This is a genomic window from Rhodococcus sp. IEGM 1370, assembly GCF_033142325.1.
Lineage (GTDB): Bacteria > Actinomycetota > Actinomycetes > Mycobacteriales > Mycobacteriaceae > Rhodococcoides.
On record NZ_JAWLRY010000018.1, the window covers coordinates 56302 to 109023 of the forward strand.

Sequence of the window (52722 nt, forward strand, 5' to 3'; positions counted from 1 at the left end):
CATCGACACCGACTACCCGATCGACGCGTTCCGACACGAGATGGCGATTCAACTCACTATTTCGTGAGTTAGGCGAGCGCCGACACCTGCTGGACAACGAGCACGAGCGCGCCGACGGCGGAGACGCTGATCGCGACGATGCGCAGGCGTCGACGGTCGAGCACGCGGTTGACGAGACGGGATAGCAAAAATCCGAGAACGGTCGCCGGGGCCAGGAACACGAACAGCGTGGCGGTATGGGCATCCACCGCGCCGGCGACCGCGAGTACCGCCAGCGAGATGATCGAGCCGACGAGAAAGAAGCAACTCATGGTGCTGCGCAGTTCGGCTCCGGTGTTGCGTTGCCACACCAGTGCCATCGGGGGTCCGCCGATCGAGGTGGCCGTTCCCAGAATTCCCGACGCGGCCCCGGCTACCACCAGATTTCGTCTGTGCGGCAACGGGACCCAACCGAAGGATGTCAGTGCGACGCCGCCCAGCACCACCAGCGCGAGCAGGATGGCCAGTCCGCGCTCGGGCAACAGCACGAGCAGTAGTGCGCCCACCACCGAACCGGGTAGCCGACCGGCCAGCGCCCACCCTGCACCCGAGAGGTTCAGGGCAGTGCGATCACGAATCAGAACGAGCACACTGACGACCACGGCCAGCATGATGAGCGTCGCCGGGATCAGGCCGGGGTCCACGATCGCCACGATGGGCGCGGCGAGCATGCCCATCCCGAATCCGATGGACGCCTGCATCGCCGATGCGAAGAAGATGGCCAGGGCGACGACGAAGAATCCGGTGACGCTCAGGTGTGTCGCCATCACGTCCCGGCGGCGACGAGGCCGAGATTGCCTGCGACGAGGGGATAGTGACATTCGGCGATGTGATCGGCCTCGTCCGCGTCGAGCGCCACCGGGGGTGCCTCACTGGCACACAGGTCGGTCGCCTTCCAGCAGCGCGTGCGGAAACGGCATCCCGACGGCGGATTCAGCGGCGACGGTACCTCGCCCTTCAGCAGGATCTTCGTCCCGCGGTTCGACGCGTCGAGAGTGGGTGCGGCCGACATCAACGCCGCGGTGTAGGGGTGGGCGGGCCGATCGAATACTGCCTCGGTGGCTCCGGATTCGACGATGCGTCCCAGGTACATCACCGCAACACGGTCGGCGACGTGTCGCACCACCGACAGATCGTGCGAGATGAACACGTAGGAGATGCCGAGTTGCTTCTGCAGATCGTTGAGCAGGTTGAGCACCTGCGCCTGTACCGAGAGATCGAGTGCAGAGACCGGCTCGTCGCAGATGATCACGTCGGGGTTCAGCGCGAGCGCCCGCGCGATGCCGAGGCGTTGGCGTTGACCACCGGAGAACTCCTGCGGGAAGCGGTTCTCGTCGCTCGGGCGCAGGCCCACCAGGTGCAGCAGTTCGCGGACCCGTGCCGAGCGATCGCGGCGAGTCTTGTACAGGCCCTTGTGGGTTCGCCACGGCTCGCCGATGATATCGCCTGCCGTCATGCGTGAGTTCAGGGAACCGTACGGGTCCTGGAACACCATCTGCACGCGTCGACGCCACGCGAGGAGTTCCTTGCCGCGCAGCGCGAACGGATCGATGCCGTCGAAGGCGACCGTGCCCGAGTCGGGTCGTTCGAGCATCATCAGGGTGCGCGCGAGAGTGGATTTGCCGCAACCGGATTCGCCCACCAGCCCCAGGGTCTCACCGCGTCGCAGATCCAGGTCGATGGCGTCGAGGGCACGGAGCTTGCCGCGGCCGACGTCGAAGGTCTTGTTCAGACCGCGCACGGTCAACAGTTGCTCAGACATGGCTGGTTACCTCGTTCGGGAAGTGGCAGGCCGACATTCGGCCGGTACCGACGGATTCGAGCGGCGGGCGAGCACTGATGCAGATGTCGCGGGCCAGGGGGCAGCGGGCCTGGTACACACACCCGTCGGGAATGGAATGCAGGTCCGGTGGCGTGCCGCCGATCGACTTGAGATCCTCACCGCGGACGGCGTGGACGGGCACCGAGTCGAGCAGTCCCTTTGTGTATGGATGGCGCGGTTCACTGAACACCTCGGACACCGGTCCGGTCTCCACCACGTTGCCCGCATACATGATGGCGACCCGATCGGCCTCCTCGGCGACCAGCGCGAGGTCGTGGGTGATCAGCACGACGGCCATGTCGTGTTCGGTACGTAATTCCTTGAGCAGAGCCATGATCTGGGCCTGGACCGTCACGTCGAGCGCGGTGGTGGGTTCGTCGGCCAGCAGTACCGACGGACTCAGTGCCACGGCCATGGCGATCAGCAGACGTTGGCGCATACCGCCGGAGAACTGGTGTGGGTACGAGTCGGCTCGCGACTCCGGTTCCGGGATACCGACCCGGGTCATCAGCGCGATGGCTTCCGCGCGTGCTTGTTTGGCGGACATACCCCGGTGAATCCGAAATGGTTCGGCCAGTTGGGTTCCGACGGTGTAGACGGGATTGAGGGCTGTCAGGGCGTCCTGGAAGACGATGGCCAGTTCTGTGGCGGCAATGGTGCGCCGCACTTTGGTCTTGGCGGTGACCAGGTCCACCTCACCCATTTCCACCGAGCCGCCGGTGATGTCGGCGATCGGCTCGAGCAATCCGACGATGGCCTGTGCCGTCATGGACTTGCCGCAGCCGGATTCACCGAGCAGAGCCAGGGTTTCACCGCGTCGGGCGGTGAAGGTGACGTTGTCGACGGCGCGAATGACGCCCGACGGAGTCCGCAGATCGACGGTCAGTCCGCGAACGTCGAGGGCGACGCTGCCGGTGTCGGGTCGCTGGGGTGCGGTTGCCGGTGCGCTCATGAGACGACCTTTCGTGCGGGGATCAGGCGAGACCGCTTGGAGCGGGGAACGTTGAGCCGCCACCGCTGCGCCGGATCGGTGGCGATGCGGGCCCAGGCAGCGAGCACGGTGGCCGAGACGGTCGTCAGCACGATGGCCAGACCGGGGAAGAACGAGAGCCACCAGGCGGTCTGCAGGTAGGTGCGGCCCTGCGAGACCATCAGTCCCCACGAGACGTCGGGCGGCTGAATGCCGATGCCCAGGAAGCTCAGTGACGATTCGGCGAGAATTACGAAGCAGAAGTCCAGGGTCGCGACGGTGAGCAGGGTCGGCAGCAGAATCGGGGCCACATGCCGTCTGATCACCGATCCGCTCTTCGCACCGAAGGTGCGGGCGGCGTCGACGAACAACCGACTCTGCAGTTCGGCGGACTCGGCGCGGGCGGTACGTAGGTAGATCGGAATGCGCGTAACAGTGAGGACCAGAACGATGTTCGCGGCACTGGGCGAGAAGACGTAGAGCACCACGACGGCCATCAGCAGCGACGGGAAGCTGAGGATCACGTCGGCGACGCGCATGGCCGCGGTCTCACGCCAACCGCGATGGAAGCCGGCCCACATGCCGATGAACGAGCCGATGATCGCCGAGAGGATCACGGCCGGAATGGCCACCGAGAGTGTGGTTCTGCTGGCCACGATCAGCCGGGCCAGCATGCTGCGTCCCAGCGGATCCGTGCCGAGGATGTTCATCCACCCGGTGTCGAGGGTGAACGGCGGCAGATTCGAGCGGTCCAGATCCTGATCGGTGGCAGCGTCGCCGACGAGCATCGGGCCGAAGATCGCGGTGAGGAAGACCAGTACCAAGATCGCGGCGGCGACGGTGGCGACCCTGTCTCGCAGCAGCAGCTTCCACAGCGGAGCCGACGCCTTGCGGGCTTCCACCGGAACCGACGGCGGAACATCCTCGGGCTCGGATGTTTTCGGTGCTTCGAAGTCGAGTGACATGTTCTTACCTAGACCTTCACCTTGTCGCGAACCCGGGCGTCGAGCAGTGCGTAGCAGGCATCGATGACGATGTTGAGCACGAATATGCTCACCGCGGTCAACAACACGGCCGCCTGCAGAACAGCGAAATCTCTCTGCAGGATGGCGTCGATCATCAACTTTCCGATGCCGGGCCAGCCGAAGATGGCCTCGACGACCACCGCGCCGTTGACGAGCCCGACCATCAGGTCGCCGGCAACCGTGAGCGCCGGTGCAGCGGCGTTGCGTAGAGCGTGGTGGGTGACGACTCGAAGATCGCCTGCCCCTTTGCTTCTCGCGAGCCGGACGTACGGTGCCGACAGAGCCGAGACCATCGCGCCGCGAACCACCTGTGTCAGTACGCCGAGAGGGCGAATGAGCAGGGTGGCGATCGGCAGCACCCAGGAGAGCATTCCGCTGTCCACGCCCGAGGTGGGCAGCCAGCCGAACAGGATGGCGAAGACGTAGACGCCCATGATGGCGAACCAGAAATCGGGGATGGACGCGGCCGTCATCGACAGCAGGCTCGAGATGCGATCGGCCAGCGAATTCGGTCGGTAGGCAGCCCAGCACCCGATGACCACAGCACCCAGGATGGCGAGGAACATCGTCGCGAACGCCAACTGCAATGTTGCAGGGAAGGCCCGCAAAGCCATTGCTGCTGCGTCCTCGCCGGTGCGCAGCGACTGCCCGAAGTCCAGTTGAACGACGCCCCTGAAGTAGTCCATCAGTTGCGTCAGGACCGGCTGGTCGAAGCCGTTGGTGGCGCGGAACGCCTCGCGTTGCGCCTGGGTTGCAGACTCGGGCAGGTACAGGCTGGTGGGGTCGCCGGTGAGCCGAGCGAGGAAGAACACGCCCAGCAGAACGACGAACAGCGGGATCAGGCTGGTGTAGATCCGTCGGCGCAGGAATCTGAACATGTCAGGGCCTCTCGGTGTCGGCGCGGGTCATGGCGGCGAGATGCATTTCGTCGACCGTGGCCGAGTTGGGGGTGTAATCGACCGAGGATGCCTTGGCGAGCACCCCGTTCATGTGCGCGATGTAGGCCATCTGCATGATGTCCTTCGGTTCGTCGGCGAATACCTGCGCGTAGGCGGCCTGCCTGTCCTCGCCGGTGAGAGCCCCCGCGGCAGCGATCTTCCGGTCGAATTCAGCTGTGCCGTAGGCACTCTGGAATCCGTCACTGGTGAAGTACTGATCGACGGTGAACGCGGAGTCGCCGGCTTGATTGCCGTGCTGAATCACCAGCAGATACGGGCCGACGTCGGGGAACGGCCGCTCCTGGTACTCGGCGGTGCCTGCGGCGTCCATCATTTCGATCGTGACGTTCATGCCGATCTTGGACAGTGAGTTCTGGATGACCTCCACCGTCTCGTTGATCTTCGGGAACTGCCCGGTGCGTCCGATCAGGCGGATCTCGGTATCGACGGGTACGCCATCGGCCCGGGCCTCGTCGATCAGTGTGCGGGCCTGGTCCATGTCGTAGGGCCACGGTGTCAAGTCCTCGTTGAAGCCGACGACGCCCTCGGAGATCAATTGTTCTGCAGGGGAGCCGAGTCCACGGAACAGTGCCTTGACGATGCCCTCGCGATTGATGGCGTAGTTGATCGCCTGGCGTACGCGCATGTCGTCCAGGGGCGGTTGCATGGCCTGGATGCGCAGCGCCGTGGTTTCGTTGTTGGGGTACGCGACTCCCAGATCGCCTGCACCGTCCTCCGGTCCGACCGAGGTGGCGATCTCGGCCTCACCGTTGGTGACCATCGAGGCGCGAACGCTGCCCTCGCTGCGCCACTGGTACTCGGCCCTGGCGTACTCGGGCTTCGGGCCCCAGTAGGTTTCGTTGCGCACCAGCGAGAGCTTCTGGCCGTAATCCCAGCGCTCGATCGCGAACGGTCCCGTTCCGATCGGCTCGCGTACTCGCTCGGTGTAGCTCGAGGTGCGGGGCACCATCTCCACGAACGAGAGCCGAAGCGGCAGAATGGGATCGGGCTCGGGCGACTGCACGGTCAGCGTCATCGGGTCGACTGCGGTGACCACCAGGTTCGCGTCGCCGAACACGTACCCCTCGACGTTGCAGCCCAGTTCGGAATTGACGGTGCGATCGATCGAGAACGCGGCGTCCTCGGCCTCGAAGGGACTGCCGTCGCTGAACGTCACGCCGGGGTGGATGGTGAACGTCCATTCGGTGTCGGAGGTCTGCTCCCACGAATCGGCGAGCTTGGGCTCGAGATCGCCGGTGCTGGGGTTGCGTTCCATGAGCGGCTCGGTGATGTTCGAGCGCGTCACCACACCCACCGACGTGAGCGAGACGTCGCAGGCTTCGAGGGTCGGCGGCTCCTGCGGCAGAACGATGCGAAGAGTATCTGCGCGGGCGGCTCCGCCGTTGTTGGAGTTGGCGACGGTGCAGCCGCTCGCGACAAGTGAAAGTGACAGCGCGCCAACGACTATTGCGGCGACGCGGTGGGTCCGTCCCTGCTGCACGAAGAGTGCAGGGCTCATGGTGGCCTCCAGTGGGAAAAAGGATCCGCGTCTGCAAGTCGCAGCCGAATCTGTGACGGTAGACACACGGTATGAGCGGGCCGTATCCACCGTCAACCGGACGAAATCGACTTTTCGACCAGTTCTGTGGGTCACAGTGGCGGCTCCGCTGCGGTCCGAGTCACAGCATTGCTGGACTGACCAGGCAAGATGCATGTCGACCCCGACAGGGCTGCATCGGCGACGCGTCGTTCATGCCGTTTGGGTATCGGTCCATGTTATTTCCGTGTTGGACAGGTATTCGAAGGGCGGCATACCGTACAGGAAACGTGCACGCTCCACCATCTCGCGAGGAGAACCATGGTCACCGTCAGCTCGCAGAAAACCTCTGTGTCTCAATCCGATTCGCAACGAGGCGGTCGAGTTCTCCGAGTGGGACCGCTGAAGCCGTCGTTGATGGACACCCTGGTTACCGAGTACGACGCGCTGGAACTGCCCGAGGGCGACGATCGCGACGAGTTCCTGTCCGAGCACGGTGCGTCGATCTCTGCGGTGGTCACCTCCGGCCGCACCGGCGTCGATGCTGCGTTGATGGAACGGTTGCCGCAGCTCGGAGCCGTTGTGAACTTCGGCGTCGGCTACGACACCACCGACGTCGACGCGGCAGCCGAACGCGGCGTCGTCGTCAGCAACACCCCCGACGTGTTGACGGACTGTGTGGCCGACCTCGCCGTCGGTCTGGTGATCGACACCGTGCGCGGCCTGTCCTCGGCCGAGCGATTCGTGCGCGCCGGCCGCTGGCCCACCGAGGGCAACACGCCACTGACGCGTCAGGTCACCGGAAAGCGCGTCGGAATAATCGGACTGGGTCGCATCGGCTCGGCAATTGCCGATCGGCTCAACGGTTTTCGCTGCGAGATCTCGTACCACAATCGCAACGAGATAGACGGTTCGCCCTACGTTTACGCTGCCAGCCCGACAGCGCTCGCCGAGAACGTCGACGTACTGATCATCGCCGCATCCGGCGGTTCGGGGACTGCGCATCTGGTGGACCGCGCAGTGCTCGAAGCTCTGGGACCGCAGGGGTACTTGATCAACGTGGCCCGCGGGAGCGTCGTCGACGAGGAGGCCCTCATCGAGTTGCTCGCTGCGGGGAAGCTCGCCGGAGCCGGCCTGGACGTGTTCGCCCACGAACCGAACGTGCCCGACGCCCTGGTGGCCATGGACAGCGCGGTGCTGCTGCCGCACGTGGGCAGCGCAACGGTGGAGACGCGGGCCGCGATGGAAGCGCTCACGCTCGAGAACCTCGATCGCTTTCTTGCCGACGGCACCCTCGTCACGCCGGTGACGCGATGACCGTCGTCGTCGGCTACTCGCCGACCACCGAGGGAAAAGGCGCGCTGCCCTTCGCTTTTCGCGAGGCAAGCATGCGCGGGACGGACTTGATCGTCGTCGCCGAGGACAGCAGTGCATCCGACGCCGACTTCGGTGCGGCCGTCGAATCCGCCCGTGAGGAGGCGTCGGCCATCGGGGTGGCGACGAAAATTCACGACAACGAAGCGGGCCGCTCGCATGCCGACAATCTGATCGACCTGTCGTTCGAGGAGCAGACGCAACTGGTCGTCATCGGCATCAGGCGTCGATCACCCGTCGGAAAGCTGTTCATGGGCAGCATCTCTCAGCGCGTTCTGCTCGAGGCGCACTGCCCGGTGACGGCCGTCAAGCCGCCGGTGGGGACACAGCGTTGAGTGCGCTTCATCGGCGGGTCCTGCCGTGTCGAATCAACACCGCGATACCCAGTCCGATCAGGGTCAGAATCAATGGTGCAACTATCGCCATGTTCGAGCCGATCGCAGTGAACAAGATGAACGCCGCGAGAGCCGCGAGGAAGTACACAGCAGCGAAACGCGGTGTCCAGAAAACAGTGTCCATCGGGCCCTCCTGAGTGAGAAGCGATGTGGCGGCGTCCGAAACCTTTACCGGAAGCCGCACTGGTAAATCCTAAGTCAAAGTAACGACCGTCCGCCACCCCTGTCATGCAGACGATCCATCTATCCAAGAATCTCGCGTAGCGGTCTCTCGAACCTCAGAGGTGCTCGAGCTGGTAGGTCGATTTCGTGTCGGTGGGTCGGGCGACAGTTTTCATACCCACGGGGGAGAGTGTGGGTATCCGGCGATCTAAGGCCAACCACTCGGCAAGGTCCACCCACGATGTCTCGGCCCCACCTGGAAGGAACCTGGCAGGTGCCAGCACAAGCCTGGATCACCCTCATCGTCGGTTTGATTGCCGTCGTCGGCGTGGTGGGAACCGTCAGCCAGCGCACTCGGGCGGACAACCGTTCTCAATCCTGGCTTCACTAGTCCGTTGGACACGTGTCCGGAGTATTTCTGCGAAGTGCTCTCGTCTCGCAAAGTGCTTCGTGGCGCGGATGAGGTTGAAGGCGCGCCAACACCAGGCAGGTCGCGCTGAGGCAGAACCCCCGACGAAGGTGCGAGAAGGGGTGTCTCAAGGTCTGGGTGGAATTGTTCGTTGATTGCGTGACCGCGATGGACGTGGTCGCCTGTGAAGGCATCGAGGTCGGCGGTCCGACTATCGGGCACCTGCCAATGGAATTGGCAGGTGCCTCAATGCTTTAAACAATCTCGTCCAGCCATCTGTCGATGACGCGCTTGAGGACATCGGGTCGAAGGCGCTTGACCTCTTCGATTTCGGTAACCCTTTTTCTGACCTTCGCAACCCACTCGGACGGGAAATTGAACGGCAATCGTTCGGAAGTGCGTGGCGTCCGTACCGGGGTTTTGCTTAGCTCCTCGGTCGGAAATAGGTCGAGCAAAGACATCATCTGGCGCGGGGTGGGTGCGAGCGGTTGCCCGGCGACTCCCCACTTCAGAATGGAGTTTCCGGCGCTTTCCACACACAAGCCGTCTTTGTGCGCGAAGTCGTGCCGGATTTGAGAGAGCTCGTAGAAGAACTCCGACTTCACATCGTTCCTGTCCCAACCGTGGCCTTCGGCGTCAGTTCCGTGTGCGGTCGCAAGTCTTTCCCGATACACGTCTTCCCACATCGCAGCGATGGTGCCGAACCATTGGCCATATGCCATCCGGTACAGGGGTGGAGGTGTGCCACCGCTGAACATCTCAGCAAAAGCGGCGGCTTCGTTTCCGGGTGTCATGATGGAAGGGGGAGCGGTCATCAGGCTCGATAACATCGACATGGGAACTGCACCATCAGTATTTGTGCTCTGCAGCTTCATTGTCGGCACATTCAGGTGGTCACCGACGGCCTTGCCGTTGTCCTTTGATTCACGCCACTCAACGATTTTCGTCGACAGCGCGTGGCACGCGGTCAGTGTGAGCAGCAGCGCGACCCGGTAGCTCTCGGCGAATTCGGCGATCACTTCGTCGACCGTTTGCACGCGTAGGGAGGGGTCCCCATCCAGGGTTGTCGCAACCGATCCAGCGGCAGCTCGTAGCTCATCCAATGCGTCGCGCAGCTCACCGTTCGTTTTAGGGAGGTTAGGTTTGCCCAGTGAATCGAACTTGTGCAGAGCCGCCGCCAGCGGAGCGATGGCTAGCGCGATGTGTCCCGCGGGCGCATCGCCGTCGAGAGCTTCGATCTGGTCCGCGAACACGCCTTGGAGCGTTCCTACGATAGTGGCCATGTTTATCCGTGCGTCGCGGTCGACGGGTAGGCCGCCCGTCAGCATTTGATCCGTGGTCGAGTGCACGGAGCGGGCGTTCGCGAGCCAGCGTTCGCGACGGTCGTGGAGTGCCATTCCCACAGGATAGACACTGCGCATGTGACGGGATCCGTGTTCGAGGACTGGTGAAGTTCTGTTCGGACAGTCGGTCCGCGTGTCTGGCGCAGGTCGCTTTACGGTCGGTAATACCCTGCAGGTATGAGGCAAGGTCTGGACCGAGCGCAACTCAATATCGGTTGAGGTGAATCGTGGCGGTCGGCTGGTTCGTGAGATTCTACGATTTCAGCCGCCCGTTAGTTCGAGTTGACGTCGCGGGGATCGCCTTCGACGATGTACTCGCACTAGCCAAAGCCAACGGGGCCAGACATGGAACGCCTTACTTTCTGAGTCCAGGGGGCAGGGCAGATGGCCGACTCAACGCTTTTTGGCGCTCGCCGGTGCTTTGGGGCGCAGCAGATAGCACAGTCCGTCGCTACGCCCTCAGCATCAAAGTCTGGTTGGACTTCCTACACGCCGTGGACGTCGAATGGACCGCGGCCACCTCGAACGACCTCGCAGTGTTCAAGAACTGGCGGATGTCAGTAGAAAGCAATCCGGATCCTGTATCTGCCAACACATTCCGGTTGGACCTGGCTGCCGTGCGGAAGCTGTATCTGTGGGCTGCAGACGAGTGCGGCGTGGCGAATCCCGTGCGGAGCCATGTGCTGTCGGGCGGCTACCGAGGCGAAACTCGGCTGGACGCCACGCCTTCGGATATCCGCACGTCAGACGTCAAATGGATGACTCCTTCGGCATTTCGGCAATGGCGCACCATCGGTTTGAGCGGATACACGCGCGACGGCCAGCAGCGTGAACGGTGGGTTGGACGCACAGAGGACCGCGACGTCGCGTACGCAGACGGGCTCTACGGTGCCGGGCTGCGGATGGGGGAGTGGGCCAGCGTGCTCACGTCCGAAATTCCCGGGGTCTCGACGGAGCGACTACTGCGTCTCAGGCTCGCATCGGCCTGCGCAAAGTCCGGCGTCTCTCGTCCCTACTGGTTGCGGCGAGCGGTCTTACAGGCTGTTCGGTTCTACATCGAGGACGGTAGCCGTCAGGCGGTAGTGGCAGCAGCTCAGCGCAATGGACGGTACGACGTCGTCCCTAATAAATGGGTGGTCGATGAGATCGGTTCGAACGGCATCTTGCTGGCAACCGATCAGGACGGGGTGCGACGTCGGGTGAATGTGGACAGCGTGGGTCCTTCGTTGCGGAGTCGACTGTTCATCCGTACTCCGGCGGGATTGGAACCGATGATGTTGTTCCTCAATATGGATGGTCTTCCGCGACATAAAGCAGCTTGGTACAACACCTTTCGTGATGCGAACAGGCGAGCGGCAAAGGAGCTGGGTGACCGGTCCGGGAGGCTGTGGTGTCGCCCGCACATGCTGCGGCACAGCTTCGCGCTGCGGTGGTACTGCATTGCGACCTTCGTCGCCTGGCAACGAACCGACATGCTCACCGTCGCCGAGCGCCGAGATTTCCGCAACCAGCTGGGCGACGTCTGGTTCTTGTTGGCGACGTTGCTCGGGCACCGAAGTGCGGAAACTACCAGGCAGGTCTATCTGGAGCCGTTTCAAGGGTTGCAGGTCGAACAGCTGGTGGCGCTGATGGACGCAGACGATCGGGACGCGCTGGAGCGGTTGGCCGGCGCTGTCGGTGCCGGGCATCCGCGTGTCATCGAGGGGATCGGGCCGTGACGGTGGGGAGGCCTGCTACGCCGCCTCCGGCGGGGTGGGTGGCACCATTTGTATGCGGTCCAGAGCTTCAGGTGCCGTTCATCAGTGAGGATGGGACGCAGCGCGCCGTCTTCGATTTCGATCGCCTGCCCTGTGACGTCAGGGTGCGAAAAGAACTGGCGACGTGCTTCACCGCCGTGAACGGGCCGTTGGGGACGAGCCGTCGCGTTAAAACTGCGCAATCTTATTGGGGCACAGTGCGGTTCGTCTCGAAGTGGCTGGCGAAGACGCGCCCGGGACTACGGTCGCTGAGCGAGTTGACCGCTGCGGACATCGAGATGATCTGCATGGCGCTGCGGTTGCCGAGTGGGGACAAACGTTGTTACGAGTTTCGGGTGCTTCTGCGTGCCGGCACGGTGCAGCTCCGACCGGGCGTCATCGACAGGTTCGCTCAGTTCGATAAAAAGGTTCGATCCGACCCCGCGCAGCCGTATTCCGACGTCGAGTTTCAGCGCATCACAACGGTATTGCGCGCGATGGTTCGGAACGCGAAAAGCCGGCTGCGTGAACATCGTCAGCTGGTCACGGACTACCGAGCCGGAAAATTCGATGATCTCGATCGAAACGAACCACGCGTGGTTCTTGCCGAGGTGCTCGACTACTGCATGCGGACCGGCTCACTTCCCCTGACCGGCATACGCACACCGAAGCGATCCGCCAGGGCGTGGCAGGCGTATCTCGTCGGCGGCAGCCGTCCCCTCCACACGCTGATTCACCTGACCGCTGGGGAAGCGTGGGCATTCGCGATGTTGCTGGCCGCGACCACCGGACACAACCGATCGGTCATCGAAGCCCTCCCTGCCCGTCACCATCTCGCGACCGCAGCGGACGAGCCTCAGATTGCCCTGGTCGAGATGAACAAACCCCGCAGAGGCCGGCGAGCTCGAATGACCGTTCCCCTGACCGGCGTGCCGCCTGAGCTACGTTCGCCCATGGCCGACCCCCGACCACCGCGCATTGCAGAGACGTCACTGACCAGTGCATACGGAGTGTTCACCCTCCTCCTCGACCTCACCGAGCCCGGCAGAGCAGTCTTGAACACCCAGTGCGCGTTCGTCTACTACAACCCAACCCCGCCCGCCCGGGGCGCGGTCGTATTGAGCGATGGACTGCCCGCCGACGGGGACCACCGCCGTTGCCATCCCCGCTGGCTTCGGCCCTGGCTGACCGGAAACGAACAGGACGACGCACTGCTCCTCGGGATTGGCTTCAACCGTATGCGCAAGACCTACCTGGAGCGGACCCGGACGCCGACCGCGCACACTCCAGCAACATTGGCCGGCTACCTCTCCCGGATGGACACTGTCCGCTTCGAGGGATTTCAGATCGTCCACGAAGCATTGGCCGAACAAGTCGAGTCGGCGCTTGCGCGCCGTGAGATGACACTCGAGCAGAATGCGATGGTCGCGGGCGACGATACGGCGTTGGGGGTATGCACCGACTTCACTCATTCACCTCTCGATGGTGGTCGGACATGCTCTCAAAACTTCCTCAGTTGTCTGGACTGTTCCAATGCCAGAGCGTTACCTCGGCATCTACCCATGCAGCTCGCCGTCCTCGACGCGCTGCGCGACCTCAGAGCCGCTCTGACAGCCCACCGATGGGCACTCGAATACGCCGGTCGTGTCGCGCAGATCGAGGACATGATCAGCGCATACGAGCCTGCACAAGTACGCGTGGCCCGCGAGAAGATCTCCGACGATGAGCGCCGCCTGGCTCTGCGATTACTGGACGGAGTGTTCGACACGCCATGAGTCGGCCAGCATCGGCATCTGCGCCCGAATTTCCCGTAATCGACGGCATTGCAGCAGTTCCCGATGCTCCCGTGTTCCACCGCAGGCCATTGCACGAAGTCGGGTCGATCGGTGCACCTCGGTTCGGTGACGATTTCTGGGACCTCACACCCGCGATGCATCTCAGACACCGGAAAGTGACCGTGAACTGGCTGGCATTTCCCGCCGAGTTCCGTGAACCGATGAAGCTTTACACCTTCGCGCTGATCAACGTCACAAACCGTTCCCCACGGCTCGTCGCCGCCAACAGCGGATTTCCATCCCTTCCGACGATCAAGCACGACCTGCAACACTTGCGACGTTTTGCCGGGTGGCTTGTCGGACGCGGCTATCACAGGTTCGATCAACTCCACGACGATGACCTCGACGACTACGCCAGGCTCGTACTTTCCAGAGAAGATACTTCGGCGAGGGTCAAACGCTCGTTGTTGTGCGCAGTCATGAGACTGCACGCATACCGGGAATACCTGCCAGAACACTGTCGACTGCAGGTCGTTCGTTCTTTGTGGGGAGCAGCCACCGCAGGTCAGATCGTAGGCGTTTCAAATGCAAGCAGATCGGAGAACGCAACATCTCGCATCACCCCGGATGTCATGGGAGCACTGCTGTCCGCCGCGCTCGTCACCATCGACGTCATCGGCCCTGACATAGTCGGTACCGCCATCACGGTATCGACCATGCGCCGAATTGCCCACGAAAGCATTGGCAGGCAACAGCCATCTCGATGGGGTAAGCCTGATCTGGCCGGCGCGACAGCGAGGTTCGAGACCCTACTTCCGGCGTTGCGGGAGGCGAAGATCCCTATACCTGGGATCGGAGGCAGCGCCCTCGGCATAGATGTCGAAGGCCTTGCGGTCGGCAGCTTCATGGACACGACAACCCTCAAGGGGATGGCCTCACTGATCTCCGACATTGCGCAACAACGGATCCCGACCACAGTGGACCTCCTGCGAGTAACAGACTTTTCAGAGATCACTGGCCACCGATGGCGGGATGAACCCGTCGGGGCCCGTGAGTTGCTCAAACTGATCGACCACGTCGTCGCAGCGTGTTTGGTACTCACCACCTACTTGTCGGGCATCAGGCCAGGGGAAGCGCTGAATCTCAGACGCGGTTGCATCAGCCGCTCGAAAACCCTCGAGCTCGTATTCCTCTCGGGCACCCAAGAGAAAACCCAACCCGGTCGCCGCGAACGCTCACCTGCGACCATTCCGTGGGTTGTCACCGAGCACGTCGGCAGGGCCATCGCTCTCCTGGAACAACTGGCTCCAGGAGAACTACTGTTCCCCTACGCCGGGAGATACACGCCAGATGCGTTTCAGCACTCCAGTTCTCGTGTTATGTCCGCCAGTCGTGCAAACCAGCGAGTGCGTGCTTTTGTCGAGTGGTTCAACACCGACATTGCCGGGACAGTCGGACACGAGCAGATAGCCGCCGACCCCCATGGGCCGATCACGCTGTCTCGATTTCGCCGTACATTGGCCTGGCACATCGTCCGCCGACCGGGTGGACTCATTGCCGGAGCAATTCAGTACGGGCATCTGCGAACTCAGATCACCCAAGGTTATGCCGGTCAGGCTGATGCAGGATTCAACGACGATGTCGGATTTGAGGAGTTCTTGCTGCGCTGCGAGACCATCCATGCGGACCACCAACGACTACAATCTGGCGAACAAGTTTCCGGCCCAGCGGCCAGCAGTTACATCGGCAGGGTCACCGCTGCCCGAGAATTCCTCGGGCACAGCGTGAGTTCCCCAGCGCAAGCACGGGCGTTACTCGCCAACGAAACCCTGCAGATTCATCACGGAGCGTTCCTCACCTGCGTCTACCGAGCTGAGACAGCAGCGTGTCGAGATGCGGCCCAAAGCGATACCGCTCCGGTCTGGCGGAAATGCAAGCCCAGCTGTCGCAACATCGCTCGAACGGACCAGGACATCGATGCTCTCGAAGCGCACAACGATGATTTGATCAGCGACCCGCTCCAGCTGCATCTACCGCTTCCGCTGCGGGCGCGTCTCAACGAACGCACAACGTCGAACTCGGCGATCATCTCCGACCATCGAGGCACGGCGACATCAGCATCCAATCTGCACAAACATCAACCACAGGCGGAAACGTGGACAAGCGAGTTCTGATTCAGAAAGCAATCGCAAACCTCATCTCGGGGAACCCGACCTGCTCAGACGGCAAGCTTACGGTCAGCAACCTGGCGAAGGAAGCAGGTTTGCACCGGCAGAGGCTCTACGACGAGTTCCCTGACCTGGTCGAACACTTTAGAACGCAAGCGGGGTCATTCGCCCCGGTCGGTGTCCAAAAGCAGCTGCAACTCGCAGAATCAGCCATCGAGCAACTCGGCAAACGTAATGACGAACTTGTCCAGCAGATTAAGGAACGCGAACTGCGAATAGAAGTCCTTTCTGCTCTCGTCGTCGAACTGACCCTCCAGCAGGAGCAGCTCAATCTGGTGTATCTGCGTCCGAATCAGGCTGGGCGACATCCCTAGGCGCATCACCTGAAGCTTCCCTGGACGGCCGACTTCGCTATCGATCCTTGGCACGACCTGTCTCACACGTCTCCCAGAAACCAGTACTTCATCGCGGCAAACGTTTTGCGAGGTAGCGCATATTTCTAAGCTGTTCGACATGGCCATTGATTTCCGAGTCCGACCTCCCGTCGACGACGATGAGCTGTCGCGACTGCATCACGATGCGTTCGGCGGGGTCTACGAGTTTGTGCCGTGGAGATCTCGGCTGGAGAGGCACAGCAAGTCATGGATTTGTGCCTTCGATAGTGGGGAGCTCTGCGGGTTCGTGCACGCAGCATGGGACGGAGGCAAGCACGCGTTCCTGCTCGACACCGCGGTTGCTACACGATGGCGACACCAAGCAATCGGGACCCAGCTCGTCTCCTACATCGTTTCCGATTTACGAACCACCGATGTCGAGTGGCTACACGTCGACTACGAGGCACAACTCGACGAATTTTACTCAATTGCATGTGGATTCGATTCAACTTCCGCTGGGATACTACGACTGAAGTGACCGAGTCGACGAGATTCACACCACGGATTCGCGAGCACTATTCTGGGTTGTCCCCGCCTGCTAACCAGACTGCCAGCTCTCCGGTGGCGGCAAGCCGAAATCTCGACTACAGGAAAGCGCCGTACGTGACACTTGAACCTGATAGCGACCCGAGCCACGAAGAGCGTCCATGGAACATCAACATTCACTACGACGGATTGCTCGACTCCTTGGTTTCTTCCGACGCGCACGATGTCCTCGACGTCGGATGCGGTGACGGGTTCCTGGCCGCCCGCTTGGCCAGGCGTATTGCGCGGGTAACTGCCTTGGACGTCGATGAACCGGTGCTGCAACGCGCCGAGGCGCGGTTCCCGGACGTCCCTGTTCGGTGGATGAACGGTGACGTCGCGATCGTAGATCTGCCCGAACACAGCTTCGACGCAGTGGTTTCCAATGCCACCCTTCACCACCTAGGCGATACCCGCGCCGCGCTCCGCCGGTTGTCCGCGTTGGTGCGTCCCGGCGGGACTCTTGCTCTGGTGACCTTCGTCAAACCATCAGCGCGCGAAGCCCCGTATTGGTTTGCCACATGGGTTTCCACCGCAGTTGTCAAACGGTTGCGGGGCAGTTGGAGGCATACCGCACCCGTCAGCTGGCCTCCCCCGGAGACCCTCCGACAACTTCGTAATAACACCCACGCCGCTCTTCCCGATGCCCAAGTACGTCGACTCCTCTACAACCGCATCCTTATCACCTGGCGAGCAAGTCCAAGCAGCTGACTATAAGTACCTGCCCGCGGGCCGCGCAGCACACGACAGCCGATCCTGGGTGATCTTTGATAGCTCCCCGGACACAACTGTCCAACAGTGAACCTGGCAACGCATCACCTGGTGCCTCGAGAGGACCGTCAGCGAGAACGACGACGAAGCCGCACTCGGCTGGAAAGTGTTCGGCACCGTTGCCACGACTCCGTTCATCGCGCGCACCGATCGCGACACGCTGCAGGCGATCGCAGATCTCACCGTGAAGCCACAGGACGACCTGGCGGAACCTGCCGAAACCGGCGACAATGAAAACGACACAGAGACGGAGGACTCCCGATGACCACCACCGAGAACCGCCCCGCGGGCCGTGGACGCTCGATGAAGGTCCGGTCCGCAGCCGCCGAAGCATCCATCAAGCTCCGCGAGTACGACAATAAGCCCGTCCCGCAATGGCTCCGTGACGTCGCAGCTGGCAAAGACACCAAGCCGCCCAAAGATTGAGCAACCCACGAACCCGACAAGGCCCGCTCCCAACCAGGTGCGGGCCTTCGTTGGCTTTCGAGGCGCGCCGTATTCACACGAGCACTCGACCGAGACCGGCTTCGGGCACTGTCAAACCACGGCTCGATCAGCAGGAAAAAATCACGACCACTCCCGCGTCGGCAGCACATCGGTCATGAAGCGGTGCAGTGCCGGGTTGTCGTTGTCCACTCGCCAGGCGGCGTCCAACTCGACGGGGCGTTCCTTGACCGTCCGAACCGGCCGGAACACAACACCTTCCGGCCGCATGGTCGATGCCGACTCCGGTACCAGTGCCAATCCGATTCCGGAACGAACGAGCACCAGCATCGTGTGCACCTGGGTCACGTACTGCACGTAGCGCGGAGACACCCCGACGATGGTGAAAGTACTGATCAGCAGTTCGTGGAAGTACCGCGCGTCGACCGGTGAATACATGATGATCGGCTGCTCGTCGAAGTCCTCCACCGACAGTTCGCTCTTCTCGGCCAGTGGATGAGTGTCGGGCATCGCCGCGATCAACGACTCGTGCAGCACCGGCCGCGACGCGATGCCCGGACGCTTGAGCGGTGGCCTGGCCAACCCGAGATCGATATCGCCGACGGCCAACGACTCCATCTGCACCGCCGAGACCATCTCGCGTAGAACGAGTTTCACGTCGGGCAACTTCTCGCGTGCGGCGTCGAGCAGCTGCGGCAGCACCGCATGCGCCGATGCGCCGGTGAATCCGACGACGACGGTCCCCAGATCGCCGGTGGGGACGCGTCGCACCGTCAGTAGTGCGCCCTCGGCGAGGTCGAGGATGCGTCGGGCCTCGGGTAGGAAGGCCAGGCCTGCTGCCGTCAGGGTCACCGATCGGCTGGTGCGGTCGATCAGCTGTACCCCGACTTCGCTTTCGAGCTGTTGAATCTGCCTGCTCAGCGGCGGCTGCGTCATGTGCAGACGCTCGGCAGCGCGGCCGAAGTGCAGTTCCTCGGCGACGGCGATGAAGCAGGACAACCTGTTGAGCGAGATCATCGATTCATTCCTTGCATCGCGCTGGCGGTTTCGGCATGCCTTGTCATATCAATCTAGCGGAGAGTCGACAGCGCGACGAGTAGCAACCTTCCCTCCGGTAAGAGTAGAGTCGCCCGCGCAGGACGTCCCCTGCACTCATCGAATGGAGCCGTCGTGTCTCGAGCTGCCCAGGTGCCTGCCACCGCCGTCGAAGACGTCTCGGTGCTGGGTGCATTGCGCTCGCCGAAGCGGCTGAAGACCGAAGTGCTCGCAGGCCTGGTCGTGGCGCTGGCGTTGATTCCGGAGGCCATTTCGTTCTCGATCATCGCCGGCGTGGATCCGCGCGTCGGGCTGTTCGCGTCGTTCACGATGGCCGTCACCATCTCCATCGTCGGGGGCCGGCCGGCAATGATCTCCGCGGCCACCGGAGCGATTGCCCTGGTCGTCGCTCCCTTGGCACGCGAGTACGGCCTCGACTATCTGATCGCAGCAGTGATTCTCGGCGGAGTGCTGCAGGTCGTGCTCAGCGTTCTCGGTGTCGCCAAGTTGATGCGATTCATTCCGCGCAGCGTCATGGTCGGATTCGTCAACGCGCTGGCGATCTTGATCTTCAGCTCCCAGGTGCCGTACCTGATCGGGGTGCCGTGGTTGGTCTACCCGATGGTCGCCGTGGGCCTGCTCATCATGTTCTTCCTGCCCAAGCTGACGACCATCGTGCCGGCACCGCTGATCGCGATCGTGATACTCACCGGCGTCACACTCGTCTTCGCGTTGGCAGTTCCGGATGTGGGCGACGAGGGTGAACTGCCGTCCTCGCTGCCGTCGTTCCTGATTCCGGACGTGCCGTTCACGTTCGACACACTGTCGATCATCGCGCCGTTCGCACTGGCGATCGCGCTCGTCGGCCTGCTGGAGTCTCTGATGACGGCCAAGCTCGTCGACGACATCACCGATTCGCATTCCGACAAGACCCGCGAGGGTTGGGGCCAGGGCGTGGCGAATCTGGTCACCGGCTTCACCGGCGGCATGGGCGGTTGCGCGATGATCGGCCAGACCATGATCAACGTCAAGGTCTCCGGTGCGCGTACGCGGATCTCGACATTCTTGGCCGGAGTCTTCCTGCTGATCCTGGTCGTCGGCCTCGGCGACATCGTCGCGCTCATTCCGATGGCCGCACTCGTCGCGGTGATGATCATGGTCTCCATCGGCACCTTCGACTGGCACAGCATTCACCCGAAGACGTTGCGGCGCATGCCCAAGAGCGAGACCCTCGTCATGGTCGCCACGGTCGCAGTCACCGTCGTGACCCACAACCTCGCCTACGGCGTGTTGGTCGGTGTGGTCACCGCGATGGTGTTGTTCGCTCGACGGGTCGCGCATCTGACCGAGGTGGTCGATGTGGCTCATCCCGACGAGGACACCCGGGTGTACGCGGTGAAGGGTGAGTTGTTCTTCGCGTCGAGCAACGATCTGATCTATCAGTTCGACTACGTGGGAGATCCGAAGAACGTCGTCATCGACATGTCCGAGTCGCACATCTGGGACGCGTCGACCGTGGCGACCCTCGATGCCATCACCACCAAGTACGCCGCGAAGGGCAAGACGGTGGAGATCGTCGGCCTGAACGCGTCGTCGATCGAGCGGCACGACCGCCTCAGTGGAAACCTCGGTGCCGAACACTGACTAGGGTGGGCGATCGAGGAGAGGCGGCACATGGCAGACGACGGCATGCACATGCAGATCGGACAGGTAGCTCAGAGAACCGAGCTGTCCATCCGTACGGTGCGTCACTACGACGACGTCGGCCTGGTCACGCCCTCTGCTCGGACCGTCGGCGGCTTCCGGCTGTACACCGAGTCCGATGTCGAACGCCTGCTCGTCATCCGTCGGATGAAGCCTCTGGACTTCACGCTGGCCGAGATGAAGCAGCTACTCGAATCCCTCGACGTTCTGGGCGCCGCGAACGCGACCGACGACGATCGGTCGTCGGCCGCGGCTTTCGTTCGTGAATGCCACGCCAAGGCAGAGGAAAGCTGCCGTACGTTGCGGCGGCAGCTCGCCTACGCAGAAGAACTCACCGAGGTGCTGTCGACTCGCGGGGCAGCAGCCCGGAGCGAGTAGGTTCGGCTCTAGCGGCCGAAGCTACTGCATCCGGGTCGAACCGGAATTCCCGCGAGGCGGTCGTCCAACCACGCGAATGCACCGGGAGCTCCACTGCCGGCAACGATGCTGTGCTCACCCAGGTATTCCTCGAGGCGGACGTCGGCTCCGCGTGAACACCACTTGTCGAACACGGCCTCGGGACCTTCCTTCGGAATCCAGAACTCCTGCTGTCCGTGATACACGAATACTGGTGCCGTCGGGGTTCCGCCGTCTCCCAATCGATTCTGATCGGCAACCGCGAGCGCCAGTGGCGAATCGAACGCATCGGGAGTGATGGACAGTGACTCGATGCGGATCGGAGCAACGATTCCGAACGGTGCAATCCCGACGATGCACAGGTCCTTCGACGCCTGTGCGAGCCGCCACCCGTCGTCGTTGTAGAGCGACAGCATCTCCGGGTACTCGCGCGCAACGCCCATCGCTGCCGCGAGGAACACCGCCGCCGCTGCGTTGCCGTTCATGGACTGACGTAGCAGCGCGAAGTCGGTGGGCGTTCCGCCGAACGCTGCGCCGACGATGTTCAGTTCGGGGGCGTAGGCCGGAGCCTCCTGCACGGCCCAGCCCGATGCGATCGCCCCACCCGAGTAGCCCGTAATACCGAGGGGCGCAGTCGGATCGAGGCCGACCACGTCGGTCGTGACCGCACCGCGCAGACCGTCGAGTACGGCGTGCGCCGCCATCGGTCCGACGGCGTACGCATGGCGTGGCCCCTGATGGTCGGTGACTACGACGGCGTAGCCCCGCGCCAGAAGCAGCTGCACGGGTGCCAATTCCGGAGCAATACCCCGTTGCATGGTCCACGATGGCTCACACGTGGCGCCGAGCGAATCGATGGCCATGTTGTAGGCGACAACAGGGCGCGGACCCGGCGAGGTCCAGGGTGCGGTCGGGACGATGACGCTGGTGACGATGGCAGCGGGGCGGTCCTTCGCGTCGGTCGAGGCGACCAGCAGTTGGGTGGTGGTGGCCGGGGTGACAAGTGGTCCGACGGTGACGCTGCGGGTCCGCAGAACTGTTCCGGGAGCGGCTGTTTCGTATCCGGGCGGCGGAACGACCCACGGATCGTCGAGCGGTGTCGCGGCGATCGATTCGGCGGTTCGCGGTGGATTCTGGAAATCGCCGAGTGGATCGGCACCCGCCGACCATTGCCCGCCCGACACCACCAACGAAACCGCAGCGACCGCCGCTGCACACCGACGGCCGAACTTCGCGAACTTCCCCATCTGAGACCCCCCGGTCCAAGTTCCGGATCGTTACCGGAGCTTTCCAAACGACTCTAGGGGCCGGAACCATCTACAGGGGCCGAACGCACTATTTTCTCGGATCGAACCATGATGAATTGCTTCGGCGTCACGTCACCTCGCCACTCACACGAGACGCTTTAGCCGTCGACGACCACCGGGACGATGAGGGGCTGACGGCCAAGGGTCTGCTTGGCCCATCGCGCCGATTCCTGCACGATGCGCTTCTCGATGTGCTCGCGTGAGGCGACGTTCCCGTCGCTCTCGCGGGTCAGAGTCTTGCCGATCGCCTTCGCCAGTGAGTCGAAAGCGTTGGCCTCGTGGGCGAATCCCCGTCCGATGAAGTCGACGTCGTCGACCAGCAGGCCGGTGTCGGGGTCCACGATCGCGATGACGGTCAGCACGCCCTCGTTCGCGAGCAGACGACGTTCGGCCAGCGAATCCTCCGTCACACCGCCTACGGCACTGCCGTCGACATAGATCAGTTCGATGGGGACGGAGCCGGTGATCTGCGCGACGCCGTCGAACAGATCGATGACGCTTCCGTTCTCGGCGATCAACACTCGATCGCGGGGAACGCCGGTCCTGATCGCGAGATCGGCGTTGGCGCGCAGATGCCGCGACTCACCGTGTACGGGAAGCACATTGGCGGGTTCGAGGATGTTGTAGCAGTAGACGAGCTCACCTGCGCTGGCGTGACCGGAGACGTGCACCTTGGCATTTCCCTTGTGCACCACGCGTGCACCCTTCTCGACCAGGCCGTTGATGACGCGGTAGATCGCGTTCTCGTTTCCGGGGATGAGGCTGCTCGCCATCAGTACGGTGTCGCCGTCGCCGACCTTGATCTGATGCTCACCCGACGCCATCCGCGACAGCGCAGCGAGAGGCTCGCCCTGCGATCCGGTGCAGATCAGCGTGATCTTGTTCGCCGGAAGTCGGTTGAGCTTCGGCAGATCGACGACGAGCCCGTCGGGCACATCGAGGTAATTCAGATCGGTCGCAATCTTCATGTTGCGCACCATCGATCGGCCCACGAACGCAACCTTGCGGCCCTGCGCATGCGCGGCGTCGAGTACCTGTTGAATGCGGTGCACGTGACTGGCGAAGCTCGACACGATCACGCGCCCCGTCGTTTCGCGGAACACCTTCTCGATGGCCGGGACCAGATCGCGTTCGGAGACCATGAACCCGGGAACTTCGGCGTTGGTGGAGTCGACGAGAAGCAGGTCGAGCCCTTCCTCGCCGAGGCGTGCGAAGCTGCGGAGATCGGTGATCCGGCCGTCCAGCGGGAACTGGTCCATCTTGAAGTCGCCGGTGTGCAGCACAAGCCCGGCGTCGGTGCGAATGGCGATGGCGAGACCGTCGGGAATCGAGTGGTTGACGGCGATGAACTCGAGCTCGAACGGGCCTTCCTGACGGGTTTGGCCCGCCTCGACCTCGATCAGCTTTGTCGAGACCTTGAACTCCTCGAACTTGGCAGCAAGGAAGTGCAGTGTCAGACGTGACGAGATGACGGGGATGTCGCCGCGCTCGCGCAGCAGGTACGGGACGCCACCGATGTGATCCTCGTGTCCGTGGGTGAGGACGATCGCGACGACGTCGTCGAGACGATCGCGGATGCAACTCCAGTCGGGGAGGATGACGTCGACGCCGGGCTGGTGCTCTTCGGGGAACAGGACGCCGCAGTCGACGATCAGCAGTTTTCCGTCGTATTCGAAGACGGTCATGTTCCGACCGATCTCGCCGAGACCGCCGGTCGCGATCACGCGAAGGTGCCCTGCCTGGAGCGCGGAGGAGGATCGCTTTCTCGGTGCGGCGGGGGATCTGCGGTTCCGTGGTGATCTCGACATGCCTCTTACGCTACGGGGGGCCTCCGACCTGGTGTCGACCCCGGTCCGAAGACTGCCGATTTGCGTCAACTCTACTGTTGCGTAAGAGTAGGGATCAGTTTCCCGACTGTTTCTCCCCACCTGATGTGTGCGAGACGCGTGAGATGCCCATCGGGCTCCACGAACAAAGCCTTCGGGCGCAGCGATGCGCCCACCCATGGACGAGAGCGGCCGTTGGTCGGCACGTGAAGTCCATCGATCACGAATGGAGAGATATGAGCGACTCCGCCGAGCGGATTCCGACCGTCATGGGTGCCCTGCGGTCCCCCCGAATGCTCAAAACCGAGGTGCTGGCCGGCCTGGTTGTCGCGTTGGCGCTGATCCCCGAGGCCATCGCGTTCTCGATCATTGCCGGCGTCGATCCGCGAGTGGGCCTGTTCGCGTCTTTCACGATGGCGGTGTCCATCGCGTTCCTGGGCGGTCGTCCCGCGATGATCTCTGCGGCCACTGGCGCGATTGCCCTGGTCATCGCCCCGGTCGCCAAGCAGTACGGCCTCGACTACTTCATCGCCACCGTCATCCTCGCCGGCGTCCTCCAGGTGGTTCTCGGGGTCCTCGGCGTTGCCAAGCTGATGCGCTTCATTCCTCGCAGCGTCATGGTGGGCTTCGTCAACGCACTGGCAATTCTGATCTTCACCTCGCAGTTTCCGTCGCTCATCGGCGTTCCGTGGCTGGTGTACCCGCTGGTGGCCGTCGGTCTGCTGATCATGTTCCTGCTCCCCAAGGTCACCTCCGTCGTTCCCGCACCGCTGGTCGCCATCGTGCTGCTGACCGTTGCCACGGTGGTGTTCGCGCTGAACGTCCCCAACGTCGGCGGTGAAGGCGAGCTGCCGTCGAGCCTGCCCGCCCTGCTGTTTCCCGACGTTCCCCTGAATCTCGAAACCCTGAGCATCATCGCTCCGTACGCGTTCGCCATGGCCATCGTCGGGCTGCTCGAGTCGCTGCTCACCGCCAAGCTCGTCGACGACGTCACCGACACTCACTCGAACAAGACCCGCGAGAGCTGGGGCCAGGGCGCAGCCAACGTCATCACCGGCTTCTTCGGCGGCATGGGTGGTTGCGCGATGGTCGGCCAGACGATGATCAACGTCAAGGCCTCGGGTGCCCGGACGCGCATCTCGACGTTCCTCGCCGGTGTGTTTCTGCTGATTCTGGTGGTCGGACTCGGCGATGTCGTTGCGTTGATTCCGATGGCCGCTCTGGCGGCCGTCATGATCATGGTCGCGATCGGCACGATGGACTGGCACAGCATTCATCCGAAGACGTTGCGGCGCATGCCCAAAAGCGAAACAGCAGTCATGCTGGCAACCGTGGTCGTCACCGTCGCCACCCACAACCTGGCCTACGGAGTCGTGGTGGGAGTGGTCACCGCGATGGTGCTGTTCGCCCGACGGGTCGCCCACCTGACCGAGGTCGTCGATGTGGCTCATCCCGACGAGGACACTCGCGTGTACGCGGTGAAGGGTGAATTGTTCTTCGCGTCGAGCAACGATCTGATCTATCAGTTCGACTACGTGGGAGATCCGAAGAACGTCGTCATCGACATGTCGGAGTCGCACATCTGGGATGCATCGACCGTCGCAACCCTCGATGCCATCACCTCGAAGTACGAGGCGAAGGGCAAACATGCCCTGATCATCGGACTGAACGTCGCATCTGCCGAACGGCACGTTCGATTGAGTGGGCAGCTGTCCGGCGGGCACTGACGCAGCAAGTCCGAGTCCGAAACCATTGCGGAATCGCGCGTCATCACTTTAAAGTGATGACGCGCGTCATCGGATCGCGTTTCGTGCGGGAGGGGTTCGTCAGCATGCACATTCACACCGCGGTGATCATCGGCAGCGGTTTCGGTGGCCAGTGCGCCGCGAAAGCACTGCTCGATCGGGGAATCGACGACCTCGTGATTCTCGAAAGGCGTCCCTTCCTCGGTGGCACGTGGAAGCAGAACCGCTACCCGGGTGCAGCCGTCGACGTGCAGAGTCCGCTCTACTCGATTGCGTCGGAGCCGTTCGAGTGGACGCGGATGTTCGCCGAACGTGAGGAACTCGACCGGTACACCCAGCACGTGCTCGATTCCAACGGGCTGCCTGCCCGAACACATGCGAACACGGATGTGCAGAAGATCGAATGGGTCGGTGATCACTGGGCGATCTCCACCTCGCGCGGCGAGTATGCGGCGAAGTTCGTGGTCAATGCCTCGGGACCCCTCAGCACCCCCGTCGTACCGCCGTTCCCTGGCCGAGAGAAGTTTCAGGGCAAGCAGTTTCACACGAACGACTGGGACACCGGGTACGACCACGCCGGCAAGCGGGTGGCCATCGTCGGCAGCGGTGCCAGTGCCGCGCAGGTGATCCCTGCGATCCAACCCGACGTGGAGCAGCTGCACGTTTTCCAGCGCACCCCGCACTGGGTGATGCCCCGTCACGATCGCGAATTCACGCCGTGGCAGCGCAGGTTGCTGAAGTTGGAACCGATCCGCAGGCTGGTCCGCGCGGGGATCTACTGGAGTCTCGAAACTCGCATCATCGGCTTCAAGTACTCGCGGACGATGTTGAAAGCGGTGGCGCAGCGAACTGCGTTGAAGCACATCGAGTCTCAGGTGCCGGATTCCGAGCTTCGAGCGAAAGTAACCCCGGACTACGTCATCGGATGCAAGCGGGTTCTGCTGTCCAACACGCTCTATCCCGCGCTGGGGCAGGCGAACGTCACCCTGCACGACAAGAACGACGGCATCTCGGAAATCACCGAGACCGGTATCGTCACCACCACAGGCGAACACGTCGATGTCGATCTTCTGGTGTGGTCCACCGGATACGACGCCACCGACGGAGTCATCTCGTACCCGGTGATCGGACGCGACGGCCGAGCCCTGTCCGACGTCTGGGATCCCTACCCACGTGCCTACCTCGGCACCACGATTCCCGGATTCCCCAACCTGTTCGTCGTCACCGGACCGAACACCGGAATCGGCCACACCTCTGCGATCTTCCTCATCGAGGCGCAGATGGAGTACATCGTGCGGGCCGTCGACGCCGTCCGGCAGGTGGGTGCGACGGCCATCGAGGTCACCGCAGCTGCCGAGCAGGAATACACCGACACGATTCATCGCGAGATGGAGGGCACCGTCTGGAAGGACGGTGGCTGCCACAGCTGGTACCAGTCCAAATCCGGACACGTCGTTGCCATGTTCCCCGGGTTCAGCTTCACATTTCGCCGGTGGGCCAAGCGTTTTCGCCCCGAGGCCCATCACATTCACCGGTCGTCCACCGAGGCGACGACGAAGGACGAGGTATCGGCATGAGCAAGCACACCGGCCAGGTCGCGCTGATCACCGGCGCGGCAGGCGGCATCGGTTCCGCCGTCGCCACTGCGCTGCATCGACGTGGTGCCTCGATCGTTCTGGTCGACATGAAATCCACCGATCTCGAATCGGTGGCGGCGAAGCTGGGTAACCAGCGCGTGGCGATCGCGTACGCCGACGTCACGGTGCGCGAGCAGCTCGACGCAGCCGTCGCAACCGCGATCGACACCTTCGGCACGCTCGACGTAGTGATGGCCAACGCCGGAATCTCCAGTGGTGCGCGGGCATCGACCGTTCGCTCCGTGGACGACGGAGTCTTCGAGCGGGTCATCGGCGTCAACCTGATCGGCGTGTGGAACACGGTGCGGGCCGCTCTGCCACACATCGTCGAGTCCGGGGGTTACGTGCTGCTCACCTCGTCCACGTACGCGTACCTCAACGGCCTGGCGAATGCGCCGTACGCGGCTTCGAAGGCGGCGGTCGAGCAGCTCGGTCGTGCTCTGCGCGCGGAACTTGCGGGCACGAAAGCGACTGCCGGAGTGCTGTATCCGGGATGGGTGGCGACGCCGATCGCCGAGGTCGCATTCGGCGGCGACGACGTGGCGACGGCCATGATCGACCGGGCTTTTCCCTCGCCCCTGCTCCGTCCGATCACGCCGGACAAGCTCGCGCGCGTGGCCGTTCGAGGTATCGGACGGCGGGCTGCGCGTATCGCCGTCCCCGGTCGCTGGATCCCGATCTCGATACTGCGCGGCATCGTGAACCCGATCATGGACGCCGCGATGGAGCGGGACGCCGAATTGATCCGTCTGACTGCCGAATTGGATGCCCGACGGTCATGAGCACGGTGTCCGAAGCCGCAGGTCGCGCCTACGGCGGTGAGAGCGCGGCCGATCGTGACGATCGCCGGCGGCGGCAGCTGCTCGACGCCGGGCTACGGGTGTTCGGCAGCGTCGGATACCGGGCCGCGACGGTCCGCGGACTGTGCCGCGAAGCCAAGATCGCCGATCGAGACTTCTATCGGCACTTCGACAAGACCGAGGACCTGCTGCTTGCCGTTTACTCCGAATGCATTGCACGCCTCACCGATTCGGTATCCGACGCAATCGTGCAGGTGGATCGGGACGGTGATCTCAGGGATGTTGCGAAGCAGTTGCTCGACCCCTTCTTCCAGGTAATCGAAGATCCGCACCTGGCCCGGGTGGTGTGGATGGAGGTGCTCGGGGTCAGCCCCCGCGTCGAGCAGACGTACCTGACGGTGATGCAGCAATTCGGGACCCTGCTGCTCGGCTACCTCCGCACGTTCGCAGGCGATGTTCCCTCGGGCCCCGATCTGGATGTCGACCTGCTCGCCACCGCGGCCATCGGCGGCATCAGCCACACCGCGATGACCTGGTATCAGAGTGGCTACGCCGCAGACCGACGCATCGTCGTTGCGACCATCGCGACCATGCTGGCCAACATCGTTTCACCCCTCGCTGCGGAATCAGCGCGCCATTAGCCCTGGCTCACCGGCACAACTCTTTTCAGGAATGCGAGTTGTTCCTCGATGATGGTCGGGAACAGCGGCTGCACGTAGGGGTCGAAGTGTCCACCCTTGTGGATGTGCACGGTGGCGTCGGGAATCCTGCGCGCGATCTTCTGGCACACCGCCGCAGGCGTGATGGCGTCCTCCGACATGATCTGCACCAGTACCGGACAGGTGATCTTCGACGCGGTTCTACCCGGCGAGTACAGCCCGATGCGTAGAAGGATCCGTGCTGCAACGGTTTCGGGGTAGGCACCGGATTCGAGCCCGGACTCGGCGAGAAGTTTGTCGCGACCGGGCGCGGCGTCGGGCGTGGCCATCACAGCGACATCACCGGGGTAGCCGACGGATTCGACGTAGCGGGGGGATTTCCCGCGCACTGCGCGGATCTGGTCGATCACTGCCGATGGGGCGAGCTTCACGGTGCGCCGAAGTCCGGTGGCGCGCACGGCTGCGATGCCGTCGACGTGCGGAACCTGAGCGATGACAGCGGCGAAATTTTCCCCGGCACCTGCCCTGGTGAGCACGTGTCCGCCGGCGAAGGAGGTGCCCCAACCGACGATGCGAGCGGAGTCCACACCGTCGAGAGTCCTGGCGTAGGCGACGGCGTTGGTCCAGTCGACGAGCTGCTTGCCGATGTCCAGGAGCTGCCGGGGCTGGCCGTCGCTGTCGCCGAAGTGGCGGTAGTCGAAGACGAGAACCGTGTAGCCGGCGCGGGCGAAGATCTCCGCGTAGGCGAACAGGCGAATGGCACGCGGGGTGCCGAATCCGTGGGCCATCACCACAGCCGGTGTGTCGGCGGTGGCTCCGGTCGGCCGATACACCGCAGCGGCGCAGCGCACTCCCTCGGAGTCGAACCATTCGTCGGTGCGGGTGTATCCGGCCTGGTCGTCGGCGCTCATGTGGTGGTCCTTCGTCTGGTCCTTGATCGGCATTCAAGAAGCTAGCACTGTCTTGAATGATGATCAAGATATGATGCCGACATGCCGCGCAACCGTCGACCCGTCGATCGCGCCGAGAAGCGCTCCGAGATCGTGAGCGCCGCTCGGTCGCTGTTCGTCGACGACGGCTACGAGCACACGCCGATGGGGCGGATCGCGACTGCAGCCGGAGTGACCACCAATACGATCTACTGGTATTTCGGTGACAAGGACGAGCTACTCGTCGGTGTGCTGGACGAGATTCACACCGATGCGCTGGCTCGGTTCGCCGCGCTGACCGGGCTCTCGGTGAACGAGCAGGTCCTCTGGGTGGTGGAGGAGCTCGAGAAGTATCACCGGCTGGTCGACACAGTTCACTCCCGCACCTCGGTATCGTCGTGTCTCGACAAATGGCACAACAATTTTCACTCGTTGTGGGAGCAGTGGATCGCCGCCGAGCTACGCCGCGAGGAGGTCGCTGAAGCCGAGATCGAACCGACGACTCGCATGATCGTCTTCGTCGTCGAGGCCATGCTGACGCACCCACAGGACGAGGCGTCGAAACGCGCCATCATCGATCTGCTGTTCCGCAAGGTCGGCGTCTGACGGTCGTCGGATTGCTGGAACGTCAGTCGTGCATGGTCGTTCGGTTTCGGCCCAGTTTCTTCGACTCGTACAGCGCTCGGTCGGCGCGCTCGAAAGTCGCGCGGGCGGTCTCTCCGTCCTGTCGACATGCCACCCCTACCGAGATCGTCAGGTCCGCGGGCAACTCCGTCCGCACCCGATCTATGGCGGTGCGCAGCTCGGCACCCGTGCCGGTGATGCACAGTACGGTGAATTCGTCGCCGCCCGAGCGGCTCAGCAGATGCTGCGGCGGGAGGCAGTTGCGTAGTGCATCCGACACGGTGACGAGTGCGTGATCGCCTGCCGCGTGCCCGAAGTCGTCGTTGATCACCTTGAAGTGATCGATGTCCACCACGGCGACGGCGTCGATCTTTCCGCTCGCGACCGTTCCCGGCCGAGCGTCCAGCTCTCGGGTCAATCGCCGCCGATTCGCGAGTCGAGTCAGATCGTCGATCTCGGAGGTCGACGCCACGCTCTGGACCCAGGCCGCAGAGATCGCGATTGCCACGACAACGAGCTCGGCATTGACCACCAGAACGGGGTGCAGGTCTCCCACCGCGATGCCCAGGTACGCGATGTAGCTCGCGTTGAGAACCGTTGTACGCCAGGCGATCCGGTTGGGCAGGACGATGAACGCCGGCGTCACCAACAGTAGCTGGAGAAAGATCCCGGACAACGCCGCGATCTCGCCGCCCGCAGCGGTGCAGAACAAGGCGATACTCGTCAGGCCCGACAGATGCATCAACAGGTACAGCCGCCGGGAAAGTACCGGTGCCGCGGCGATCATGTACACGCCCAGTGCGCACCACAGCACGGCCAGCGCACACAGCACCGCGGCGACCCGGGGGGACGCCGCGACGACGATGACGACACCGACCAACCCGCTGACGAGGCAATTGACCCCGGACGTCCGCGCTACCGACGCAGGGGAGTACTGCCAGCCACTGTTCACACCACTAGCCTCTCGCACGGTCCCCACGACCTGCTGGCGAGTTTAGCCCCCTACCAGCGTGGGCACGTGTTCTCGAAGCTCGGATCGATGCTCTGCATGTAGCCGGTGTCGTCGCGGTCGCGGATACCGCAGTCGAGGTACTGCCGATGCAGCGCTGCGAGGGCGGCCTCGTCTATCTCGATGCCCAACCCCGGCCCCGTGGGCACGGCCACCGCACCGTCGACGACGTTCAACACCCCGGGTACGACGACGTCCTCGTTCTTCCACGGCCAGTGCGTATCGCAGGCGTAGGTCAGATTGGGCGTCGCCGCAGCCAGGTGCACCATGGCGGCCAGACTGATGCCGAGGTGGCTGTTCGAGTGCATCGACAGACCCAGCTCGAAGGTCTCGCAGATACCGGCGAGCAACCTCGATCGTTGCAGGCCGCCCCAGTAGTGATGGTCGGACAACACCACCTGTACCGAATCCTTCACCACCGCGGGCCGTAGATGATCGAACGCGACGACGCACATGTTGGTCGCGAGTGGCATCTTCGCCTCCCGCGCGACCTCGGCCATCCCGTCGAGTCCTGGTGTCGGGTCCTCGAGATACTCGACAATGCCGTCGAGCTCGGCGGCAACGCGGATGGAGGTGTCGACGGTCCACGCCGCATTGGGGTCCAGCCGGAGCGGTAGCTCGGGGAATGCCTCCCGCAGGGCCTTGATACCGGCGATCTCCTCGTCGGGCGGGAAGACGCCGCCCTTGACCTTGATGGCCTCGAAGCCGTACTCGTCGATCATCTTTCGAGCCTGCCGAACCAGGCCTTCCGGATCGATCGCCTCGCCCCATTCGTCGGGCTGCTGCCCGGGATGCGCAGCCCACTTGTAGAACAGGTACGCGCTGAACGGAACCGAATCGCGCACCTTGCCGCCGAGCAGATCCGACACCGGTCGTTGCAGTACTTTTCCCTGGACGTCCAGGCAGGCGATCTCGAAGGGTGAGAACACACGGTCGGTGGTGCTGGCCGTGGTGATCATTCCGGCGACGCCGTCACCACCGGTAATCGACAGGGTTCCGAGTACGGAGTCGACGGCGTCACGAATCGCGTTGAGTGCGAACACGTCCAGGCCGGTGATGGCCTGGGCCGCCGCGTCGAGACGAGCCAGGTGTGCGGTGTCGGCGTAGGTTTCACCGAGTCCGACGACGCCTGCATCGGTATCGAGCTGGATGATGGCGCGTAGTGCGTACGGCTGATGTACACCGACGGTGTTGAGCAACGGAGGGTCGGCGAACGCGATCGGGGTGATCCGAGCGCCGGTGATCAGAATCGGACCCTGCATCAGTGCACCGCGAGCTCGTCCGCCAGCACGGCCCGGCCGGCGGCGACGATCGCGGTCAGTTCCTCGAGGTGCGGTGCACTGATGTCCACCAGTGGCGGACGCACGGGGCCTGCCTCGATGCCCTCCATCGTCACGCCTGCCTTGATGAGAGAGACGGCGTAGCCGGGAACCTTGTCGCGTAGGCGAACCAGCGGGTGGAAGAACTCGCGCAGCAGTGCGGCTGTGAGTTTCTCGTTTCCGCTGTCGAGGGATCGGTAGAACGCCAGCGCAAGCTCGGGCGCGAAGGCGAACGTCGCCGAGGAGTACAGCGTGACACCGATGGCCCGGTAGGCCTGCTGCGAGACCTCGGCGGTGGGCAGGCCGTTGAAGAACTGGAAGGGCTTGCCCGACGGTTCCAGCGCGTCCAGTACCGCGCGAACGATGCGGCCGACCTGATCGAGATCGCCTGTTCCGTCTTTGAATCCGACGACGGTGGGGAGCTGCGCCACCTCGACGGCCGAGTCCTCGGTGAAGCGAGCGTTGCCGCGGTTGTAGACGATCAACGGCAGATCCGAGGCACCGGCAACGGCCTTGGTGTAGTTGACCAACCCGGCCTGCGGCATCGTCACCAGATAGGGCGGGAGCAACAGGATTCCGTCGGCTCCGTTGGCCTTCGCGCTCGCCGCGAATGCCTTTGCCTGGGCGACGGATCCGCCTGCACCGGCGTACACGGGTACGCGGCCGGCAACGACGTCGACCGCGGTGCGCACGATCTTGCCGAACTCTTCGCTTTCGAGAGCATGGAATTCGCCGGTGCCGCACGCGATGAACACTCCACCGGGTCCCGCATCGACACCCTTCGCGATGTGCGCGGCCAGCAGGTCGTAATCGACCTCACCGGCGGCAGTGAACGGGGTGACGGGGAAGAACAGGACTCCGTCGAGCATGGTGGTCTCCTCGAGAACTAGGTGGGGGTGAGTCAGTCTTGGGTGAGCTGGCCGTCGACGCGGCGGAAGATGCCCTCTGGGTTGCCGTCGGCAATTGCACTGGGCAGCAGAGGTTTCGGCACATCCTGGTAGGAAACAGGACGCAGGAAGCGCTCGATGGCCAGAGATCCGACCGAGGTGGTGCGGGAATTGGAAGTGGCGGGGAAGGGGCCGCCGTGCACCATTGCGTGGCCTACCTCGACGCCGGTGGGCCATCCGTCGAACAGGATGCGGCCGGCCTTGAGTTCGAGAACCGAGAGGAGTTTGCCTGCCTCGGCGTGATCGGACTCGTCGGCATGGACAGTGGCGGTCAGCTGCCCTTCGAGGAGCGCAGCGACGTCGCGAACCTGCTGTGCATCGGTGCAGCGAACGATGAGGCTCGACGCGCCGAACACCTCGGCCTGCGCTGCGTCGGAGGTGAGGAACGTATCGGCGTCGGTGGCGAACAGCGCTGCGCGGCAGGCATTCGGGGCCTGTGCGTCGGTACCCCTGGCGAGCTCGGTCACGACTTCGCTCAAAGTGTCGACGCCCTCGGCGTAGCTCGCGGCGATGTTCGGGGTCAGCATCGTGGTGGGTGTGGACTCCTGCACAGCGGCGGTGGCTGCCTCGGTGAAGGACTGCAGGCCGGGGCCGTCGACGGCGATGACGAGACCGGGGTTAGTGCAGAACTGGCCCGAGCCCATGGTCAGCGATGCGACGAAGGCGCGGCCGAGTTCGGCTCCGCGGGTGGCGAGTGCGCCGTCGAGGACGAACACGGGGTTGATGGAACTCATCTCGGCGTACACCGGGATGGGCTCGCGGCGACCGGCCGCTGCGGCGACGAGAGCCGTTCCGCCCGAGCGTGATCCGGTGAAGCCGACGGCCTTGATGCGAGGGTCGGTCACCAGAGCGGTACCGAGTCCGCGGCCGGAGCCGAACAGCAGTGAGAACGTTCCCGAGGGCATTCCGGTGGAGGACACAGCGTCGGCGATCGCGCGGCCGACCAGCTCGGACGTTCCCGGGTGGGCGTCGTGTGCTTTGACCACCACGGGGCATCCGGCCGCGAGGGCGGACGCGGTGTCGCCGCCGGCGACGGAGAAGGCGAGCGGGAAGTTGCTGGCACCGAACACTGCTACCGGTCCCAGGGGGATCTGTCGCTGGCGGATGTCGGCGCGGGGGAGGGGCGCGCGTTCGGGCTGGGCCGGATCGATACGGGCTCCGTTCCAACTACCCTCGCGCAGAACGGAAGCGAACAGACGCAGTTGTCCGGTGGTGCGGCCGACCTCGCCGGTGATGCGGGCCAGCGGAAGTCCCGACTCGGCGACGGTGCGCTCGATCAGGGTGTCGCCGAGCGCCGCGATGTTGTCGGCGATGGTCTCGAGGAACTGCGCGCGGGTCTCCGAGGACGTGGCCCGGTAGTCGGCGAAGGCGTCGGCCGCTGCGGCACAGGCCTTCTCGACGTCGTTGTTGTCTCCGTGCCCGTAGGCGGGTTCGAGATCTCTGCCGGTGCTGGGGTCGATTCCGTGAATCTGCGCGCCGGCACCGAATACCGGGACGCCGGCGATGATCATCCGGCCGGTGAGATTGGTGGACTGTGTCGTCGACGCTGTCATGGGGTGACTCCTACGGCTGTGATGCGGTGCGTGCACTGACGCCGAGGCGTGACCTGGCTCATAGCTCACCACGGTAGAAGGGCGATCGATACATGTCCAAGTCTAAAAAAGTCGTATTCGATCCACTCTTGGTATCGATCGCCCTGCCAGGTGTGATGGGCTCCCGTTGCGCGCACCGATGCCACTACTGCATCGGTCGATGCGCAGATGGTCTTGGACATGAATCGATCGAGAGTCCTAGTCTCGTCTGTGAGCCCAATCACTGGGCCGATCCATGCCTCTGCCGGTCACATTCGTGCATTGGTCGCGGGGAACCGCTCGAACTACAGAATGGAGCGATCGATGCCGATCACTCTCCCGCCGACGCCGGCGGTCGACTCTGCCGTTGCGAAGATATTCCGTCGGGTCGTCCCGCTGTTCATCATCATGCTGATTTGCAACCAGTTGAATCGATCGAATATCGGCTATGCCCGCGAGTACCTCGAGGCCGATGTCGGTATCGGCGCTGCGGCATATGGATTCGGAGCCGGCGTCTTCTTCATCGCGTACGCGCTCTTCGAGCTTCCGAGCAACGTGATGATGGAGAAGTTCGGTGCCAAGATCTGGCTGACTCGCATCATGGTCAGTTGGGGCACCATTTCGTTTGCCATGGCCTTCGTCAACGGTCCCGAGATGTTCTACATCCTGCGGTTTCTGCTCGGTGCAGCCGAGGCCGGATTCTTCCCGGCCATCATCTTCTACTTCGCCAAATGGTTGCCCAACAGCCACCGCGGCCGTGCCACAGCACTGTTCGTCGCCGGATCCTCGGTTGCCGCTGCGATCTCCGGGCCACTGTCGGGTCCGCTGCTCTCGCTCGACGGTCTCTTCGGTGCCCGCGGCTGGCAGTACCTGTTCGGCATCGAAGGTCTGCTCTCCGTCGTCGTGGGCATCATTGCCTACTTCCTCATCGACTCGCACGTCAAGGATGCGAAGTGGCTCACCGACGAGGAGAAGCATGATCTGAACACCGCCATCGCCGTCGAGGAAGCAGAGAAGGCGCGCACCTCCGGCATGGGCGACGGCCGGTCGCGCTGGAAGATGCTGCTCGATCCCAAGCTGCTGCTGTTCATCTGGATCTACTTCGCAATCCAGCTCTCGATCTACGCCAACACTTTCTGGCTTCCGTCCATCGTCCGACGGATCGACGGAACCAACGACATCACCGTCGGCTTGCTGTCGTCGCTGCCATGGATCTGTGCCGTGTTCGCCATGTACTACATGTCCAAGATCGGCGACCGCACCGGTAACCGTCGACCACTGTTGATCATCGCGCTACTCACCGCGGCTGTGGGTACTTTGGCGGCCGCAGTGGCGTCACCGTGGATCGCGCTGATCTTCCTGTGCATCGCAGCAATGGGATTCAAGAGTGCCAGCCCGCTGTTCTGGTCGTTCCCGCAGTCGACTTTGCATCCGATGGTCCTTGCCGCCGCCATCGCCGTCATCAACTCGGTCGGCAACCTCGGGGGCTTCGTCGCACCGTTCGGCTTCGGATTGATCCAGGAAGCCACCGGTTCGGTTACCTGGGGCCTCTATGCGCTGGCCGGCGCGTCTGCTCTCGCCGCGCTGTCCGTTCTGCTCATCAAGAAACCGCGCGGGGTGGTGGCCGCGACTGAGGGCCGCGACGCTCCCGTCACCCTGACCAAATAGCATTCGACACCACCGGCCGAGAGGGTCCGATCATGAACTCCCAGAACAGCACCCCCGTCGTCACCGAGATGCGCGTCATTCCCATTGCCGGTCACGACGACATGCTGCTGAACCTCAGTGGAGCCCACGCCCCGTACTTCACCCGCAATCTGGTGGTGCTCACCGATTCGGATGGGCGCATCGGTGTCGGTGAAGTGCCCGGCGGAGAGGCGATCCGGCAGACTCTCGAGGATGCGCGGGTACTCGTCGAGGGCCAGGGCATCGGTCGGTACAACGCCGTTCTGGCCGAGATGCGCCGCACGTTCGCCGATCGTGATGCCGGGGGCCGAGGCGCGCAGACCTTCGATCTGCGGATCGCGATTCACGCTGTGACCGCGGTGGAATCGGCGTTACTGGATCTGCTCGGCCAGCATCTCGGCGTCAGCGTCGCTGCGTTGCTGGGAGACGGTCAGCAGCGTGACAAGGTCCAGGCTCTGGGCTACCTGTTCTTCGTCGCCGATCGCACCAAGACCGACCTCGCCTACCGTGGTGCAGCCGACGAGGCCGCGGGGGCCGACGACTGGATGCGCATCAGGCACGAGGAGGCGATGGATCCCGAGTCGATCGTGCGCCTCGCCGAGGCGGCGCAGGCCCGGTACGGATTCCAGGACTTCAAGCTCAAGGGTGGTGCGCTGCCCGCCGCCGAGGAGGCCGCTGCGGTGCGCGCATTGGCCGAGCGATTCCCCGAGGCTCGAATCACGTTGGATCCCAACGGCGGTTGGTTGCTGAAGGACGCGATCGAGACGTGTCGTGGCCTGCGGGATGTCCTGGCCTACGCCGAAGATCCCGTCGGACCGGAGGGCGGATTCTCCGGTCGAGAAGTGATGACCGAATTCAAGCGCGCCACCGGGTTGCAGACCGCGACCAACATGATCGCAACCGACTGGCGCGAGATGGGCCACACCATCCGATCCGGCGCGGTGGACATCCCGTTGGCCGACCCGCACTTCTGGACGATGGCCGGTTCGGTCCGCGTAGCGCAGCTGTGCGATGCGTGGGGTCTGACGTGGGGTTCGCACTCCAACAACCACTTCGACGTGTCACTGGCCATGTTCACCCACGTCGCCGCGGCCGCTCCAGGAACGATCACGGCCATCGACACGCACTGGATCTGGCAGGACGGACAGCGAGTGACCAAGGAGCCGTTCACGATCGAGGACGGCTACCTCACCGTGCCCGACAAGCCGGGTCTGGGTGTCGAGCTCGACTTCGAGCAGGTCGATGCGGCGCACGAGCTGTACCAGAAGGAAGGTCTCGGTTCCCGTGACGACTCCATCGGTATGCAGTACCTCATCGAGGGATGGACGTTCGACAGCAAGCGGCCGGCCCTGGTGCGATGAGTTCCGGTGCGCGGATGAAGATCGTCGTCGGCGATCGTAATGTGCTGCCACATCGGGAGCAGTTCGAGTCGGCGTTACCGGCCGATGCCGAGGTGGTCTGGTGCATCCCGTTCGACGAAGACCGGGTCATCGACGAGCTTGCCGATGCGGATGTGTATGTCGGCGGCAAGTTCAGCGCTGCCATGGGTGCCGCTGCGCCGAAGCTACGCATGGTGCACGTCGCAGGCGCTGGAACGGACAACGTCGATCGTTCCCGCTTGGGTCCCGATGTGCAGGTGTGCAACACGTTTCACCACGAGCAGTCGATTGCCGAGTATGTCGTTGCTGCGACCGTGATGTTGCGACGTAAGTTTCTGCAACAGGATCGGGCGCTGCGCGCGGGCCGGTTCGCGACCGCTGTCTACGATCCGAGCATCGCGCAACCGTTGTCGTTGAGCGGTGCCCGCATCGGATTCGTCGGGTTCGGGCATATCGGTCGAAGAACCTGGCAACTGTTCCAGGCCTATGGGGCAACCGGCGCTGCGGTCACTGGCAGCGGACTGGCTCCGAATGAGGGCCTCGAATGGGTCGCTGATGCAGAGGGTTTGACGAGGCTAGCCGAGTTCGCGGATGTTCTCGTGGTCTCCGCACCGCTGAACGAGCACACTCGCGGGATGATCGGTGCCGAGGAACTTCGGACGCTGGGTGAGGACGGGATACTCGTCAACGTCGGCCGTGGGCCCTTGGTGCAGGAACAACCTCTGTTCGACGCACTGTCCCGCAACGAGATCGCCGCAGCTGCAATCGATGTCTGGTACCGCTACCCGGGGCCGGACGGGGTGGGCGAACCGAGTTCTCTGCCGTTCCGCGAACTCGACAACGTGCTGATGACGCCCCACTCGTCGGGCGTCACGCACCACACGTTCGTGGGACGAGTCGCCGATATCGCGTCGAATATCTCTGCATTGGGGCCGCGGGCAGTGGAGCGCTGACGCCGCGAAGCGGCTCTTCCACGCACATGGCGCGCGGCGGAGCGTACTGTTTCTCGGGTGACAGACGCTCACCAGGCATCGCGATGGTCCGCGATCTTCAGGCCGACGCCGGTTCGGGTCATGGCCACAGGGTTCGCGCTCGCCATCGCGATAGGTGCGGGCGTGCTGTCGCTGCCGGCGGCGACCGTGCCCGGCAGCGAGACCGGGTTTCTACAGGCGTTGTTCACGTCCACCTCGGCCGTCAGTCTGACCGGCCTGATCGTGGTGGACACTCCGGTGTACTGGTCGGGATTCGGGCAGGGCGTGATCCTTGCCCTGATTCAGATCGGCGGGTTCGGGATCATGACGATCGCGTCCCTGGTCGGTCTGGTCCTTGCCGATCGAATAGGTCTGCGCGGCAGGCTCAACGCGGCCGCAGAGGTGCGCACCTCGGGACTGGGTGATGTCCGGAGCGTCGTCGTCGGCGTGTTCCGCACCAGTCTGATCATCGAGAGCGTCGTCGCGACAGCCCTCGCGGCGCGCTTCTTTCTCGGATACGACGAGCCTCTCGGTCGCGCACTGTGGCTGGGGATCTTTCATGCGGTCTCCGCGTTCAACAACGCCGGCTTCGCGCTGTTCAGCGACAACATGATCGGGTTCGCCACCGATCCATGGATCTGCATTCCACTGTTGATCGCGGTCGTGTTGGGCGGCATCGGATTTCCGGTTCTCTTCGAGATCGCCCGTCGAGTTCGGTCCCGAGCCAAGGGCGGTCGCTCGCCCCACCGCTGGTCGCTGCACACACGACTGACGCTGACCGTCACCGGAGTTCTGTTGGTACTCGGACCGACGGTCGTGATGCTCTTCGAGTGGTCCAGAACGCTGGGAGGATTCGGCTTCTGGGACAAGATGCTCGTCGCGACGTTCCAGGGAATCATGCCCCGCACCGCCGGGTTCAACAGTGTCGATTACGCAGATGTCGACAACGCGACCCTGTTGGTCACCGACGTGCTGATGTTCATCGGTGGTGGCAGCGGCGGAACCGCAGGCGGCATCAAGGTCACCACGTTCGCACTGCTGCTGTTCGTCATCCTGGCCGAGATCCGAGGTGACCGAGAGGTGACGGTGTTCGATCGTCGGATCGACGCGCGCGTGCAACGTCAGGCGTTGACCGTGGCACTGATCGGCGTCGCGTTGGTCATGCTCCCGGTCGTCGCGTTGCTGGCGGGCACGGACTTCGACCTCGACGTCCTGCTGTTCGAGGTCGTCTCGGCCTTCGCCACCGTCGGTCTGTCGACCGGTATCACCGCACAGTTGCCCGGGTGGGGACAGATGATCCTGATCGTGCTGATGTACCTGGGCCGCATCGGTTCCATCACTCTCGTCAGCGCCCTCGCCGCCCGCGACCGCGGTCGGCGCTACACGCTCCCCACGGAAAGGCCGTTCATTGGCTAGGAAACCGTCCTCCGACGTCGTCGTCGTCCTCGGCCTCGGCCGCTTCGGCAAGTCATTGGCGCTGGAACTGATGGGCCAGGGCGTCGAGGTCCTCGGTATCGACACCGACGAGGCTGTGGTGCAACGTGTCTCGGACCGACTCACGCATGCGGCCGTGGCCGACACCACCGACGAGGAGTCGTTGCGCCAACTGTCGGTCCACGAGTACGACCGCGCAGTCGTGGGCATCGGATCCGATCTCGAGGCAAGTCTGCTGACCGCGTCCGCGCTGATCAACCTGTCGGTGTCCAACATCTGGGCGAAGGCGATCAGCAACGCGCACGCCAAGATCCTCACCCAGATCGGCGTGCACCATGTGGTGCGGCCCGAGCACGACATGGGTAAGCGCGTCGCCCATCTGGTGCGCGGCCGAATGATGGACTACATCGAATTCGACGACGGTTTCGCCATGATCAAGACCTCTCCGCCCGCCTCCATCATCGGAAAGAAGCTGGGCGAAAGCGGAATACGCACCAAACATCGCGTCACCGTCGTCGCGGTCAAGCGTCAGGGCGAAGGGTTCACCTACGCCACGGCCGACACGGTGATCGGCGCAGGCGATACCGTCATCGTCTCCGGTCAGGTTCGAGACGCCGAACGTTTCAGTGAGTCGACCTGAGCGATTCCAGCGTCGCGTGTGCTCCCCGCTCCTGCAGAGACGACAGTTGTTTCGTGTATTCGGCCACGAACCGCTCGTTGTCGATCAGATCCCCGAACACTGCGCGGTTGGCGATGAACGCCGTGGGGTTTTCGCGCTGACTCTGCGCGATCGGCACCAGTGAATCCTTGAGTTGGTCGACGATCTCGATGGGCTCGCCGGATTCGTCCACGGCCTCGGCGTAGCGAGCCCAACTGGCCACCACCGCGGTGGAGCGGGTGATCTGACCGCCGGTCTCGAGGTTCTTGCGGATGACGGGCAAGAGCCACTTGGGAATTCGGTCCGAGGACTCGGCGCACAGGCGAGCGACGGTATCGCGGATCTCGGGGTTGGAGAACCGCTCGATCAACGTCTTCTTGTAGTCGGTCAGATCGATGCCGGGGACCGGCTGCAGCGTCGGGGTCGCCTCCTCGTCCATGTAGGCGAGCAGGAAGTCGGCGAACAGCGAATCCTGGCACACCTCGTGGACGAGTCGATAGCCGCTGAGGTAGCCGAAGTACGCGAGCGCCTGGTGGCTGGCATTGAGCAACCGCAGCTTCATCAGCTCGTAGGGGGTGACGTCCTCGACCACCTGCACGCCCACCTCTTCCAGCGGTGGACGGCCGAGGGTGAAGTTGTCCTCGAGCACCCACTGTGTGAACGGCTCGCCCGCAACGGGCCACTGATCGTCGATGGCGTAGCGCAGCGAAAGTTGCTCGGTCACTTCCGGTGTCGTGACCGGCGTGATGCGATCGACCATCGAATTGGGGAACGCGCCTTCGGCTTGGATCCAGTCGGCCAACGCCGGATCCTTCAGGCGCGCGAACGCGGTGAACGTCGACTGCGCCATGTGTCCGTTGCCCTCGATGTTGTCGCAGGACATGATGGTGAACGGTGCCATTCCGCGGCTCTTGCGTCGAGCCAACGCTTCGATCACGAGCCCGAATGTCGTTGCGGGAACAGCACCGTCGGCGAGGTCGGCGACGATGGCCGGATTGTCGGCGTCGAACTCGCCCGTCGTCGCGGAGAAGTTGTAGCCACCCTCGGTGATGGTGAGCGAGACGATCTTCGTGGTGTCGGCGGCCATCTTCTCGATCACGGCCTCGGCGTCGTCCGGTGCGAAGAGGTACTCGACGATGGAACCGATGACGCGGGTGTCCCACGTGCCGTCGGAATGCTTGAGCGCCAACGTGTACAGGCAGTCCTGTGCTTGCATGACGTCGTTCATTCGTCGGTCGCCGGGCAGTACGCCGACGCCGCAGATTCCCCAGTCCAGCGCCTGCCCCTGCTGCAACAGACGGTCGACGTACATCGCCTGGTGGGCGCGATGGAAGCCGCCGACACCGAAATGCACGATGCCGACCGTCACCTCGGATCGGTCGTACGTCGGAACCGCGACGTCCTCGATGAAGTCGGCGAGGTTCTGCGAGTTCAACTTCATGCGTCGTTCTCCTTCGAAAGTCCTGGAATCACTACGGCTTTGATGCTTCCGGGTTGCCTGTCCGCGTTCAATGCATCCTCGACGCCATCCAGCCCGAATCGCGCCGTCACCATCGCGTCGAGATCCACCATGCCCGACGCCACCAGCGAGCGTGCGATCGGCCATGTGTTGGCGTAGCGAAAGACGCCGGTGAGCAGCAATTCTCGGTTCTGGATCAGCGAGATCGGCAGCGGGTAATCGGATCCGCCCATGCCGACGAGGACGACCGTGCCTGCGGGCCGGACCGCGTGGATGCCGTCGATCACGGCTCGGGCCGCACCGGACGCGTCGATGAACGCATCGACCGTCAGGGAGCGCACGTCCTCGGCGGCGGGGTCGAGCACGCGAGTCGCGCCGAACCTCTGCGCGTTGGCCCGGCGGGAAGCGTCGATGTCGGTGACGATCACCTCGGTGGCACCGAATGCGCGAGCGACCTGTGCGGTGACGAGCCCGACGGGCCCCGCTCCCGCGATGAGCACGCTCGAGCCCGCGGAGATCCGCGCTTTCTGGGCCGACGCGATGCCCACCGACAGCGGTTCGAAGAGCGCAGCAGCCTCGTCGGAGATGTCGTCGGGGACGTCGTGGGCGAATGTCGATTGGATCAGTACGTACTCGGCCAGCGCGCCGTCGATCGGCGGCGTCGCGAAGAATTCCATGGCCGGGCAGAGGTTGTAGCGGCCGGCGCGGGACTGGGCGCTGGTGGGGTCCGGTCGCTGCGGTTCGATGGACACGCGCTGCCCGACGCGGGTGTCGGAGACGTCGTTGCCCACGGCCACGATGACGCCCGCGGCCTCGTGTCCGAGGACCAGGGGGCCGTCGACCACGTACTCGCCGATGCGCCCCTCCCGGTAGTAGTGCGCGTCGGAACCGCACACCCCGACCGCCGTGACCTGTACGAGGACCTGATCGGGCGCGGGGGTGGGGACGGGCCGTTCTTCGAGTCGTATCTCCTGTGCTGCGGTGAGGACGCTGGCCTGCATGGACTGTGGCACGGGTCGCCCGCCGTCGGGGGGTGTTGTGTAGATCACACCTTAATGTTAGCTTAGTGAGCAGATGAACACGAGCTGAGCATCTGCTCATAACTTGGGAGGCGAAATGGATGGATCGTCATCCGGTCCAGCGGGGTCGAAGTCTCCGCGGTCCGGAGAGGATCTGCGCCTGGCTCTGCGCGCCGCAACCATGTACCACCTCGAAGGCGCGACTCAGGCCGAGATCGCCGTGAAGCTCGGTGTCTCACGCCCCACGGCAGGGCGGTTGGTTGCACGCGCTCGCACCCAGGGACTGGTGACCATCGAGATCAACGTTCCCGACGACCTGCAGGGCACCGTGCACGCCGACATCGAGCGTGAACTCGAAGCGCAGTTCGGGCTGACCGAGGTGCTCGTCGTCTCGGACGTCATCGACGGCACGGACGCCGGCTACGGTTCCCTCGGCCGGGCAGCGGCGACGCTGCTCTCTCGTCGGCTCCAGGACAAGGATGTGCTGGGCTTCACCTGGGGACCCGAGACGGTGGCGGTCGCCAGCTCGCTCAAGACCAGGTCCACCAAATGTGCTGCGGTGGTGCAACTCGACGGTTCCATCACCTCGGCCGATTACCAGACCGGCGTCGAGTACACACTCGGACGGTGCGCTGCGTACCTGCAGGCGACACCCGTCAGACTCAATGCGCCGCTGTATGCCGATCAGGCGACTGTCGTTGCGTTGGAGCAGGACTCCGTGATCTCTCGCGCCCTCAAAGCCGGGACCGATGCCGATGTGATGATGTACGGCATCGGTCCCGTTTCCACGTCCACCACATTGTTCGAGGGCAGCTTCATCGACCTCGAGGTGCTCGACGAACTGCGGCGACTCGGTGCGGTCGGTGAGATCGGCGGACGGTTCTACGACGCCGACGGCAAGGACACCGGAGGATCACTCCCCGGCCGAACCGTGTCGGTGGGGCTCGACGCCATCAGGGCATGCGATCGGGCGGTGCTCGTCACGGGCGGAAAACGAAAACACGAAGCGCTGCTCGGTGCACTGCGCGGTGGACTGGCATCGATCTTGGTCACCGACATCGAAAGTGCGCGTTGGCTTGTGGATCGATCCACATCAGCGTCGAATGGAAAGGTATCTCAGTGAAAGTTCTACCGAAGGTGGTTGTCGCGACCTCGCTCGCGACGACCTTGGTGGTGTCCGGATGTGCCGGTGCCGGCTCGTTCGGTGGTGATGGTGACGGTACGACGGTCACCGTCGCGATCGTCTCGAATTCGCAGATGTCCGATGCCATTTCGCTTGCTCCGGAGTTCGAGGCGGAGAACCCGGGTATCAACCTGAAGTTCGTGTCGCTCTCGGAGAACGAGGCCCGAGCCAAGATCACGGCCTCGGTCGCGACCGGCGGCGGTGAGTTCGACGTGGTGATGATCAGCAACTTCGAGACCCCGCAGTGGGCCGAGAACGGTTGGCTGACCAATCTCTCCGAGTACGCCGACGCCACGCCGGGCTACGACGAGGACGACTTCATTCCCACGCTGAAGGAGTCGCTGTCGTACGAGGGCAGCATGTACTCGGTGCCGTTCTACGGTGAATCGTCGTTCCTGATGTACCGCAAGGATCTGATGGAGCAGGCCGGTATCGACATGCCTGCCGAGCCCACCTGGCAGCAGGTGGCCGACGCCGCAGCCGCTCTCGACAGCCCGGGCCTGTCCGGAATCTGCCTGCGCGGCAAGCCCGGATGGGGTGAGGTGCTCGCACCGCTCAACACGGTCATCAACGCGTTCGGCGGCCGCTGGTACGACGAGAACTGGAACGCCCAGCTGAACAGTCCCGAGGTACGCGAAGCCGTGCAGTTCTACGTCGACACCGTGCGCGAGCACGGGCAGGCCGGCGCGGCGACCAGTGGGTTCAGTGAGTGCGGAACGCAACTCTCCCAGGGCAACACCGCCATGTGGTACGACGCCACCTCGGCCGTCTCGGTCCTCGAGGACCCGTCGTCGAGCAACGTCGTCGGGCAGATCGGTTACGCCAAGGCCCCGTCGGCGGCCAAGGGCGACAACGGTTGGCTGTACTCCTGGGCGCTGGGCATCCCCAAGACCAGCGAGGCACCCGACGAGGCATGGAAGTTCGTCTCGTGGATGACCAGCAAGGAATACCTGAACAAGGTCGGTAACGAACTCGGTTGGGAGCGTGTGCCTCCCGGAAGTCGACTCTCGACCTACGAGATTCCCGAGTACGCGGAGGCGTCGGCGGCCTACGGTCAGCTGACCCTCGACTCCATCGACAGTGCCGACCCGAACGACCCCACCGTGGATCCGGTTCCGTACACCGGAGTCCAGTTCCTGACCATTCCGGAGTTCCAGGACCTCGGTACCCGGGTCAGCCAACAGATCAGTGCCGCGATCGCCGGACAGATCAGCGTCGACGACGCGCTCGACCAAGCGCAGCAATACGCCGAAGTGGTCGGCAGGACGTACCAGGAGGACCAGGGATGACCACCACCGAAGAACGGACGGCTCCGGCCGAACCGGAGAAGTTCGTACCGAGACCGAGAACGATCTCCAAGGCAGAGGGGTGGCGTCGACGCGGACCACTGTTGCCGGCGTTGGTGTTCGCCATCATCGTCACCCAGATCCCGTTCCTGTTCACGCTGTACTACTCGACGCAGTCCTGGAACCTCGTTCGTCCGGGTTCGCGTGAGTTCAACGGTCTGAACAACTACATCGACGTGTTCCGCGACAGTCAGTTCCGCGAGGTCGCGATGAACACCGTGATCATGATCGTCGGAACCGTGATCATCTCGGTGGTCCTCGGCCTGGCCCTCGCTCTGCTGCTCGATCGAAAGTTCATCGGACGCAGCCTGATTCGCACGCTGCTGATCACCCCGTTTCTCGTCACCCCGGTCGCCGGTGCGCTGATCTGGAAGACGACGATGTTCGATCCTGTCTTCGGCCTGATCAACTTCGCGCTGAGCCCGTTCGGAGTCGGTGAGATCGACTGGGTGTCGCGGTTCCCGCTGGCCGCGGTCATGACGAACCTCGTGTGGCAGTGGACGCCGTTCATGATGCTGCTGATCCTCGCCGGCCTGCAGTCCATGCCGAAGGACATCGCCGAGGCTGCGCGTGTCGACGGGGCGGGCCCGTTCAAACTCTTCCGTGAGTTGACGTTGCCGCACCTGCGCCGCTTCATCGAACTCGGCACCGTCCTCGGTGCGATCTATCTGGTCAACACCTTCGACGCCGTCTACATGATGACCTCCGGTGGACCGGGAGTCGCGTCGGCGAACCTGCCGTTCTACATCTACCAGCGTGCCTTCCTCGGCTTCGACATCGGTCAGGCCGCGGCCATGGGCGTCGTCACCGTGGTGGCAACCATCGTTCTCAGCACACTGGCGCTGAGACTGATCTTCAAGAGCTTCAGCGCAAACGAGGAGGCGGCGTGATGAGCACGGCAACCACGAGCAAGAAGAAGGCCGTCGCGCAGACCTCCGACGGGCAGGAGATCCGGAAGAAGAGCAAGTGGGGCCCGGGCACGATCTGGTCGTTCGTTGCCTGGGTGGCCGGTATCGCTTTCTTCTTCCCGGTTCTCTGGATGGTGATCACCGGCTTCAAGCAGGAGGCCGACGCCTACTCCAACCCGCCGAAGCTGATCTTCACCCCCACCCTCGATCAGTATCGGGGCGTCCTCGAGAGCGGCATCGGCACCACCCTGCTGAACTCGGCGTTCGCGACGATCGTCTCGACGATTCTCGTTCTGCTGCTGGGTGTTCCGGCAGCCTTCGCGCTGTCGCTGCGGCCGGTGAAGAAAACCCAGGACGTGCTGTTCTTCTTCATCTCCACCAAGATGCTGCCCGTCGTGGCCGTCATCGTTCCGCTGTACGTCATCGTCGGTGACATCGGCATGCTCGACAACATCTGGGCACTGGTGATTCTCTACACCGCGATGAATCTGCCGATCGCCGTGTGGATGATGCGCTCGTTCTTCATGGAGGTGCCGTCGGAACTGCTCGAGGCCGCCAGCATGGACGGTGCGTCGCTGTGGACGTCGGTCCGCGAGGTGATCCTGCCGCTCGTCTCTCCCGGTATCGCAGCGACGTCGTTGATCTGCGTGATCTTCTCGTGGAACGAGTTCTTCTTCGCCGTCAACCTCACTGCCGTTCAGGCCCAGACGATTCCGGTGTACCTCGTCGGATTCATCACCGGCCAGGGCCTGTACTGGGCCCAGCTTTCCGCCGCTGCGACGTTCGCAGCACTCCCCGTCGTCCTTGCCGGATGGTTCGCGCAGAACAAGCTCGTGCGCGGTCTGTCCTTCGGCGCCATCAAATAGGAGAAAGTCTCATGGCTGCAATCACGTACAAGAAGGCATCCTGCGTCTACGAAGGTGCCGATTCGCTCGCCGTCGATTCCCTCGACCTCGACATAAAGGACGGCGAGTTCGTCGTCCTGGTCGGACCGTCCGGCTCCGGCAAGTCCACCGCACTTCGGATGCTCGCCGGCCTGGAGGAGATCGACGGTGGCGCAATCGAAATCGGCGGCAAGAACATGGTGGGCGTCCCCTCCAAGGACCGCGACATCGCCATGGTCTTCCAGAACTACGCGCTCTACCCCAACAAGACCGTCGGCGAGAACATGGGCTTCGCGCTCAAGATGCGCGGAGTGAGCCTCGAGAAGCGTCAGGCACGCGTGGCCGAAGCGGCCCGTCTGCTCGATCTCACCGAGTACCTCGATCGCAAGCCCGGCAAGCTCTCGGGTGGCCAGCGTCAGCGAGTTGCCATGGGCCGCGCCATCGTTCGTGAGCCGCAGGTGTTCTGCATGGACGAGCCACTGTCCAACCTCGACGCGAAACTGCGAGTGCAGACGCGCACGCAGATCGCGGCGTTGCAGCGTCGGCTCGGCACCACGACGGTCTACGTCACCCACGATCAGGTCGAGGCCATGACCATGGGTGATCGCGTCGCCGTCCTGCGCGGTGGCAAACTGCAGCAGTTCGCCTCTCCCACAGACCTGTACGACCACCCCGTCAACGCGTTCGTCGCAGGATTCATCGGCTCCCCGGCGATGAACCTGATGACGGTACCCATCGGCTCGGGCGGCGTGCAGATCGGTAAGTTCCTGCTCCCGCTCGAGCGCGATGAGCTGACCAAGCTCGCGAGCCTGGGGATCGACGAGGTCACCATCGGAATGCGGCCCGAGAACATCGGCATCGTCCACGGCGGCGGCGAGGGCTTCGAGGGCAAGGTCGATCTCATCGAGGAGCTCGGCAGCGAGTCGTACGTGTACGCGCACCTCGACGACCCGAAGGTGAAGGGACTCGACGGGGGACCCGTGTCGTTGGTTGCCCGTTCGGCAGTGCGTGCCCCGGCGAGGATCGGCGAGAGCATCGGACTGAAGCGCCTCGACGGTGCGATTCACCTCTTCCACCCGGAAACAGGTGAGCGCATCTAGCGCGGCTGGTACGGCGCGTTCCGAGAGAGGATCAGCGCCGTCAGAAGGGCGGCACCCCAGAGCAGGAAGATGCCGTCGAAGAACAGGTGGCCGTACTTGACGCTCCGGTTCTCGTCCGAGGCGATCAATCCGATCACCGCTCCGACGAACGATGCTCCGCCCCAGAGAATCAGCAGCACCGAGCCGGGCCAGGATATGCCGAGGACGATTGCCGGCAGCCTGGTCCGGTTCTGTGCTGCCAGGCGCGGCCGGTTCATGTACGCGAGGGCGGGAAGAATTGCCGCTGCAAGTTTGACCAGCGTGAGCACCAGCAGTGCCGTTCGTGCAGTCTGCGGTTCGGTCTCGACCCACTCCGTGGCGAATGATCCGACGGTGTTCAACATCCATCGGCCACCTGCGGCCCAGTAGCCGGAAAACGCGGCGTGCACTATCCCCAGTGCACCTGCGATCGCGAAGTATCCGATGGCAACGCTGATCGAGGCTAGCCGAGTTCTCACCCCCGTTCAGGGGTAGCGAGGGATTGTTCATCTCCCCTACCGTGGCGGTGATGAGCATCACAGGCTACGGAGGAAGCATGGCCGAATCGGCACATACGGCATTCAGGAACGCTCGCGACCTGCTGCTCGACTCCTACGGTGAGTACGACCGCGCCGTAGAGACTTTCGAGTGGCCGTCGTTCGGTGAGACGTTCAACTGGGCCATCGATTGGTTCGACGCGATCGCCCGTGGCAACGACGGCACTGGGCTGTGGATCGTCGAAGAGGACGGCAGCGAGGCCAAGTACAGCTTCGACGACATCGCGCGTCGTTCCGATCAGGTCGCCAGGTGGCTCGAGCAACAGGGCATCGGCCGCGGCGATTCGGTGATCCTGATGCTCGGCAATCAGGTGGAACTGTGGGAAGCGATGCTCGCGGTGATGAAACTGGGCGCGGTGTTGATGCCGACCACCACTGCCATCGGGCCCGCAGACCTGACCGACCGTGTGGTGCGCGGCAATGCGCGCGCGGTGATCGTGAACCCCTCGGACACCGGCAAATTCGACGATGTACCCGGGGACTACCTGCGCATCGCCACCTCCGCTCGAGATGGTTGGGTCGACTACGCCGAGGCTCGTTCTGTCGAGGCCGCGCCGTTCGAGTCCGTGACGGCTCCCACCGACCGTCTTCTCATGTACTTCACCTCCGGAACCACCAGCAAGCCCAAGCTCGTCGAACACACTCAGATCTCCTATCCCGTCGGGCATCTGAGCACCATGTACTTCCTCGGTCTGCGGCCGGGCGACGTGCACCTGAACATCAGCTCGCCTGGGTGGGCCAAGCATGCGTGGAGTTGTTTCTTCGCGCCGTGGATCGCCGAGGCGACGATCTTCATCTACAACTACGGCAAATTCGACGCGAAAGCGTTGCTCGAGCAGATCCGCCGGGCCGAGGTGACGACGTTCTGTGCTCCACCGACCGTGTGGCGCATGCTGATTCAAGCCGACCTCGCCGGTGGCGGTGGTTCGCTACGCGAGGCCATCGGAGCAGGTGAGCCCCTCAACCCCGAGGTGATCTCGCGGGTGCAGCAGGAGTGGGGCCTCAATATCCGCGACGGGTTCGGCCAGACGGAAACCACTGCGCTGGTTGCCAATACACCCGGCGCGGTACTCAAGTCCGGCTCGATGGGGAGGCCGCTGCCGGGCGTACCGGTGGTGATCGTCGACCCCACCACCGGCGAACTCGCCGACGAGGGCGAGATCTGCCTCGACCTGGCGCAGCAGCCGTTCAACCTGATGACCGGATATCTCGGCGACCCCGAACGCAACGCCGCTGTCATGGCCGACGGTTACTACCACACCGGCGACGTCGCATCGCGGGACTCCGAGGGCTACATCACCTACGTCGGCCGCACCGACGACGTGTTCAAGGCCTCGGACTACAAGATCTCCCCGTTCGAGCTCGAAAGCGTGCTCATCGAACATCCCGCCGTGGCCGAGGCCGCCGTGGTGCCCGCCCCCGACGAGACGCGACTGGCCGTCCCCAAGGCGTATGTGGCATTGGCGTCGGGCTGGGAACCCAACGAGGACACCGCGTTCGAGATCCTCAAGTACGCCCGCGAGCACCTTGCCCCGTTCCTGCGGGTGCGCCGCATCGAGTTCTTCGAGCTACCGAAAACCATCTCGGGCAAGATCCGCCGAGTGGAACTGCGCGCCCGCGAGGACGCAGCCGTCGGACCATTGGAAACCGAGTGGCGCGACGACCAGTTCCCTGCACTGAAGAGGTGATGTGGCTGTCCACTATTTGCGGTGGGAGGCGGGATCCCGATTCTCGAGGCGAATAGTGGACGCTCAGGTCACTTGCCCCAGAACCGTTCGAGGACGCCGAGCACCTCTTCGGATGCGGCCATCGTCGTCGCGTGGTCGAATCCGCGGATGACGTGCAATTCGGAGTTCGGTACCAGCGCCGCGGCAGCTCGGGTGTCGTCGAGCCTGGTGCCGTCCTGACTGCCGACGTAGAACAGCGACGGCTGGGTGAACTGCTGCAACGCGTCGTCGGGTAGGCCGGGATCGGCGTCGGACGCCCGAATGTATGCGGCCATGGCCTGGGCGTCGTTGGCGGAGAACACCGCTCGCGTACCGGCATCGATCGGAAACATGCGGTGGCTGTTCCATGCCTCGAGGAACCCGTCCATGCCGCCCTGCTCCAACACGTCTGCGCATCCGGGGTAGAACAGGCGATCGAACGCGCCGGCCTGAGCGCCGTGACTACCGCCGCCGACGGCCAGTGATCGCACTCGCTCGGGAGCTGCTGCCGTCAGCGCCAACCCGGCCCGAGCCCCGAACGAATACCCCAGATAGTCGACTGTCTCCGCGCCCACCGCGTCGAGCACCGCCGTGAGATCGCCGACGATGGAGCTCATCGCATACGCGTCGGGAGTGCGGGGCTTCTCGCTGCGGCCGTGCCCGCGACTGTCGATCAGAATCAACTGCCGAGCCCCGCGCAGCGCCTTCACATAGCCGAACGTCCGCCAGATCGTATGCGTCAGAAAACTGCCGTGCACCATCAACAGCGGCGGCCCGGACCCCACCACCGTGTACGCGATCCGTGTCCCATCGTCTGCATTCGAGGCGTACTCCACCCCGCAATCCTCCCGAACGAAGTCCACTGAATGTGACATTGACCCCCAAAAAGGCCACTGGATGTCACATTGACTCCCCACTGGCGGGCGTTTGTTCGGCGGACTCGGGAGACTCGACGGTCGGGGGGGAGTGTCAGATTAACGGTGGATCCGACCTTGGCGTCGGTTAGTTTCCGTTCGGGGTGATGCGTCCTTCGAAGGTG

The 52722-nt window shown here is 63.7% G+C and carries 48 protein-coding genes (1 of these 48 only partly in view); 27 read left to right on the top strand and 21 right to left on the bottom strand.

Features of this window, described 5'->3' with window-relative positions; translation table 11 throughout:
* The 7 genes from R4P47_RS19630 to R4P47_RS19660 form a co-directional block, all read right to left on the bottom strand.
* A protein-coding gene (locus R4P47_RS19630; protein ID WP_317785517.1) for an SDR family oxidoreductase crosses the window boundary here: on the bottom strand, window positions 1-3 show its beginning. It extends 1071 nt beyond the left edge of the window; 3 of the gene's 1074 nt are visible here — the first part of the coding sequence; it begins with the start codon at window positions 1-3; its stop codon lies off the left edge, out of view.
* 65 nt (window positions 4-68) lie between these two features.
* A complete protein-coding gene (locus R4P47_RS19635; RefSeq protein WP_411567356.1) occupies window positions 69-806 on the bottom strand; it encodes a sulfite exporter TauE/SafE family protein in 738 nt (245 codons plus the stop codon).
* Entirely contained in the window at window positions 806-1801 is a 996-nt protein-coding gene (locus R4P47_RS19640; RefSeq protein ID WP_269595178.1) for an ABC transporter ATP-binding protein, read from the bottom strand. The genes R4P47_RS19635 and R4P47_RS19640 overlap by 1 nt, the downstream gene beginning before the upstream one ends.
* Complete coding sequence (locus tag R4P47_RS19645) at window positions 1794-2813, bottom strand: ABC transporter ATP-binding protein (protein WP_269595177.1); 1020 nt, start codon at window positions 2811-2813, stop codon at window positions 1794-1796. Before R4P47_RS19645 ends, R4P47_RS19640 begins: the two co-directional genes overlap by 8 nt.
* Complete coding sequence (locus R4P47_RS19650) at window positions 2810-3796, bottom strand: ABC transporter permease (RefSeq protein WP_269595176.1); 987 nt, start codon at window positions 3794-3796, stop codon at window positions 2810-2812. Before R4P47_RS19650 ends, R4P47_RS19645 begins: the two co-directional genes overlap by 4 nt.
* An 8-nt stretch (window positions 3797-3804) precedes the next feature.
* Window positions 3805-4734, bottom strand: coding sequence for an ABC transporter permease (locus tag R4P47_RS19655; RefSeq protein ID WP_269595175.1), 930 nt, complete (start codon window positions 4732-4734; stop codon window positions 3805-3807).
* 1 nt (window position 4735) lies between these two features.
* Window positions 4736-6313, bottom strand: a complete 1578-nt coding sequence (locus R4P47_RS19660) for an ABC transporter substrate-binding protein (protein WP_269595174.1) — start codon at window positions 6311-6313, stop codon at window positions 4736-4738.
* Between the two features lie 339 nt (window positions 6314-6652).
* Here R4P47_RS19660 and R4P47_RS19665 point away from each other — a divergent pair, with 339 nt between their 5' ends.
* Together R4P47_RS19665 and R4P47_RS19670 are read left to right on the top strand one after the other, a co-directional pair.
* Window positions 6653-7648, top strand: a complete 996-nt coding sequence (locus tag R4P47_RS19665) for a 2-hydroxyacid dehydrogenase (RefSeq protein ID WP_269595173.1) — start codon at window positions 6653-6655, stop codon at window positions 7646-7648.
* Window positions 7645-8040, top strand: a complete 396-nt coding sequence (locus R4P47_RS19670; RefSeq protein ID WP_269595172.1) for a universal stress protein — start codon at window positions 7645-7647, stop codon at window positions 8038-8040. The genes R4P47_RS19665 and R4P47_RS19670 overlap by 4 nt, the downstream gene beginning before the upstream one ends.
* Window positions 8041-8047: 7 nt before the next feature.
* Here R4P47_RS19670 and R4P47_RS19675 read toward each other — a convergent pair whose 3' ends face one another.
* Together R4P47_RS19675 and R4P47_RS19680 are read right to left on the bottom strand one after the other, a co-directional pair.
* Complete coding sequence (locus R4P47_RS19675) at window positions 8048-8224, bottom strand: hypothetical protein (RefSeq protein ID WP_188078738.1); 177 nt, start codon at window positions 8222-8224, stop codon at window positions 8048-8050.
* 701 nt (window positions 8225-8925) lie between these two features.
* Window positions 8926-10068: a hypothetical protein gene (locus tag R4P47_RS19680; protein ID WP_287454789.1), complete on the bottom strand. Its 1143-nt coding sequence runs from the start codon at window positions 10066-10068 to the stop codon at window positions 8926-8928.
* 173 nt (window positions 10069-10241) lie between these two features.
* On the opposite strand from R4P47_RS19680, the gene R4P47_RS19685 reads away from it, so the two are divergent.
* The 7 genes from R4P47_RS19685 (at window position 10242) to R4P47_RS19710 (ending at window position 17849) form a co-directional block, all read left to right on the top strand.
* Window positions 10242-11732, top strand: coding sequence for a site-specific integrase (locus R4P47_RS19685; protein WP_235386888.1), 1491 nt, complete (start codon window positions 10242-10244; stop codon window positions 11730-11732).
* Window positions 11733-11968: 236 nt separating this feature from the next.
* Window positions 11969-13525 carry a hypothetical protein gene (locus R4P47_RS19690; RefSeq protein WP_052683786.1) on the top strand — a complete coding sequence of 519 codons (1557 nt, stop codon included), beginning with the start codon at window positions 11969-11971 and terminating at the stop codon, window positions 13523-13525.
* The gene (locus R4P47_RS19695) at window positions 13522-15699 is read left to right on the top strand and encodes a hypothetical protein (protein ID WP_052683785.1); all 2178 of its coding nucleotides are present in this window, start codon (window positions 13522-13524) and stop codon (window positions 15697-15699) included. The genes R4P47_RS19690 and R4P47_RS19695 overlap by 4 nt, the downstream gene beginning before the upstream one ends.
* Window positions 15681-16067 carry a hypothetical protein gene (locus R4P47_RS19700; RefSeq protein WP_287454774.1) on the top strand — a complete coding sequence of 129 codons (387 nt, stop codon included), beginning with the start codon at window positions 15681-15683 and terminating at the stop codon, window positions 16065-16067. The genes R4P47_RS19695 and R4P47_RS19700 overlap by 19 nt, the downstream gene beginning before the upstream one ends.
* A 139-nt stretch (window positions 16068-16206) precedes the next feature.
* Complete coding sequence (locus R4P47_RS25140) at window positions 16207-16605, top strand: GNAT family N-acetyltransferase (protein ID WP_045196664.1); 399 nt, start codon at window positions 16207-16209, stop codon at window positions 16603-16605.
* A 125-nt stretch (window positions 16606-16730) separates the two neighbouring features.
* Window positions 16731-17363, top strand: coding sequence for a class I SAM-dependent methyltransferase (locus R4P47_RS19705; protein WP_235386886.1), 633 nt, complete (start codon window positions 16731-16733; stop codon window positions 17361-17363).
* Window positions 17364-17684: 321 nt separating this feature from the next.
* The gene (locus tag R4P47_RS19710; RefSeq protein WP_156399697.1) at window positions 17685-17849 is read left to right on the top strand and encodes a hypothetical protein; all 165 of its coding nucleotides are present in this window, start codon (window positions 17685-17687) and stop codon (window positions 17847-17849) included.
* Window positions 17850-17990: 141 nt separating this feature from the next.
* Here the strand turns inward: R4P47_RS19710 and R4P47_RS19715 are convergent, their stop codons facing one another.
* Window positions 17991-18884 carry a LysR substrate-binding domain-containing protein gene (locus R4P47_RS19715; protein WP_317785518.1) on the bottom strand — a complete coding sequence of 298 codons (894 nt, stop codon included), beginning with the start codon at window positions 18882-18884 and terminating at the stop codon, window positions 17991-17993.
* Between the two features lie 153 nt (window positions 18885-19037).
* On the opposite strand from R4P47_RS19715, the gene R4P47_RS19720 reads away from it, so the two are divergent.
* The gene (locus R4P47_RS19720) at window positions 19038-20546 is read left to right on the top strand and encodes a SulP family inorganic anion transporter (RefSeq protein ID WP_269595170.1); all 1509 of its coding nucleotides are present in this window, start codon (window positions 19038-19040) and stop codon (window positions 20544-20546) included.
* A gap of 30 nt (window positions 20547-20576) precedes the next feature.
* Complete coding sequence (locus tag R4P47_RS19725) at window positions 20577-20984, top strand: MerR family transcriptional regulator (protein WP_269595169.1); 408 nt, start codon at window positions 20577-20579, stop codon at window positions 20982-20984.
* Between the two features lie 8 nt (window positions 20985-20992).
* Here the strand turns inward: R4P47_RS19725 and R4P47_RS19730 are convergent, their stop codons facing one another.
* Together R4P47_RS19730 and R4P47_RS19735 are read right to left on the bottom strand one after the other, a co-directional pair.
* Window positions 20993-22249, bottom strand: a complete 1257-nt coding sequence (locus tag R4P47_RS19730) for a lipase family protein (RefSeq protein ID WP_269595168.1) — start codon at window positions 22247-22249, stop codon at window positions 20993-20995.
* Between the two features lie 158 nt (window positions 22250-22407).
* Window positions 22408-23994 carry a ribonuclease J gene (locus R4P47_RS19735; protein WP_411567357.1) on the bottom strand — a complete coding sequence of 529 codons (1587 nt, stop codon included), beginning with the start codon at window positions 23992-23994 and terminating at the stop codon, window positions 22408-22410.
* A 377-nt stretch (window positions 23995-24371) separates the two neighbouring features.
* Here R4P47_RS19735 and R4P47_RS19740 point away from each other — a divergent pair, with 377 nt between their 5' ends.
* From R4P47_RS19740 to R4P47_RS19755, 4 genes are read left to right on the top strand one after another with little or no spacing between them, the layout of a single operon-like run.
* Window positions 24372-25862 (top strand): SulP family inorganic anion transporter, encoded by a 1491-nt coding sequence (locus tag R4P47_RS19740; RefSeq protein WP_269595166.1) that lies wholly within the window; start codon window positions 24372-24374, stop codon window positions 25860-25862.
* A gap of 56 nt (window positions 25863-25918) precedes the next feature.
* Window positions 25919-27457: an NAD(P)/FAD-dependent oxidoreductase gene (locus R4P47_RS19745; RefSeq protein WP_317785519.1), complete on the top strand. Its 1539-nt coding sequence runs from the start codon at window positions 25919-25921 to the stop codon at window positions 27455-27457.
* The gene (locus R4P47_RS19750) at window positions 27454-28299 is read left to right on the top strand and encodes an SDR family NAD(P)-dependent oxidoreductase (protein ID WP_269595164.1); all 846 of its coding nucleotides are present in this window, start codon (window positions 27454-27456) and stop codon (window positions 28297-28299) included. Before R4P47_RS19745 ends, R4P47_RS19750 begins: the two co-directional genes overlap by 4 nt.
* Entirely contained in the window at window positions 28296-28958 is a 663-nt protein-coding gene (locus R4P47_RS19755; protein ID WP_269595163.1) for a TetR/AcrR family transcriptional regulator, read from the top strand. The genes R4P47_RS19750 and R4P47_RS19755 overlap by 4 nt, the downstream gene beginning before the upstream one ends.
* Here the strand turns inward: R4P47_RS19755 and R4P47_RS19760 are convergent.
* Window positions 28955-29887: an alpha/beta hydrolase gene (locus R4P47_RS19760; RefSeq protein WP_317785520.1), complete on the bottom strand. Its 933-nt coding sequence runs from the start codon at window positions 29885-29887 to the stop codon at window positions 28955-28957. The genes R4P47_RS19755 and R4P47_RS19760 overlap by 4 nt on opposite strands.
* An 81-nt stretch (window positions 29888-29968) precedes the next feature.
* On the opposite strand from R4P47_RS19760, the gene R4P47_RS19765 reads away from it, so the two are divergent.
* Window positions 29969-30511: a TetR/AcrR family transcriptional regulator gene (locus R4P47_RS19765; protein WP_269595161.1), complete on the top strand. Its 543-nt coding sequence runs from the start codon at window positions 29969-29971 to the stop codon at window positions 30509-30511.
* Window positions 30512-30533: 22 nt separating this feature from the next.
* On the opposite strand, the gene R4P47_RS19770 is transcribed toward R4P47_RS19765, so the two are convergent.
* The 4 genes from R4P47_RS19770 to R4P47_RS19785 are packed head-to-tail and all read right to left on the bottom strand — an operon-like array spanning window position 30534 to window position 35357.
* Window positions 30534-31481, bottom strand: coding sequence for a sensor domain-containing diguanylate cyclase (locus tag R4P47_RS19770; RefSeq protein ID WP_269595160.1), 948 nt, complete (start codon window positions 31479-31481; stop codon window positions 30534-30536).
* Window positions 31482-31531: 50 nt separating this feature from the next.
* Window positions 31532-32800, bottom strand: coding sequence for a glucarate dehydratase family protein (locus tag R4P47_RS19775; RefSeq protein WP_411567358.1), 1269 nt, complete (start codon window positions 32798-32800; stop codon window positions 31532-31534).
* Window positions 32800-33726 carry a 5-dehydro-4-deoxyglucarate dehydratase gene (locus R4P47_RS19780; RefSeq protein WP_269595159.1) on the bottom strand — a complete coding sequence of 309 codons (927 nt, stop codon included), beginning with the start codon at window positions 33724-33726 and terminating at the stop codon, window positions 32800-32802. The genes R4P47_RS19775 and R4P47_RS19780 overlap by 1 nt, the downstream gene beginning before the upstream one ends.
* A 32-nt stretch (window positions 33727-33758) precedes the next feature.
* Window positions 33759-35357, bottom strand: coding sequence for an aldehyde dehydrogenase (NADP(+)) (locus tag R4P47_RS19785; RefSeq protein ID WP_317785521.1), 1599 nt, complete (start codon window positions 35355-35357; stop codon window positions 33759-33761).
* A gap of 342 nt (window positions 35358-35699) precedes the next feature.
* Between R4P47_RS19785 and R4P47_RS19790 the strand changes: the two genes are divergently transcribed.
* The 5 genes from R4P47_RS19790 (at window position 35700) to R4P47_RS19810 (ending at window position 41485) form a co-directional block, all read left to right on the top strand.
* Window positions 35700-37043, top strand: coding sequence for an MFS transporter (locus R4P47_RS19790; protein ID WP_269595157.1), 1344 nt, complete (start codon window positions 35700-35702; stop codon window positions 37041-37043).
* A 32-nt stretch (window positions 37044-37075) separates the two neighbouring features.
* The gene (locus R4P47_RS19795) at window positions 37076-38422 is read left to right on the top strand and encodes an enolase C-terminal domain-like protein (RefSeq protein ID WP_317785522.1); all 1347 of its coding nucleotides are present in this window, start codon (window positions 37076-37078) and stop codon (window positions 38420-38422) included.
* Window positions 38423-38436: 14 nt separating this feature from the next.
* Window positions 38437-39393 carry a 2-hydroxyacid dehydrogenase gene (locus R4P47_RS19800; RefSeq protein WP_317785527.1) on the top strand — a complete coding sequence of 319 codons (957 nt, stop codon included), beginning with the start codon at window positions 38437-38439 and terminating at the stop codon, window positions 39391-39393.
* A 120-nt stretch (window positions 39394-39513) separates the two neighbouring features.
* The gene (locus R4P47_RS19805; protein ID WP_317785528.1) at window positions 39514-40827 is read left to right on the top strand and encodes a TrkH family potassium uptake protein; all 1314 of its coding nucleotides are present in this window, start codon (window positions 39514-39516) and stop codon (window positions 40825-40827) included.
* Window positions 40820-41485, top strand: a complete 666-nt coding sequence (locus R4P47_RS19810; RefSeq protein ID WP_082898696.1) for a potassium channel family protein — start codon at window positions 40820-40822, stop codon at window positions 41483-41485. The genes R4P47_RS19805 and R4P47_RS19810 overlap by 8 nt, the downstream gene beginning before the upstream one ends.
* Here R4P47_RS19810 and R4P47_RS19815 read toward each other — a convergent pair.
* Window positions 41469-42944 (bottom strand): mannitol dehydrogenase family protein, encoded by a 1476-nt coding sequence (locus R4P47_RS19815; RefSeq protein ID WP_317785523.1) that lies wholly within the window; start codon window positions 42942-42944, stop codon window positions 41469-41471. The two genes, R4P47_RS19810 and R4P47_RS19815, sit on opposite strands and share 17 nt — an antisense overlap.
* Window positions 42941-43963, bottom strand: a complete 1023-nt coding sequence (locus tag R4P47_RS19820) for an NAD(P)-dependent alcohol dehydrogenase (protein WP_317785529.1) — start codon at window positions 43961-43963, stop codon at window positions 42941-42943. Before R4P47_RS19820 ends, R4P47_RS19815 begins: the two co-directional genes overlap by 4 nt.
* Before the next feature lie 115 nt (window positions 43964-44078).
* Between R4P47_RS19820 and R4P47_RS19825 the strand changes: the two genes are divergently transcribed.
* From R4P47_RS19825 to R4P47_RS19845, 5 genes are read left to right on the top strand one after another with little or no spacing between them, the layout of a single operon-like run.
* A complete protein-coding gene (locus R4P47_RS19825; RefSeq protein ID WP_317785524.1) occupies window positions 44079-45104 on the top strand; it encodes a sugar-binding transcriptional regulator in 1026 nt (341 codons plus the stop codon).
* Window positions 45105-45118: 14 nt separating this feature from the next.
* Window positions 45119-46453, top strand: a complete 1335-nt coding sequence (locus tag R4P47_RS19830; protein WP_094640501.1) for an ABC transporter substrate-binding protein — start codon at window positions 45119-45121, stop codon at window positions 46451-46453.
* Entirely contained in the window at window positions 46450-47400 is a 951-nt protein-coding gene (locus R4P47_RS19835; RefSeq protein WP_037196012.1) for a carbohydrate ABC transporter permease, read from the top strand. The genes R4P47_RS19830 and R4P47_RS19835 overlap by 4 nt, the downstream gene beginning before the upstream one ends.
* Window positions 47400-48284 carry a carbohydrate ABC transporter permease gene (locus R4P47_RS19840; RefSeq protein ID WP_068049004.1) on the top strand — a complete coding sequence of 295 codons (885 nt, stop codon included), beginning with the start codon at window positions 47400-47402 and terminating at the stop codon, window positions 48282-48284. The genes R4P47_RS19835 and R4P47_RS19840 overlap by 1 nt, the downstream gene beginning before the upstream one ends.
* A gap of 11 nt (window positions 48285-48295) precedes the next feature.
* The gene (locus R4P47_RS19845) at window positions 48296-49402 is read left to right on the top strand and encodes an ABC transporter ATP-binding protein (protein WP_094640485.1); all 1107 of its coding nucleotides are present in this window, start codon (window positions 48296-48298) and stop codon (window positions 49400-49402) included.
* Here the strand turns inward: R4P47_RS19845 and R4P47_RS19850 are convergent.
* Window positions 49399-49899 carry a DUF3995 domain-containing protein gene (locus tag R4P47_RS19850; RefSeq protein ID WP_317785525.1) on the bottom strand — a complete coding sequence of 167 codons (501 nt, stop codon included), beginning with the start codon at window positions 49897-49899 and terminating at the stop codon, window positions 49399-49401. The two genes, R4P47_RS19845 and R4P47_RS19850, sit on opposite strands and share 4 nt — an antisense overlap.
* 50 nt (window positions 49900-49949) lie before the next feature.
* Here R4P47_RS19850 and R4P47_RS19855 point away from each other — a divergent pair, with 50 nt between their 5' ends.
* Window positions 49950-51665: an AMP-binding protein gene (locus R4P47_RS19855; RefSeq protein WP_411567359.1), complete on the top strand. Its 1716-nt coding sequence runs from the start codon at window positions 49950-49952 to the stop codon at window positions 51663-51665.
* A 68-nt stretch (window positions 51666-51733) separates the two neighbouring features.
* On the opposite strand, the gene R4P47_RS19860 is transcribed toward R4P47_RS19855, so the two are convergent.
* A complete protein-coding gene (locus R4P47_RS19860; RefSeq protein WP_411567360.1) occupies window positions 51734-52546 on the bottom strand; it encodes an alpha/beta fold hydrolase in 813 nt (270 codons plus the stop codon).
* Window positions 52547-52722 lie beyond the last annotated feature (176 nt).

What these genes read in the sequence shown, in the direction of transcription:
- R4P47_RS19635 (WP_411567356.1), bottom strand. Translation starts at nt 806, where the DNA reads ATGGCGACACACCTGAGCGTCACCGGATTCTTCGTCGTCGCCCTGGCC.
- R4P47_RS19640 (WP_269595178.1), bottom strand. Translation starts at nt 1,801, where the DNA reads ATGTCTGAGCAACTGTTGACCGTGCGCGGTCTGAACAAGACCTTCGAC.
- R4P47_RS19645 (WP_269595177.1), bottom strand. Translation starts at nt 2,813, where the DNA reads ATGAGCGCACCGGCAACCGCACCCCAGCGACCCGACACCGGCAGCGTC.
- R4P47_RS19650 (WP_269595176.1), bottom strand. Translation starts at nt 3,796, where the DNA reads ATGTCACTCGACTTCGAAGCACCGAAAACATCCGAGCCCGAGGATGTT.
- R4P47_RS19655 (WP_269595175.1), bottom strand. Translation starts at nt 4,734, where the DNA reads ATGTTCAGATTCCTGCGCCGACGGATCTACACCAGCCTGATCCCGCTG.
- R4P47_RS19660 (WP_269595174.1), bottom strand. Translation starts at nt 6,313, where the DNA reads ATGAGCCCTGCACTCTTCGTGCAGCAGGGACGGACCCACCGCGTCGCC.
- R4P47_RS19665 (WP_269595173.1), top strand. Translation starts at nt 6,653, where the DNA reads ATGGTCACCGTCAGCTCGCAGAAAACCTCTGTGTCTCAATCCGATTCG.
- R4P47_RS19670 (WP_269595172.1), top strand. Translation starts at nt 7,645, where the DNA reads ATGACCGTCGTCGTCGGCTACTCGCCGACCACCGAGGGAAAAGGCGCG.
- R4P47_RS19675 (WP_188078738.1), bottom strand. Translation starts at nt 8,224, where the DNA reads ATGGACACTGTTTTCTGGACACCGCGTTTCGCTGCTGTGTACTTCCTC.
- R4P47_RS19680 (WP_287454789.1), bottom strand. Translation starts at nt 10,068, where the DNA reads ATGGCACTCCACGACCGTCGCGAACGCTGGCTCGCGAACGCCCGCTCC.
- R4P47_RS19695 (WP_052683785.1), top strand. Translation starts at nt 13,522, where the DNA reads ATGAGTCGGCCAGCATCGGCATCTGCGCCCGAATTTCCCGTAATCGAC.
- R4P47_RS25140 (WP_045196664.1), top strand. Translation starts at nt 16,207, where the DNA reads ATGGCCATTGATTTCCGAGTCCGACCTCCCGTCGACGACGATGAGCTG.
- R4P47_RS19710 (WP_156399697.1), top strand. Translation starts at nt 17,685, where the DNA reads ATGACCACCACCGAGAACCGCCCCGCGGGCCGTGGACGCTCGATGAAG.
- R4P47_RS19715 (WP_317785518.1), bottom strand. Translation starts at nt 18,884, where the DNA reads ATGATCTCGCTCAACAGGTTGTCCTGCTTCATCGCCGTCGCCGAGGAA.
- R4P47_RS19725 (WP_269595169.1), top strand. Translation starts at nt 20,577, where the DNA reads ATGGCAGACGACGGCATGCACATGCAGATCGGACAGGTAGCTCAGAGA.
- R4P47_RS19730 (WP_269595168.1), bottom strand. Translation starts at nt 22,249, where the DNA reads ATGGGGAAGTTCGCGAAGTTCGGCCGTCGGTGTGCAGCGGCGGTCGCT.
- R4P47_RS19735 (WP_411567357.1), bottom strand. Translation starts at nt 23,994, where the DNA reads ATGACCGTCTTCGAATACGACGGAAAACTGCTGATCGTCGACTGCGGC.
- R4P47_RS19740 (WP_269595166.1), top strand. Translation starts at nt 24,372, where the DNA reads ATGAGCGACTCCGCCGAGCGGATTCCGACCGTCATGGGTGCCCTGCGG.
- R4P47_RS19745 (WP_317785519.1), top strand. Translation starts at nt 25,919, where the DNA reads ATGACGCGCGTCATCGGATCGCGTTTCGTGCGGGAGGGGTTCGTCAGC.
- R4P47_RS19750 (WP_269595164.1), top strand. Translation starts at nt 27,454, where the DNA reads ATGAGCAAGCACACCGGCCAGGTCGCGCTGATCACCGGCGCGGCAGGC.
- R4P47_RS19755 (WP_269595163.1), top strand. Translation starts at nt 28,296, where the DNA reads ATGAGCACGGTGTCCGAAGCCGCAGGTCGCGCCTACGGCGGTGAGAGC.
- R4P47_RS19760 (WP_317785520.1), bottom strand. Translation starts at nt 29,887, where the DNA reads ATGAGCGCCGACGACCAGGCCGGATACACCCGCACCGACGAATGGTTC.
- R4P47_RS19765 (WP_269595161.1), top strand. Translation starts at nt 29,969, where the DNA reads ATGCCGCGCAACCGTCGACCCGTCGATCGCGCCGAGAAGCGCTCCGAG.
- R4P47_RS19775 (WP_411567358.1), bottom strand. Translation starts at nt 32,800, where the DNA reads ATGCAGGGTCCGATTCTGATCACCGGCGCTCGGATCACCCCGATCGCG.
- R4P47_RS19780 (WP_269595159.1), bottom strand. Translation starts at nt 33,726, where the DNA reads ATGCTCGACGGAGTCCTGTTCTTCCCCGTCACCCCGTTCACTGCCGCC.
- R4P47_RS19785 (WP_317785521.1), bottom strand. Translation starts at nt 35,357, where the DNA reads ATGACAGCGTCGACGACACAGTCCACCAATCTCACCGGCCGGATGATC.
- R4P47_RS19790 (WP_269595157.1), top strand. Translation starts at nt 35,700, where the DNA reads ATGCCGATCACTCTCCCGCCGACGCCGGCGGTCGACTCTGCCGTTGCG.
- R4P47_RS19795 (WP_317785522.1), top strand. Translation starts at nt 37,076, where the DNA reads ATGAACTCCCAGAACAGCACCCCCGTCGTCACCGAGATGCGCGTCATT.
- R4P47_RS19800 (WP_317785527.1), top strand. Translation starts at nt 38,437, where the DNA reads ATGAAGATCGTCGTCGGCGATCGTAATGTGCTGCCACATCGGGAGCAG.
- R4P47_RS19805 (WP_317785528.1), top strand. Translation starts at nt 39,514, where the DNA reads ATGGCCACAGGGTTCGCGCTCGCCATCGCGATAGGTGCGGGCGTGCTG.
- R4P47_RS19815 (WP_317785523.1), bottom strand. Translation starts at nt 42,944, where the DNA reads ATGAAGTTGAACTCGCAGAACCTCGCCGACTTCATCGAGGACGTCGCG.
- R4P47_RS19820 (WP_317785529.1), bottom strand. Translation starts at nt 43,963, where the DNA reads ATGCAGGCCAGCGTCCTCACCGCAGCACAGGAGATACGACTCGAAGAA.
- R4P47_RS19825 (WP_317785524.1), top strand. Translation starts at nt 44,079, where the DNA reads ATGGATGGATCGTCATCCGGTCCAGCGGGGTCGAAGTCTCCGCGGTCC.
- R4P47_RS19835 (WP_037196012.1), top strand. Translation starts at nt 46,450, where the DNA reads ATGACCACCACCGAAGAACGGACGGCTCCGGCCGAACCGGAGAAGTTC.
- R4P47_RS19840 (WP_068049004.1), top strand. Translation starts at nt 47,400, where the DNA reads ATGAGCACGGCAACCACGAGCAAGAAGAAGGCCGTCGCGCAGACCTCC.
- R4P47_RS19845 (WP_094640485.1), top strand. Translation starts at nt 48,296, where the DNA reads ATGGCTGCAATCACGTACAAGAAGGCATCCTGCGTCTACGAAGGTGCC.
- R4P47_RS19855 (WP_411567359.1), top strand. Translation starts at nt 49,950, where the DNA reads ATGAGCATCACAGGCTACGGAGGAAGCATGGCCGAATCGGCACATACG.